Annotated in this window: 58 protein-coding genes and 1 riboswitch (2 of these 59 cut by a window edge); of the genes, 24 read left to right on the top strand and 34 right to left on the bottom strand. The window is 39.8% G+C overall.

What is annotated here, in order from left to right:
• The 4 genes in view from folD to AB6811_RS01450 are tightly spaced (at most 10 nt apart) and all read left to right on the top strand, a layout consistent with a single transcriptional unit that may run on beyond the window.
• Nucleotides 1-528 carry the 3' portion of a bifunctional methylenetetrahydrofolate dehydrogenase/methenyltetrahydrofolate cyclohydrolase FolD gene (gene folD, locus AB6811_RS01465; protein WP_369488427.1) on the top strand. The gene continues 354 nt to the left of window position 1, outside the view, so 528 of the gene's 882 nt are visible here — the last part of the coding sequence; its start codon lies beyond the left edge, outside the window; its stop codon occupies nucleotides 526-528.
• Nucleotides 529-538: 10 nt separating this feature from the next.
• On the top strand, nucleotides 539-1,246 hold the full coding sequence (locus AB6811_RS01460) for a class I SAM-dependent methyltransferase (protein WP_369488426.1): 708 nt from the start codon (nucleotides 539-541) through the stop codon (nucleotides 1,244-1,246).
• Nucleotide 1,247: 1 nt separating this feature from the next.
• Nucleotides 1,248-2,306, top strand: a complete 1,059-nt coding sequence (locus tag AB6811_RS01455) for a glycosyltransferase family 4 protein (protein ID WP_369488425.1) — start codon at nucleotides 1,248-1,250, stop codon at nucleotides 2,304-2,306.
• A gap of 1 nt (nucleotide 2,307) precedes the next feature.
• Nucleotides 2,308-3,765 (top strand): lipopolysaccharide biosynthesis protein, encoded by a 1,458-nt coding sequence (locus AB6811_RS01450; protein WP_369488424.1) that lies wholly within the window; start codon nucleotides 2,308-2,310, stop codon nucleotides 3,763-3,765.
• 17 nt (nucleotides 3,766-3,782) lie between these two features.
• Here the strand turns inward: AB6811_RS01450 and AB6811_RS01445 are convergent, their stop codons facing one another.
• The 11 genes from AB6811_RS01445 to AB6811_RS01395 form a co-directional block, all read right to left on the bottom strand.
• A complete protein-coding gene (locus tag AB6811_RS01445) occupies nucleotides 3,783-6,065 on the bottom strand; it encodes a PAS domain S-box protein (protein ID WP_369488423.1) in 2,283 nt (760 codons plus the stop codon).
• 110 nt (nucleotides 6,066-6,175) lie between these two features.
• On the bottom strand, nucleotides 6,176-7,270 hold the full coding sequence (locus AB6811_RS01440; protein WP_369488422.1) for a protein-glutamate methylesterase/protein-glutamine glutaminase: 1,095 nt from the start codon (nucleotides 7,268-7,270) through the stop codon (nucleotides 6,176-6,178).
• Nucleotides 7,271-7,314: 44 nt separating this feature from the next.
• A complete protein-coding gene (locus tag AB6811_RS01435; RefSeq protein ID WP_369488421.1) occupies nucleotides 7,315-7,824 on the bottom strand; it encodes a chemotaxis protein CheD in 510 nt (169 codons plus the stop codon).
• Nucleotides 7,825-7,833: 9 nt separating this feature from the next.
• The gene (locus tag AB6811_RS01430) at nucleotides 7,834-8,745 is read right to left on the bottom strand and encodes a sensor histidine kinase (RefSeq protein WP_369488420.1); all 912 of its coding nucleotides are present in this window, start codon (nucleotides 8,743-8,745) and stop codon (nucleotides 7,834-7,836) included.
• An 11-nt stretch (nucleotides 8,746-8,756) separates the two neighbouring features.
• A complete protein-coding gene (locus tag AB6811_RS01425; RefSeq protein ID WP_369488419.1) occupies nucleotides 8,757-9,611 on the bottom strand; it encodes a CheR family methyltransferase in 855 nt (284 codons plus the stop codon).
• Between the two features lie 11 nt (nucleotides 9,612-9,622).
• A complete protein-coding gene (locus AB6811_RS01420) occupies nucleotides 9,623-10,138 on the bottom strand; it encodes a chemotaxis protein CheW (RefSeq protein WP_369488418.1) in 516 nt (171 codons plus the stop codon).
• 19 nt (nucleotides 10,139-10,157) lie between these two features.
• Complete coding sequence (locus tag AB6811_RS01415; protein WP_369488417.1) at nucleotides 10,158-12,185, bottom strand: chemotaxis protein CheA; 2,028 nt, start codon at nucleotides 12,183-12,185, stop codon at nucleotides 10,158-10,160.
• Nucleotides 12,185-12,550: a response regulator gene (locus tag AB6811_RS01410; RefSeq protein WP_369488415.1), complete on the bottom strand. Its 366-nt coding sequence runs from the start codon at nucleotides 12,548-12,550 to the stop codon at nucleotides 12,185-12,187. The genes AB6811_RS01415 and AB6811_RS01410 overlap by 1 nt, the downstream gene beginning before the upstream one ends.
• 21 nt (nucleotides 12,551-12,571) lie before the next feature.
• Nucleotides 12,572-12,880 carry a hypothetical protein gene (locus AB6811_RS01405; protein ID WP_369488414.1) on the bottom strand — a complete coding sequence of 103 codons (309 nt, stop codon included), beginning with the start codon at nucleotides 12,878-12,880 and terminating at the stop codon, nucleotides 12,572-12,574.
• A 13-nt stretch (nucleotides 12,881-12,893) separates the two neighbouring features.
• Nucleotides 12,894-14,624 (bottom strand): hypothetical protein, encoded by a 1,731-nt coding sequence (locus AB6811_RS01400; RefSeq protein WP_369488413.1) that lies wholly within the window; start codon nucleotides 14,622-14,624, stop codon nucleotides 12,894-12,896.
• A gap of 11 nt (nucleotides 14,625-14,635) precedes the next feature.
• A complete protein-coding gene (locus AB6811_RS01395; protein ID WP_369488412.1) occupies nucleotides 14,636-15,013 on the bottom strand; it encodes a response regulator in 378 nt (125 codons plus the stop codon).
• 145 nt (nucleotides 15,014-15,158) lie between these two features.
• Between AB6811_RS01395 and AB6811_RS01390 the strand changes: the two genes are divergently transcribed.
• The 4 genes from AB6811_RS01390 (at nucleotide 15,159) to AB6811_RS01375 (ending at nucleotide 18,215) form a co-directional block, all read left to right on the top strand.
• Nucleotides 15,159-15,857 carry a Crp/Fnr family transcriptional regulator gene (locus tag AB6811_RS01390; protein WP_369488411.1) on the top strand — a complete coding sequence of 233 codons (699 nt, stop codon included), beginning with the start codon at nucleotides 15,159-15,161 and terminating at the stop codon, nucleotides 15,855-15,857.
• 20 nt (nucleotides 15,858-15,877) lie between these two features.
• Complete coding sequence (locus AB6811_RS01385; protein WP_369488410.1) at nucleotides 15,878-16,252, top strand: response regulator; 375 nt, start codon at nucleotides 15,878-15,880, stop codon at nucleotides 16,250-16,252.
• A 68-nt stretch (nucleotides 16,253-16,320) separates the two neighbouring features.
• Entirely contained in the window at nucleotides 16,321-17,505 is a 1,185-nt protein-coding gene (locus AB6811_RS01380; RefSeq protein WP_369488409.1) for an SPOR domain-containing protein, read from the top strand.
• Between the two features lie 2 nt (nucleotides 17,506-17,507).
• Nucleotides 17,508-18,215: a M48 family metallopeptidase gene (locus AB6811_RS01375; RefSeq protein WP_369488408.1), complete on the top strand. Its 708-nt coding sequence runs from the start codon at nucleotides 17,508-17,510 to the stop codon at nucleotides 18,213-18,215.
• Between the two features lie 29 nt (nucleotides 18,216-18,244).
• Here AB6811_RS01375 and AB6811_RS01370 read toward each other — a convergent pair whose 3' ends face one another.
• From AB6811_RS01370 to AB6811_RS01360, 3 genes are all read right to left on the bottom strand, one after another.
• Nucleotides 18,245-18,526 carry a hypothetical protein gene (locus AB6811_RS01370; RefSeq protein ID WP_369488407.1) on the bottom strand — a complete coding sequence of 94 codons (282 nt, stop codon included), beginning with the start codon at nucleotides 18,524-18,526 and terminating at the stop codon, nucleotides 18,245-18,247.
• 113 nt (nucleotides 18,527-18,639) lie between these two features.
• Entirely contained in the window at nucleotides 18,640-19,104 is a 465-nt protein-coding gene (locus tag AB6811_RS01365) for a pyridoxamine 5'-phosphate oxidase family protein (protein ID WP_369488406.1), read from the bottom strand.
• Nucleotides 19,105-19,172: 68 nt separating this feature from the next.
• Nucleotides 19,173-21,989: a calcium-translocating P-type ATPase, PMCA-type gene (locus AB6811_RS01360; protein ID WP_369488405.1), complete on the bottom strand. Its 2,817-nt coding sequence runs from the start codon at nucleotides 21,987-21,989 to the stop codon at nucleotides 19,173-19,175.
• 111 nt (nucleotides 21,990-22,100) lie between these two features.
• Between AB6811_RS01360 and AB6811_RS01355 the strand changes: the two genes are divergently transcribed.
• Nucleotides 22,101-22,817, top strand: a complete 717-nt coding sequence (locus tag AB6811_RS01355; RefSeq protein WP_369488404.1) for a YebC/PmpR family DNA-binding transcriptional regulator — start codon at nucleotides 22,101-22,103, stop codon at nucleotides 22,815-22,817.
• A gap of 48 nt (nucleotides 22,818-22,865) precedes the next feature.
• Here AB6811_RS01355 and AB6811_RS01350 read toward each other — a convergent pair whose 3' ends face one another.
• Both AB6811_RS01350 and AB6811_RS01345 read right to left on the bottom strand, forming a co-directional pair.
• Nucleotides 22,866-23,969, bottom strand: coding sequence for a universal stress protein (locus tag AB6811_RS01350; protein ID WP_369488403.1), 1,104 nt, complete (start codon nucleotides 23,967-23,969; stop codon nucleotides 22,866-22,868).
• 107 nt (nucleotides 23,970-24,076) lie between these two features.
• Nucleotides 24,077-25,156: a hypothetical protein gene (locus AB6811_RS01345; protein ID WP_369488402.1), complete on the bottom strand. Its 1,080-nt coding sequence runs from the start codon at nucleotides 25,154-25,156 to the stop codon at nucleotides 24,077-24,079.
• 223 nt (nucleotides 25,157-25,379) lie between these two features.
• Here AB6811_RS01345 and AB6811_RS01340 point away from each other — a divergent pair, with 223 nt between their 5' ends.
• Both AB6811_RS01340 and AB6811_RS01335 read left to right on the top strand, forming a co-directional pair.
• Entirely contained in the window at nucleotides 25,380-27,122 is a 1,743-nt protein-coding gene (locus tag AB6811_RS01340; protein WP_369488401.1) for a dipeptidase, read from the top strand.
• A 17-nt stretch (nucleotides 27,123-27,139) separates the two neighbouring features.
• Nucleotides 27,140-29,794: a C10 family peptidase gene (locus AB6811_RS01335; RefSeq protein WP_369488400.1), complete on the top strand. Its 2,655-nt coding sequence runs from the start codon at nucleotides 27,140-27,142 to the stop codon at nucleotides 29,792-29,794.
• Between the two features lie 59 nt (nucleotides 29,795-29,853).
• On the opposite strand, the gene pncA is transcribed toward AB6811_RS01335, so the two are convergent.
• The 3 genes from pncA to AB6811_RS01320 form a co-directional block, all read right to left on the bottom strand.
• Nucleotides 29,854-30,396, bottom strand: a complete 543-nt coding sequence (gene pncA, locus AB6811_RS01330; RefSeq protein WP_369488399.1) for a bifunctional nicotinamidase/pyrazinamidase — start codon at nucleotides 30,394-30,396, stop codon at nucleotides 29,854-29,856.
• 5 nt (nucleotides 30,397-30,401) lie between these two features.
• Entirely contained in the window at nucleotides 30,402-31,619 is a 1,218-nt protein-coding gene (locus AB6811_RS01325) for a nicotinate phosphoribosyltransferase (RefSeq protein ID WP_369488398.1), read from the bottom strand.
• A gap of 66 nt (nucleotides 31,620-31,685) precedes the next feature.
• The gene (locus tag AB6811_RS01320; protein WP_369488397.1) at nucleotides 31,686-32,132 is read right to left on the bottom strand and encodes a DUF1573 domain-containing protein; all 447 of its coding nucleotides are present in this window, start codon (nucleotides 32,130-32,132) and stop codon (nucleotides 31,686-31,688) included.
• Between the two features lie 124 nt (nucleotides 32,133-32,256).
• Between AB6811_RS01320 and AB6811_RS01315 the strand changes: the two genes are divergently transcribed.
• On the top strand, nucleotides 32,257-32,901 hold the full coding sequence (locus AB6811_RS01315; protein ID WP_369488396.1) for an HAD family hydrolase: 645 nt from the start codon (nucleotides 32,257-32,259) through the stop codon (nucleotides 32,899-32,901).
• A gap of 47 nt (nucleotides 32,902-32,948) precedes the next feature.
• Nucleotides 32,949-34,922: a TonB-dependent receptor plug domain-containing protein gene (locus AB6811_RS01310; RefSeq protein WP_369488395.1), complete on the top strand. Its 1,974-nt coding sequence runs from the start codon at nucleotides 32,949-32,951 to the stop codon at nucleotides 34,920-34,922.
• Nucleotides 34,923-34,971: 49 nt separating this feature from the next.
• Here AB6811_RS01310 and AB6811_RS01305 read toward each other — a convergent pair whose 3' ends face one another.
• The 8 genes from AB6811_RS01305 to nusB form a co-directional block, all read right to left on the bottom strand.
• Entirely contained in the window at nucleotides 34,972-35,403 is a 432-nt protein-coding gene (locus AB6811_RS01305; protein ID WP_369488394.1) for a DUF5606 family protein, read from the bottom strand.
• A 53-nt stretch (nucleotides 35,404-35,456) separates the two neighbouring features.
• Nucleotides 35,457-35,753: a PQ-loop domain-containing transporter gene (locus AB6811_RS01300; protein WP_369488393.1), complete on the bottom strand. Its 297-nt coding sequence runs from the start codon at nucleotides 35,751-35,753 to the stop codon at nucleotides 35,457-35,459.
• A 12-nt stretch (nucleotides 35,754-35,765) separates the two neighbouring features.
• Nucleotides 35,766-36,482 (bottom strand): TerB family tellurite resistance protein, encoded by a 717-nt coding sequence (locus tag AB6811_RS01295; protein ID WP_369488392.1) that lies wholly within the window; start codon nucleotides 36,480-36,482, stop codon nucleotides 35,766-35,768.
• Entirely contained in the window at nucleotides 36,475-37,071 is a 597-nt protein-coding gene (gene coaE / locus AB6811_RS01290; RefSeq protein WP_369488391.1) for a dephospho-CoA kinase, read from the bottom strand. The genes AB6811_RS01295 and coaE overlap by 8 nt, the downstream gene beginning before the upstream one ends.
• The gene (locus AB6811_RS01285) at nucleotides 37,071-38,003 is read right to left on the bottom strand and encodes a CdaR family protein (protein WP_369488390.1); all 933 of its coding nucleotides are present in this window, start codon (nucleotides 38,001-38,003) and stop codon (nucleotides 37,071-37,073) included. Before AB6811_RS01285 ends, coaE begins: the two co-directional genes overlap by 1 nt.
• 209 nt (nucleotides 38,004-38,212) lie before the next feature.
• On the bottom strand, nucleotides 38,213-38,527 hold the full coding sequence (gene yajC / locus AB6811_RS01280; RefSeq protein WP_439655704.1) for a preprotein translocase subunit YajC: 315 nt from the start codon (nucleotides 38,525-38,527) through the stop codon (nucleotides 38,213-38,215).
• Nucleotides 38,528-38,599: 72 nt separating this feature from the next.
• Complete coding sequence (locus tag AB6811_RS01275; protein ID WP_369488389.1) at nucleotides 38,600-39,013, bottom strand: DUF1573 domain-containing protein; 414 nt, start codon at nucleotides 39,011-39,013, stop codon at nucleotides 38,600-38,602.
• Complete coding sequence (nusB, locus tag AB6811_RS01270) at nucleotides 39,000-39,998, bottom strand: transcription antitermination factor NusB (RefSeq protein ID WP_369488388.1); 999 nt, start codon at nucleotides 39,996-39,998, stop codon at nucleotides 39,000-39,002. Before nusB ends, AB6811_RS01275 begins: the two co-directional genes overlap by 14 nt.
• Nucleotides 39,999-40,197: 199 nt before the next feature.
• Between nusB and AB6811_RS01265 the strand changes: the two genes are divergently transcribed.
• The 11 genes from AB6811_RS01265 (at nucleotide 40,198) to thiD (ending at nucleotide 50,508) form a co-directional block, all read left to right on the top strand.
• Nucleotides 40,198-40,569, top strand: coding sequence for a DUF3276 family protein (locus AB6811_RS01265; protein ID WP_369488387.1), 372 nt, complete (start codon nucleotides 40,198-40,200; stop codon nucleotides 40,567-40,569).
• A gap of 161 nt (nucleotides 40,570-40,730) precedes the next feature.
• Nucleotides 40,731-43,235 (top strand): ferrous iron transport protein B, encoded by a 2,505-nt coding sequence (gene feoB, locus AB6811_RS01260; RefSeq protein ID WP_369488386.1) that lies wholly within the window; start codon nucleotides 40,731-40,733, stop codon nucleotides 43,233-43,235.
• On the top strand, nucleotides 43,225-43,404 hold the full coding sequence (locus AB6811_RS01255; protein ID WP_369488385.1) for a FeoB-associated Cys-rich membrane protein: 180 nt from the start codon (nucleotides 43,225-43,227) through the stop codon (nucleotides 43,402-43,404). Before feoB ends, AB6811_RS01255 begins: the two co-directional genes overlap by 11 nt.
• A 45-nt stretch (nucleotides 43,405-43,449) precedes the next feature.
• Nucleotides 43,450-43,914, top strand: a complete 465-nt coding sequence (locus AB6811_RS01250) for a hypothetical protein (protein ID WP_369488384.1) — start codon at nucleotides 43,450-43,452, stop codon at nucleotides 43,912-43,914.
• 100 nt (nucleotides 43,915-44,014) lie between these two features.
• Nucleotides 44,015-46,219 carry a TonB-dependent receptor gene (locus AB6811_RS01245; protein WP_369488383.1) on the top strand — a complete coding sequence of 735 codons (2,205 nt, stop codon included), beginning with the start codon at nucleotides 44,015-44,017 and terminating at the stop codon, nucleotides 46,217-46,219.
• A 23-nt stretch (nucleotides 46,220-46,242) separates the two neighbouring features.
• Nucleotides 46,243-46,452, top strand: a complete 210-nt coding sequence (locus tag AB6811_RS01240; RefSeq protein ID WP_369488382.1) for a heavy-metal-associated domain-containing protein — start codon at nucleotides 46,243-46,245, stop codon at nucleotides 46,450-46,452.
• Between the two features lie 23 nt (nucleotides 46,453-46,475).
• Nucleotides 46,476-46,778: a heavy-metal-associated domain-containing protein gene (locus AB6811_RS01235; protein ID WP_369488381.1), complete on the top strand. Its 303-nt coding sequence runs from the start codon at nucleotides 46,476-46,478 to the stop codon at nucleotides 46,776-46,778.
• Between the two features lie 68 nt (nucleotides 46,779-46,846).
• Nucleotides 46,847-46,939, top strand: a riboswitch (TPP riboswitch).
• A 62-nt stretch (nucleotides 46,940-47,001) separates the two neighbouring features.
• Entirely contained in the window at nucleotides 47,002-47,778 is a 777-nt protein-coding gene (locus AB6811_RS01230; RefSeq protein ID WP_369488380.1) for a sulfide-dependent adenosine diphosphate thiazole synthase, read from the top strand.
• Nucleotides 47,771-48,427 carry a thiamine phosphate synthase gene (gene thiE / locus AB6811_RS01225; RefSeq protein WP_369488379.1) on the top strand — a complete coding sequence of 219 codons (657 nt, stop codon included), beginning with the start codon at nucleotides 47,771-47,773 and terminating at the stop codon, nucleotides 48,425-48,427. The genes AB6811_RS01230 and thiE overlap by 8 nt, the downstream gene beginning before the upstream one ends.
• Nucleotides 48,399-49,682, top strand: a complete 1,284-nt coding sequence (gene thiC, locus AB6811_RS01220) for a phosphomethylpyrimidine synthase ThiC (RefSeq protein ID WP_369488378.1) — start codon at nucleotides 48,399-48,401, stop codon at nucleotides 49,680-49,682. The genes thiE and thiC overlap by 29 nt, the downstream gene beginning before the upstream one ends.
• 64 nt (nucleotides 49,683-49,746) lie before the next feature.
• Complete coding sequence (gene thiD, locus AB6811_RS01215; protein WP_369488377.1) at nucleotides 49,747-50,508, top strand: bifunctional hydroxymethylpyrimidine kinase/phosphomethylpyrimidine kinase; 762 nt, start codon at nucleotides 49,747-49,749, stop codon at nucleotides 50,506-50,508.
• On the opposite strand, the gene AB6811_RS01210 is transcribed toward thiD, so the two are convergent.
• From AB6811_RS01210 to AB6811_RS01180, 7 genes are all read right to left on the bottom strand, one after another.
• Nucleotides 50,505-51,545 (bottom strand): hypothetical protein, encoded by a 1,041-nt coding sequence (locus AB6811_RS01210; RefSeq protein WP_369488376.1) that lies wholly within the window; start codon nucleotides 51,543-51,545, stop codon nucleotides 50,505-50,507. The genes thiD and AB6811_RS01210 overlap by 4 nt on opposite strands.
• Nucleotides 51,546-51,732: 187 nt before the next feature.
• Nucleotides 51,733-53,172: a glycogen-binding domain-containing protein gene (locus AB6811_RS01205; protein WP_369488375.1), complete on the bottom strand. Its 1,440-nt coding sequence runs from the start codon at nucleotides 53,170-53,172 to the stop codon at nucleotides 51,733-51,735.
• Nucleotides 53,169-54,146: a pepsin/retropepsin-like aspartic protease family protein gene (locus AB6811_RS01200; protein WP_369488374.1), complete on the bottom strand. Its 978-nt coding sequence runs from the start codon at nucleotides 54,144-54,146 to the stop codon at nucleotides 53,169-53,171. Before AB6811_RS01200 ends, AB6811_RS01205 begins: the two co-directional genes overlap by 4 nt.
• A gap of 493 nt (nucleotides 54,147-54,639) precedes the next feature.
• The gene (locus tag AB6811_RS01195; RefSeq protein ID WP_369488373.1) at nucleotides 54,640-55,383 is read right to left on the bottom strand and encodes a tetratricopeptide repeat protein; all 744 of its coding nucleotides are present in this window, start codon (nucleotides 55,381-55,383) and stop codon (nucleotides 54,640-54,642) included.
• Nucleotides 55,384-55,393: 10 nt separating this feature from the next.
• The gene (locus AB6811_RS01190; RefSeq protein WP_369488372.1) at nucleotides 55,394-56,491 is read right to left on the bottom strand and encodes a glycosyltransferase family 2 protein; all 1,098 of its coding nucleotides are present in this window, start codon (nucleotides 56,489-56,491) and stop codon (nucleotides 55,394-55,396) included.
• Nucleotides 56,488-57,111, bottom strand: a complete 624-nt coding sequence (locus AB6811_RS01185; RefSeq protein WP_369488371.1) for a lysophospholipid acyltransferase family protein — start codon at nucleotides 57,109-57,111, stop codon at nucleotides 56,488-56,490. Before AB6811_RS01185 ends, AB6811_RS01190 begins: the two co-directional genes overlap by 4 nt.
• A gap of 14 nt (nucleotides 57,112-57,125) precedes the next feature.
• Nucleotides 57,126-57,671, bottom strand: partial view of a carotenoid biosynthesis protein gene (locus tag AB6811_RS01180; protein ID WP_369488370.1) — the 3' portion only. The gene runs 93 nt beyond the window's last position; only the last 546 of its 639 coding nucleotides appear in the window; the start codon falls outside the window, past its right edge; the stop codon is at nucleotides 57,126-57,128.

Raw genomic sequence — 57,671 nt, 5'->3', positions numbered from 1 at the left:
GATGGATTTCACCCTGTGAACGTTGGGAGGATGAACATTGGCCTGCCTGCCTATATTTCAGCTACACCCGATGGGATTGTTGAACTGCTACGTCGCTACAAAATCCCAACAGAGGGGAAACACTGCGTGGTTATAGGCCGTAGCAACATTGTTGGCCGTCCCATTGCAAACCTGCTTTCGCAGAAAAGTTACCCCGGCGATTGCACAGTAACCATTTGCCATAGCCGAACGCCCAATATCAAGGAATATACGCTCCAGGCCGATATACTAATTGTAGCCCTTGGTAAGGCTGAGTTTGTAACTGCCGACATGGTAAAACCTGGAGCAGTTGTGGTTGATGTGGGTATTACCCGGGTTGATGCCCCTGGCACTAAATTGGGCTGGAAATTGTTAGGCGACGTTAAGTTTGATGAAGTGGCACCCAAATGTAGCTACATTACTCCGGTACCGGGAGGTGTAGGCCCGCTAACAATTGTATCGCTACTAAAAAACACCCTGAAAGCAGCTAAAAAAGAGGTTTACGGATAATGCTACTCAAATGAACAACCAGGAAACAACCGCCAAGTTCTACGATGAGTTCTCGGATAAACAGGTTAAAACCGGAAAAAATCTTCGACATTATACATTAGCCAATATCCTTAAGAAAAAGGGTATTGGAAAGGCAAATAGTGTTCTTGAAATAGGATACGGAATTGGAACTCTTACGGATTTACTTGTAAGCATTGCACCAAAGGCAGTAATAACTGCGTTCGATATTAGTCCAAAAAACATTGATATTGCAAAAGGTCGTATAAAATCGAGTCGTGTAAAATTCATGGTTTCCGATGCATCGGAAAGCATTTCACTAAACGAAAAATATGACTTCATTATCCTTGCCGATGTAATTGAACATATTCCAATTGAACGTTACAATTCCCTATTTTCTAACTTAAAACAGTTTAGCCATACCGGTACTAAAATTTTTATTAATATTCCTCACCCCAACCTAATTAAATATTTACGAGAAACAAAGCCCGAAAGTCTTCAAATTATTGATCAATCCGTTTACCCAACAATACTATACCAACATTTATCGGAGCAGAATTTTGTTATCGATGAAAAGGTAGATTACAGCATTTTTTACAAAACACCTGACTATACCTATTACTGGCTTAGCCTTTTTTCTGAGAAAAGCAATTCCAATTACAGTAAAACTGTCCCACTACCCTTTAGGATATTTAAGAAATTTATACTAAGGGTTATTTAAAATGAATATCCTTTACATTTCCTCGGGTAATCCTACTTTTGTTCGCAAGGACATTTTGTTGCTTTCAAAACAAAATAATGTAAAATCTTTGCTTTCCCCATGGAATACAGTTAACACTCCAATAAATTTCATAAGGCAATTCATCTATTTAATTCCAAGATTAAAAAAGATTGATGTCATTATAGTAATGTTTGCAGGCTACTGGTCAGTGATTCCAGCACTGTTTGGAAAAATATTTAATAAAAAGGTGTTCATTATTCTTGGTGGTACCGACTGTGTATCGTACCCTGAGTTTAACTATGGAAGTTTGCGTAAACCATTACTTAAAAGTGCAATTTACTATTCTATAAAAAATGCCACATGCTTACTACCTGTCCACGAATCGCTCATTGATTTTACCAACTCATACTACGATAATAGTAAACAGGGGATAAAAAATCACTTTAAATCCATTAAAACTGATATCAAAACCGTTTATAATGGATATAACCCTAGAGTTTCGCTTGACACAATTGAAAAATCAATACGCAAACCCAATAGCTTCATTACTGTAGCTTTGGTCAATAGTAAAATTCGATTGATTCTGAAAGGTATTGATTTGATTCTTGATAGTGCCCGCGAATTTCCAAATGCAAGTTTTACTATTATTGGTATTGCCGAAACGATAAAATCTCAACTTGAGATACCTAGCAATGTTATAATTCATCCCCCTATGTCGAGTGAATTACTTGCAGAAAAATATTTACAATCGGAGTTTGTAATTCAACCCTCAATATCCGAAGGTTTTCCTAATGCACTGTGTGAAGCCATGTCTTTTGGCTGTATTCCAATAGTATCACCCGTAGGCGCAATGCCTACAATTACAGAAAATATTGGGTTTACTGTGAAAAATAGAAGCACTGAGGAACTTTCATCAGTAATTAAAAATGCCTTAAACCTAACAAATGATGAAAAAGTCAATCTACGATTCCTTTCTCATTCCAAAATAGTAAATAACTTCAGTGAAAACGAGAGAATTAGTAAATTAGAGCAAATAATTGAGGAGTATAAATATAAATAGAATGATATCAAAATCGTTCATAAAATCTTCAGTTACCTACACCATTATTGGTGCGCTTCCCTTTGCTTCGAGCATTCTCCTGCTTCCATTTTACGGTAACAAAAATTTACTTAGTACTGACGATTTTGGTCTATTAGCCATTTTTATCATATTAAGCGAACTTGCTCGAATACTTTTTTCATTTTCTGCCGAAAGTTTTCTGGGTAATACATATATTCATTACCGAAACGACAAGAAGAACGAGAAAAAATTTTTAGGAACATCGTTTCTTTTTTTGATGCTTTACGGCTCCTTGTTCACTTTCATACTGAGCATTGCCGGTAATTTACTGTTTGGGTTATTTTACCCTGCAAAATCGATTGAATTTATGCCCTATGGGCTCATTTCAGTTATTACAGGTTTTTTCAATGGTGTTTTTAAAGCATATACCAGCCACCTAATTTTCCGGGAAAAACCAAAGCCTTACTTTTGGTCCAATATTTTGCATTTTACATTAATAATTGTGGTCTCAGTTGAGGGATTATACCTTTTCCCCCTATCACTTGCCGGTCCCATTTGGGGTCGATTCACGGGTGCATTTGCTACTTTTATTTGGGCCACGGTATTCTTTGTAAAACATGGGAACTTAAGCTGGGACCGCAACGTATTTAAACACCTTATCAGGTATAGTGCACCTATATACTCCCATAATATCCTGTACTGGATTATATCAAACATTGACCGGTATATTATTCTGGGTTTGCTAAACCAATCGTCAGTGGCTGTTTTCGATTTCGCTATAAAAATAACCTTAGCTATTGAATTTCTTCAGAATGGGCTATCTGCGGCAATTTTACCAAAAGTTTTTGAGCTTTGGAAGAATAAAAACAACGAACCCTTTGGTAGCATTGAGGTAAATAAGTATTTTCACGTTTTCACTCTCATCAACCTAACCTTAATACCGCTTTATTTAATCCTAATCCCATACCTTGTTCCAGTAGTAGTAAATAACAGCGATTTATACCAATCGTTTCCGCTATTACCGCTGCTATTTGCTGGCATGATAGTGAGAATCTGGTACTACGTGCTTGTTGCTCCTGTTTACTACTTTCAGAAGACCACTATTCTCCCAAAAGTTTTTGTAGTAACTGCAGCTTTTCAAATTACTGCAACATATTTAATGGTAAATCTCAACGGGGTAAATGGAGCTGTTGTAGCTAATTTTATTACAAAGATTTTGCAGATTTCGCTAATGTTCTTTTTTGTCAAAGGGTTTTACCAATTTAGGGCAAATAAAGCCAAACTTCTATATTATCCATTAACCATAATTGTATTGCTAATTCTTACTACACTTTTAGTTGGTCAATATAGTGCGATTGTGGTTTACTCCTTGATTTTTATTTTTTCCGTAGCCCTTGCTTTCCACACTTATCGAAAAGAAATAAGCATCTCCTGGATTAAAGAGATGCTTACCAAATAAATAAGTTATTGATAATTTTAGAATAAATCCACTGAGATATTCTGAATAAATGCAGTATAGGTGATTTCCCTTCCAACCTTAGCTTCTGTTATAAGCATAAGTACTGGTAGTTCTTTACCGCCTTTAGTGAGAATGGTTATTTCCTTGCGTTGTCCAGTAATTTTTTCCTTATTGGGGTCAAGGTAGGCATCAAGGAACTCATCGTTTTCGGCAGCATTATCGGGGAAAAGAATTCTTACACTTTGTCCAATCACCTGTTCGCGTTTAACCTCAAAAAGCTCTTCGGCTGCTTTGTTGAAGAACTGAACAATACCATCGTGGTCGGTGGTTATGATGGCGTCCAGAAAACCCTCCAAGGTTTTCTCGTTCCGTATTTTTACCTTCTCAATTTCTTTAAACTGGTTGCGCACCTCCTCCTTAGCCTCCCGTAGCTTTTTATTAAGCTCAACTTCATTCTGGCGCAATTGTTCTTCCTGTTTCTTTAGCTGTTCTGTTTGACGTTGAGTTTCGAACTCCATGTTTTTCTCACGGGTAATGTCGTTGGCAATTAGGATAACCTTTGCCACCTCTTCGTACATATCGTTAACAGCAGTAAAGGTACAACGGAACCAGCGCTCATCGCCATTGCTAGTAAGCATTCGGAATTGTCCCTCATATGGAATTCCATGTATCACATCGTCCCATACGCGCTCAATATTCTTCCGTTCCGATGAAGGGACAAACTCAAAAATTGATTTTTCCTTAGCAGCATTAAGGTTATATGAAAGGGTGAGCAGGAACTTCTCATTAGCTTCGGTCAAATCGCCTGTAGGCGAGAATTCTGCTTTAATTGATGAACGGTTAAGTGCACTAATTTGCCCTTCGTAGTCAAGGCTCAGCTTCTTTTGGTCAGTTGTGTCAATTCCAAGGAATAGGATTTTTTCCACACCTCCGGCCTCATTTCGTACACAGGTGAATGTAGCAATTGTCCAAAGGTCGTTGCCATTGCGGGTAAGCAACTTCATATCTCCCTCAAAGTGTTTACCACCCTTGCTTAGCGTACTCCAGATATCGTCGAACCACGTCCTATCCTTCTTGTTAATAAACATGGAGATATGCTTACCTTCAACCTCGCTGTTGGAGGAATACTCCAATTTCTGTAAAAACTTGGTATTTGCATACAGCAATGTTCCGTCCACATCGAAATCGGCACGAATCATTGTGTGGTTTACGGAGTTGGAGAAGCTGATAAACTTTGCCGACTGGCGGCTAGCTTCTTCCTGTGTAGCCTGGAGTTCTTCCATGTTCTGGCGCATCTGTTCCTCCTTAAGCGCTAACTCCTCGGCCTGCTCACGCGATTCCTTTAAAAGCTTTGCAGTTCGTATATTTATTTTAACAGTAGCAATAGTTGTTGCCACGCTCTCAGAAACCTTATCGATAAACTCCTCCTGGTACTTTTCAAATGGATTAAACGATGCTAGCTCAATGACGCCATGAACAACATCGTTCATTTTAAGGGGGATAAGCATTAAAAATTTTGGGTTAGCCTTGCCAAGGCCGCTTGTAATACTCAAATACCCATCAGGTACTTTTTTCAGGATGATTTTTTCCTTTTCCAGAGCACATGCCCCCACAAGACCATCGCCCCAGGGTATCACTCTATCGGCATACTTTCTACGCTCATAGGCGTAACAGGCGGTCATTCGGAAATGGATATCGGACTCATCGTCATCCTCTAAAAGGTAAAAGGCAGCCTGATTTGCACCAACGTAATTTACTAAATTGCGGATAACCTGAAAGGTTAACTCCTCTATGTTATCGTTGTTCTGACGTAGAATTTCGCCAAAGAGAGCCATACCCTCTGCGGCCCAGCGCCGTTGTTCGTCCTCCTTTTTTCTTTTCTCCTCTTCTAACCTACTCTGGCGAATATCGTTTCGTAGGCTGACTATTGCCTTCCCAAGTGCATCGGTATCATCGGGGGTGTATTCGGCTTCAACATCACCTTCACGTAACTTTTCCACAAACCTGTAAAGCTTACGCTCCCTACTTATGTTTTCCTGTAAAGTGGTTTCAAAATCGTTTATTCTAACCGAAATTTTCTGGTAAACAAAAAAACCAAAGGCGCCAAGAATGATAGGTAAAAAATCAAATATATAGAACAATGGCATAATGCGATGTAGGTCCAGAATGCCTCCTGGGGTTAAAGCAAGGTCGTTGGTTAGTACACCTATAACATATGCAATGGCAAGAAATACAAGCCCTACGGTAAGTCCAAGGAGACTCCCTTGAACAATGTATTTCGATGAGTACTTAGATTTCATGTACGACTCAATTTTTGATGCTTAAAAATAAGCATTTTTTCAACTTATATGCAAATCTATTGATTCGAATTCAAATGAAATAATAATGTTATTATAAAAGAACTGGTTTATCAGCTTAATCGTGTTTTTACTTTTTGGATAATATGATTCGCGATATCCTGTAAAGGCAGTATGGTAGATGCTGCATCAAGTTTTACGGCCTCACGGGGCATGCCGTAAACCACGCACGATTTTTCGTCCTGTGCTATTGTGTAAGCACCAGCGTCCTTCATTTCAAGTAGTCCTTTTGCTCCATCGTCGCCCATGCCAGTCATAATTACACCTATTGCGTTTTGCCCAGCAAAACGAGCAACGCTTCGGAAAAGAACATCAACCGAGGGCCTATGCCTGTTAACCAGAGGGCCTTGGACCACCTCAACGTAGTATCGTGCACCGCTTCGCTTTAAAAGCAGATGGTAATTACCAGGTGCAATCAACGCTTGACCTGGTAGAACAGCATCGCCATTCTGTGCTTCCTTAACCGTGATCTTACAAATATCGTTTAGGCGATTGGCAAACGAGGTTGTAAATTTTTCGGGCATATGCTGAACTATAACAATTCCAGGGCAATCAACAGGCATTGCTTGTAAGAATGTAGCAATGGCCTCTGTTCCACCTGTAGAGGCTCCCACGGCAATAATTTTCTCGGTAGTTGTAAGGGGTGTAGAGGAAACAACCTGTTTAGGGATAATAACATCGGCTGAAAGTTTTGGCTCAACAATAGGAGGTGTGAGAATCTTACGTCTTGCTATTCTACTGCGAGCGGCTGCTTTAATTGCATCGCAAATGATAACCCTTGACTCTTCGAGAAAAGCTTTGGTGTTAACCTGGGGTTTAGTGATTAATTCAACGGCTCCAAGTTCAAGGGCACGCATACCCATTTCAGTTGCCCTACTTGTGAGGCTCGAAATTATTACAACCGGAATGGGGTGCTGTGTCATAATTTTACGAAGAAAGGTTAACCCATCCATCCGGGGCATTTCAATATCGAGGGTTATTACGTCGGGGGTTACCTCAGCCATTTTACGGGCTGCAAAGTATGGGTCGGCAGCAGTTCCAATAACCTCCAGCTCTGAATCGGATGAGATGATCTCCATCAACGTTTGCCTCACTAATGCAGAATCGTCAACAATTAGCACTTTTATTCTATTCAGCATATCAGCCATTTACATCAACTTTAAAATTAATGACAATAAAAATATTCTGCAATTTACTCGGTCTTTTTTGAACTAATACTTTTTACCTCGTTGGGATTTAATGTCTTTTGAATAAACTTATGGCGAACCTCTCCTGTAGCGGTATTAAATTCAATCTTTCTTCCCTGGTTACCACCTACACTTTTAGCTATTATTGGTATTCCGTGTTCAGCCAATAGTTCTAAAGCAATAGCAATGTTACGTTGACCGATATGGAAGTTGTCCAGATTTGTTTCAAGCACCTCGCCTCCCCCAAATACCTTTGCCTTAAGGTTTTCCTTTTTTGAGCCAAGTGAAATCATTCTTTCAATCAATCGCTCAATGGCAATGTTACCATACCTTGGGCTTGCAAGCCCCTGTCCATTCCACAATGGCAACATGTAATGGTTAATTCCACCTTGATTTAAAACCGAATCGTATAGGCATACTGCCACACATGAGCCCAGAATTGTAGTAACAAAATGAGGCTCCTTATCGGCAAATAGCGATGCAGGGTATAGGTAATGTGACTTAATGTGGTCCATCAACCGGCTTTAAAAAATTTCTGCATCCTGATCAAAAAACATCTCGTTAGCATCGGTGGCTAAATCGTCAACGTCAACATTGGGCTCGGGTATTGAAATAGTAAAACAAGCACCTTTCCCAAGTTCACTCTCTATTTCAATGCTACCATTGAGCATATCAATAATGGCCTTATTTACCGATAATCCTAATCCATGACCCCTGTTTAAGGAATTTATTCCAGTATCGAGCCTTTTAAACCTATCAAAGATTATTTTGTGGTTTTCCTTTGAGATACCAATACCATGATCCTTAACACAAATAGATAACTTGTTAACGTCTCTATTAGCAATTATCTCAATTACTCCACCCTCAAAGCTAAAGTTTACTGCATTGCTGAGCAAATTTGCTATGATCAACTTCAGCTTTTCAGGGTCGGTTTTAAAAATTTTTGGATTAACCAAATTGGTGCTGCTGTTATAGGAGTATTCAACCTTTAAGTTCTTCTTGCGCAGCTCATACTTAAACGATTCTATAACACTTTCAAGCAGGTTGTTAACATCAACCTGCATGATTTCGGGTTGTATTTCGCCAGCCTCAATCTTGGCAGCCACAAAGATATTCCGGAGTTGAAAATCGAGGTTGAATGCCTCGGAGTGGATGAGAGCCACCATGGAGATAACCTTTTTCCAGTTCTCCTTATCAACTGAGAGTATTGCCTTGGAAAGTCCTATTATTGATGTAAATGGGTTAATAATCTCATTGGTGATGTTTGAAATAAAGTGCGATTTGAGGGCTTCGGACTCCTCTAGCTTCTTGTTTACTTGCTTTAGCTCGGCGTTTAGAACTTTCAGCTCATCAAGCGCTTTTTTATTGAGTTCAAATCTGCGTTGCAATTCAGCAAGTAGTTCATTATCGGTAAGTTCTTCAGGCTTTTTTGTCATAGCAGAATGTATTATACTTTCCTGTATATTGTTGGTTTAACCTGTTTAAGCGGAACATCCATATTTAGTATTGATTCTGAATGTCCAAGTATTAGGTAGCCATTGGGCTTAATACGTTGGCATAGCTTATTAATAACGGCTTCCTGTGTGTTCCTATCAAAGTAAATAAGTACGTTGCGGCAAAAAACAATTTCAAATAAATCCTTTGTATCGTAGCTGGAATCCATCAGGTTTAAACGTGCAAATGTTACCTTGGAGCGAACATGAGGCGCCATTTTAATGGTAGGGTTAGTTCTATCCTTGCTCCTTAGCATGTATTTCCGCTTAAGGGTTAACGGTATACCCTCAACCTTCTCTTCCTTATATACTGCATCTATTGCCGTTTGAAGAATTCGGGTTGAAATATCGGTTGCATATATGGTAAAGTTAAAACCTGGGTGCGACTCAGCGAATTCAAAAAGCACCATGGCAAGGGTGTAAGGTTCCTCGCCACTTGAACAACCTGCGCTCCAAACCTTAAGCGTTCCTGACTTATTGGCTCTATAATATTCAGGCAGTAATTCTTCGGACAAGAACTCAAAATGGGCTGGCTCACGGAAAAAATCAGTTTTGTTGGTGCTAACTACATCCAACATATGAATAATCTCGCTATCAAAGCCTTCGCGGCTAAAAAGGTAATCGATGTAAGCCTTAAAAGAGCCAATGTTTAAATGCTTTAACCTCTTTTGGAGGCGGCATTGGAGCATTACCTTTTTTATAGGTGGTAGTTTAATGCCGCTCTCCTTGTAGATTAATGCGCTAAGACGTTTAAACTCATCGTCGGTAAGCTGTAGCTTGTAGTAATCCACAAACTCATTAGCCTGCATAAAATATTCAATTACTGTTGTGCATCGGTTCCCTCGTCAACTGACTGGTTGGAATCAATAATCGAGGTGATTTCATCTACTGAGAAAATGGCATCCATGTTAAGTATGATGATAAAACGTTCCTCAACCTTTGCCATGCCAATTATAAACTCGGATTTATAACGGCTGCCAAGGGTGGGCAGTGGCATTATCTGGCTATTATCAATCTCCAGAACCGCCTGCACGGAATCGACAATGGCACCAACATGCACCGATTCGCCATCAACGTCAATATCCAGAACTATGATACAGGTGTTATTGGTGTACTCGGTTTCAGGCATTCCAAACTTGATACGTGTATCAATTACAGGCAGTACAGCCCCCCTAAGGTTAATAACACCTTTCAGGTAATCAGGTGCCTTAGGAACCTTTGTTATAGGAGTCATCTCCAAAATATTCAACACCTTGCTGACATGTGCAGCAAACTCCTCGTTACCTAGCTTGAAGGTAAGATATGATTTAATTTGATTTTTGTTCTCGGTATCCATTGTAAAACATTTTTGGTTGTTACTTACTTGTTGCAAACATTTTAATAATCTTATTGGTGTCCATTACAAGGGCAACTGTTCCGTCGCCTAGTATTGTCGCACCTGAGAAAATATCGTGGCTCTTGTAGTGTTTCCCTAAAGGTTTGAGTACTGCCTGGTATTCACCAATTACATAGTCAACCACTAAGCCAACCCTGTTATCCTCAAAGTTTACTACTACAACCTGTTCTAGTTCCTCGTTACTTGGCTGCAGGTTAAACTCTTTCCGTAAGCTAAAGAATGGGATTTGAGTTCCATCGAGGGTTACAAGATTGTTGAAAGAGCTATAGATACTTTCCTTGTCCACCGCATAAATCTTGTCGATTGAAGAAAGAGGGATAACAAAAGGAGAACTATCAATGCTAACCAGCAAGCCATCGATTATTGAAAGGGTTAAGGGCAGCTTTATGGTAATAGTTGTTCCCTTGCCAACTTCCGATTCAACCTCAACCTCGCCTCTGATATCGGAAATTTTCTTTTTAACCACATCCATACCCACTCCCCTTCCCGACACATCGGTTACCTTTTTGGCTGTAGAGAATCCGGGCAAAAAGATAAGGTCAAGAATCTCCTTCTTGCTCATCTTTTTATCGGAAGGTACTAAACCCTTTGAGATTGCCTTGGCATGTATGATCTCAGGATCAATACCAGCACCATCATCGCTAACCTGGATTATTACACTTGCCCCGGAGTAGAATGCTTTCAGGTGAATTTTTCCCTTTGCCGGCTTTCCGTTTGCAATACGAACCCGAGTATCCTCAATTCCATGATCCATGCTGTTCCTGATAATGTGCATCAGGGGGTCGGACAGGTTTTCGATGATGGTCTTATCAAGCTCAGTATCGGCTCCCTCTACAATGAAATCGACCTCCTTGTGCAGTTCAGACGATAAATCCCTGACAAGCCTCTGAAAACGACCAAAAAGGTTCTCAATAGGTATCAGAACGATACTAAAGGCAATATCGCGAAGCTGGCGGGTTAGCTTGTGAACGTTTTCAACTATAGGCGCCAAACCTGGCACATTGGTTTGCTCTGCAAATAAGCTTAAACGGGCTTGTGTGGTTACTAGCTCTGACACAAGGTTCATTAGGTGGTCAAGCTTGTCGGACGACACGCGAATGCTTGCAGCCGTTTTGTCCTTTGTGGCTATTCGCTCTTTAGTGAACTGTTTGGCCTTTTCCTTATTGATTCGAGCAGCAGCTTTTGTTGCCAGGCGTTGTATGGTTACCAATCCAACATCCTTCTGAACCTCTGCCAATTGCGATACTTCTTCAACAAATAATTTGTCGGCTAGCAAGTTTTCCTCTGCCAGCTTTTGTATTTCAAGCTTTGAATCGGTTTCAACAAAGATGAACACATCATGAATGGCATTTACATCCTGGTCGGTTGTCAGCAACACTTCCCAGTAGGTATAGCAAAGGTTTGGGATAATTTCCTTTATTCCAGGCAGCCTGTTGAAATGTGCAAAAACCTTGTGTTCACCCAATGAGCAAAGCTCATCAAGAAGGTAAAGGGGGTTTGTTCCGTTCTTAAAAATATTCTCATTGGGTTCAAAAAGAATGTAGTAGGTAGATAGTGATTCCGATTTTTCCTTACTTGATTTAGCAGATTCGGCCTCTGTTTCAGTATTACTAGGGTTAATTATTCTATTAATTTTCCCCATTAAGCCATTGTGAACCGTTTTAAAGTCGGGGTCATCATAGTTTTGCTCATCGAGCATCGCCTTGAGGTGATCCACCGACGAAAAGGTTATGTTCAATATATCCTTGCTTACCTCGAGCTGTCCATTGCGAATCATGTCGTAAATGGTCTCAAGGTTGTGCGTAAAGCTATCGATAAGGTCAAACCCAAACATGGCGCTGTTACCCTTAAGGGTGTGCATCACCCTAAAGACCTGTTGAATCAGAGCTTCATCGTTAGGACTTTTTTCAAGCTCTAAAAGCGACACTTCAAGCTTATCAATTAGCTCCGCAGCTTCCTCTATAAACTTTTTCCTAAAGCTATCCATTACCTAATCACTTTATTGATTGCCGAAATCAGTTTAGCTGGAACAAACGGTTTAATAATCCACCCCGTAGCACCGGCATCTTTAGCTTCCATTTTTTTTGAGGTTTGCGATTCGGTAGTCAGGAATAGGATTGGAATGCGTTCGTACTCCGGCATTGCCCTAATATGCTTAATAAGCTCTATGCCATCCATTTCAGGCATATGAAGATCGGTGATTACCAAATCGATTGTTTTACCGTCAAGGTGTTTTAAGGCATCTTTGCCATCAACACCAACAAGCACATTGTACCCTTCGTTCTCAAGGGTAAATCGAACAACTTCGCGAATACTATCGGAATCGTCTACAATTAGTATTGTTTTTGCCATAGCAATGGATAATTTATTTTGTTAATATTCTGATTTTATGCCTGATCGTTCAAGAATTGTGCTCTGGTCAGCAGTTAATTCAAACTTAACTGTAGATTTTATACCTCGTTCCTTCATGGAGAAGTTAAAAGAGCGTACGAGTTGTATAAAGCCAAGGTCAATTACCTCAGCGTTTTTAATTAGCAAGTCAGTAGGTTTTGCCTCATTAAATAGCTTAATCAGTTCACTCTTGATATCACTGACATTATTAAGGCTTAAATCGCCACTCAGGATGACCAGCGATGAACCCTTCTGCCTTTCGATGGAAAAATTTTTTTCTTTCTTTGACATATTCTTGGTTAGTTTAAAAGAACTCAATGTTTGACTCATCCTGATCGGTTTCTGATAAGTCATCGAAACCCGCATTCCCTTTAATTACCATGTTGTGTATCTTATGTTCCGATTCCATGGTATATAGTCTTCGCATAAACTCCAAATCATCTTTATCGAACTGGCTCTCCTCCTTGCCAGTTAACGTGGAATATATGTGGTTTAGTAGTTTTATTACTTCAAGAATTTTAAGCTCAAAAACTTCATAGTACTTAACCTGATTTACAGCCCTATGGATTATTTCACCTAAATCATTACTAGCCTGAAACTTTTCCCGAAGTAAAACGCTTACCTTATCGTCACATTCAAGCAGGTTGCTAGCAATTTCCTTAAGGGTTGTTGGAATTGACTCCCATTCCTGCGATTTAGTATTTTCTGAAATTAACTCCGATAATCGCTCAATATCAGTTATTTTGGATTCAAGGTGCATGTACAGCGTACCAATTTGGTTTCGGGAGGTAATTATGTCAAATGTTACTGTTTCAATCTGTTGAATTAGATTCGACTGAAGCATTAGTTCCGGCTGTTTGATTCTTTTCAACAACAATTCACCAAATCGGTTAGCCTCATCATCAATAGCAGAGGTTTCAACCATTAAGTTAACGTTATGCTTAATTGATTGAAGCAAATTGTTTACCCTTGCCAGTAACGAAAGAAATTTGCTAACAGGTAACGTAGTATTGGTAAGCTTATGTGCAACACTTGTAAAAGGTTGCTCCAAATCCGATTCCTGTATTCTTTTTAAATCCTTACACTGGTTTAGTATGCTTTGCGCAATGCTTCCAATAATCTTGAACTTATCAATTATCTGTTCAATGGCTCTTTGATACTCCTTGTTTGCCCTAACAAGTAGCGCCGACTGAATGTTAACAAGCTCTCCTATCTGATTTAAATAGTTTTTCTGCTCTTCATCTTCAGAGGATAGATTATTTAGTATTTCCTTATGCGATACCTGTACGTGTTCAATTTTTTGGCGAATAATATCGTGGTACTGGAGGTTTGTAATAATGCTGTCAATTGAATCGCGGAGTTTTGCGTTATTTTCTTGCAGTTTTGGTATATTGAGGCTAAGGTCTTGCTGTTTTTCCGAAAAAATTTGAATGGATTCGTTAATAATATCAATGGCAATCCCTATTTGTTGGTTCGCATTTCGCATATTCTTTTTAACCCTATCAACACCTTCGCGTAAAAGTTTCATGTTGCCATGGAGCGACTTAGCAAGCTCAAGTTCAGCTAGCTTTGACTTGTTTACTAACCTGTTAAACTCAATAAAAAGTTCATCCTTTTCCTCGGTAAGTTCAACTGATTGGGACTCAATGCCTGTTATCTTAAGGTTGGCTAGTAAAAACTTGAGGGTTAGGAGATTTTGGTTAATGTTTTTGCTATGTAGGTCAATGGAATCGAGAATATCATAAACCTCATCAATGCTTTTTACAATGGAATCGGCGTATTTATTGGTTTCCTTTTTAGCCTGACTGAACTTTTTAAAAAGGAGCCTGAGGTTAAGCAACGATTCACTCGTATAGCTGGAAGCATATACGGTAAATACCTCTTCTGCATTTGCTGAAATTGAGGTTGATTTTGAGTATGCTTCCTTGAACCTTTCGTTAAGACCTAAAAAATCCTCAGCGGCGCAATTTAGTATCTCAACTATAAGACTATCAATTACGGCAAACTGTTCAGATATCTCCTTGATTTTTTTCATAACAATTTATGTTACACCCCAGCTAAAACCTCTTTCACCCTCTTAACCAGTAATGGTATATCAACTGGCTTTGGAAAGAATTCCTGTACTCCTAGCACTTCGCATTGATTACGGTAAAGTTCAGTATTAGCAGCGGTTACTATGAAAACTGGAATGGTATTTACGCGCTCACTCTGCTTGATGGTTTTAAGAAAATCAATTCCAGTAATATTAGGCATAAGTAAATCCAACAGAATTAGGCTTGGTGGTTCTTTATCAATCAGCCTATAGGCGTCAGCGGCATTGCTTACTGTTACCACCCTAATTCCCTCTTCGCCAAGCAGAGCTTCCACAAGTACCTGATTCGTAACCGAATCGTCAATTACTAAAACATAGCCTTTAAAATCCATAGTATTTCAAAATCTTTTCAAATCTATAAAAACGAAACCACAGAATAACAAATCATAAGATGATATAAATTACCGCAACAGGTGATTTATATCACTTTTTTATTTGATAGAAATTATTTATCTTTAAGAGTCTTTAAATGAAATCATGGCCGATGTAATAACCATATCGTTTGAAAAGACATTTGAAAAATGCAAATTGCCTGTTAACCAGCTTCTAACAGCAGAACAGCAGGCTATCATTATGGATAATATTAATATTGTAAACTACAACCGGAAGGATATTATTGTTAAACAGTTCTCGGCATCAAGCCATGTTTACTATATTATTAAAGGTATTATTAAGGTAAGTAGCGAACAAAGGAAGGGCAAGAATTTGGTCATGAAGATTGATACCACAGGAAGTTTTGTAGGCCTAATCTCGCTTCTTGGTGGTGATTCATATAATTTCACGGTAACAGCGGTTGAAAATTGCACATTGGCTCAAATCCCTATTTCTACTCTGAAATCGATTATGCTTCAAAATGCACGCTTTGCCCTTGAAATTAGCCAGCTAATAAGCAGGCATGGTTTATTCCTTATAAACAGGCTAGCCGGATTACTTTACAAGCAGCTACCCGGCCGAGTTGCCGATTTGATTCTTTACTTTGCCGATGACATATTCTGCAACAACGAGTTTGAATTTCCCGTAAACAGAACAGAGCTAGCAGAGCTGTGTGGAACAACTAAAGAAAGTTTGATTAGAACCTTATCGGAATTTAACCACGATAAAATAATTGAGCTGGAACGGAATAGAATCAGAATTATTAGTTACGACATATTAAAAACTTTGAGCAGATTCGGTTAACGTAATAAAAGTAAAAATATATGCCAAAAATTCTTATTGTCGATGACATTTTTGTTAACAGGCTTCTTCTAAAAGAAGTGATGAAAAACTTAAATGTAACTTGCCTTGAGGCGCAAAACGGTAAGGAAGCTATTGACATTATTACTAAGGAGAAAGTTGACCTGGTTTTCATGGACATTGAAATGCCTGTGATGAATGGGCTGGAAACCACCAAGTACGTCCGTGAAAAACTGCCTTCACCCAAAAAGTACACCCCCATTGTAGCGTTAACCGCACATAATCCGGCAAACTTTTTTGAGGATTTCAGGGATGCAGGCTTTGATTTTCTGATGACTAAACCATACTCCATTGAAAAAATTAAACAGGCAATTGAAAAGGTTTTAACTCCCACGTAAAAGGTACAACTAATAGGATAATAATTTACCTTTGCTGGTATTGAGCTAACCATAAAACATCTCGCGCGATGGACAGGTCAATTCTGGCAGAGTTAATTCGCAAAAACAAACGACTAATAATACCCAACGTGGGTGCCTTCCTTCATCGTGATACTGAAAGCAACACCCAGCTTAGCATTACTTTTAGCCCATTCCTAAAGTATAACGATGGGCAGCTCGAAGAATTACTGATAAGTAATTATGGACTTTCAAAGATTGAGGCAGCCGAGCAAATAAAAAAGTTATCGATTGAAATTATTGATGAAATAAAAGAAAGTGGTTCATACGCAATACCCGGTATTGGAATACTAATAAATGATTCAAAGGGTTCCATTAGTTTGACATCGGAGGAATCATCAAGCCAAAGAAAATCAACCGACCATGACGATGGTAAAAATGTTCAAACCACCAACATTGATTCCCCCCTTGAGGTAGACACGAGTAACAGTGACAAAAACCAAACCACCAATGATTCAGTTGTAAAAGAAGAGATAGTTCAAGAAGAGAACACTATTACAAAACATTACACTGAGGTTAGCCCGGGGGTTGAGCGTGTTAACACCAATGCCCTCGACAGCATAATAGTTGAAAAGTCGTCAACTGAAAATAGCAATCAGGTTGAATACAATGATTTGGAACAAGTCAACATGAAAAGTTCTAGTAAAAAGAAGCCATCATCGCCCCTGCGAGTTTTTGTTTTTATAGCAGTATCTCTCTTTATAATACTTACATTTGCATTCATTTTGAGGGAGTTGGCCTTTGCCCCTGATGAAGCCGACTGGGAAAACATTAAAAACAAACCGGAAAAGGTAGAACCTATTAAGTTACCAACCGATTATACTTCAAAATCCGATGATTTTGATAAGAAATTTGAAGCCACAAACCCTGCCGACGAGGAGAGCGAAACCGTAACAGGTAATGAGCAACCAGCACAAACAACGGAAGAAGTAATTGAAAAATCATTAACCCAAAGTATTCCTGTTAGCAACCCATCAACAATATACAGCCTTGTGGTTGGAAGTTTTGCCGAAAAGGCAAATGCCCAAAAATTCGTGAACGATCTTAAGGCAAAGGGGTTTAACGCTGAGGTTTATAGCAAACCTAATGGGAAGTATATTGCTGTAATTGGCCGATATAGTAAAAAAGACGAAGCCAATCAACAGAAGGAAAAGCTCAAGAACCAATTTCAGGGAATATGGATAATTAGCCGATAGCGATGAACAGAACTAAGCAATGCACCTACCCGCACATTGGAACTGTAACCTACACATATAGAACCGGAAGTAAAAGAATCACTTTAAGAGTAAAAAAAGATAGTTCAATCCATGTTACCATCCCCTACCTTGTAAGATTCTCATATGCAGAGGATTTTGTGTTATCAAAAACTGACTGGATTATAAAGAAAATCCAAGAAAATGCAGAGCGTATAAAGCCTATTACTGAGTTTAAAAGTAAGTATCACCTAGTTCGTCTGCAAGCCGAAAATAGCCTATCTACATGTAAGGTTTTAAAAAAAGGAGCTGATGTGCTGTTACTTTATCCGTCAACCGCTGACCCGGCAAGTTACAATATTCAGTCGCTAACAAAAAAAGTTATAACCGAAGTATTACGCGCCGAGGCTAAATACTATCTGCCCCAAAAGCTAAAGGGATTAGCCACTAAGAATAATTTTACCTATGGTAAGGTTTCCATTCGTAACTCAAAATCGCGATGGGGAAGCTGTAGCGGGAAGAACAATATTAGCCTTAGCCTAAGGTTAATGTATTTGCCTGAGCATCTTATTGACTATGTACTCCTCCATGAGCTTTGTCACACGAAGGAAAAGAATCATGGCCCTAAATTTTGGCAACTACTGGACAAGGTTTGCCAAGGAAATTCAAAAATGTTCTCAAAAGAGCTTAAGAAATTTCCGATCCCTTTCTAGCTTTAACCTAATAACCCACAAACAGGGAATTACTCATCCAGGGAGTTAATGCGTTCAGCAAGTTCAACCACTTCGTCGTAAAAATCATTGGCTATTTTCTGGTAATCAACTTTGGTTGATTCGCCCCTTTGGTATGTTTTTTTTGAGATTTTTGAAATGGTTTCCTGTTCTAAAACCATTATATCGGAAATGATGTCAAGAATCCGCTCCTTAGATATTGGCTCAGAATATGTTAATTGGGTATAGCACTCGTCAAGCAAATGTTTTACCATTTGCTTGATGTCCTTTTTAAGATCTTTTACGCTGGCCATATCAAAATATTAACTACAATTTTTCCATATAAATATAAACCATTTCTTAAAAAACAAGTAATAATTGATATTTTTTTTGATGAAAAGTGTTTTCAAAATATTGCTGGATTTCGCTAGTATCCGTAAGCCTTTCCTTCAACCTTTTCAGGAGTCACTCTGAATACTTTTACATTCATAATGGCTGGCATACTATACTCAAAATTATCGCGACCAGAATATTTTTTCATGATAATATTCATACATTTCCTCTTTTCATCTAAACTAGTTATTTCCTCAACCTTACCGTAAATAAGAACGCTACGGTACTTCATTGACCATGAGCAAGCAACATCCTCATGCTGGTAGCGTAAATGGTAGTCGGAACTAAAAGCTACACATACGCTTGGGTTATGTTTCCAAATATCTATCTTTCTACCTTCAGGACCTGAATGAAAGTAAAGAATACCTTGATCATATCCAAAGTTAAAGGGTAAAACATAAGGGTTTCCCTCCAAATCGACCATACCAATGTGGCAAACATCAACCGAATTGATAACCTGTTCAATTTCTGCTCGTTGAGTAATAATCCGAGATTTCATTGCAATTACTTTTATTTAATACAAATTAAGTAAAAAATGATATCGCACGCTACTCACTATGTACCATTTTAAATTTTTATGATCTTTTTTGCTAAGTAACCAAAAATCAGCACAGGCATGGTAGCAATAATATGAATTAGCCATTCCTTACCGGTTAGTGGAACTGTTCTAAAAACTTCGCCACCAAACTGTACTATTGCAAATTGTCCTAACAGAATTATTGTGGCAATAGCAACAAATAGTTTATTGGACGAAAAGCTAAACACACCAACACCACCGAACAACCTTCGTGCGTTAAAAAGGTTCCAGAACTGCATTAAAACAAACACATTAAAGAAGCCTGTGAGATCCCTATCACTAAAACCTTCATCATGCTTTAAGTAAATTAGTAAGCCAACCAGAACTAAGTAAAATAAAACTGCTGTGGTTATTAGATACCTAAAAATAGCAGAACTCAAAATAAACTCATGGGGTGACCGAGGTTTCTTTTTCATTACCTCAGAATGTGGTGGTTCAGTGGCTAGTGCAAGAGCTGCAAAGGTGTCCATAATCAGGTTAACCCAAAGCATCTGGGTAACAGTTAAGGGTAAATCGAACCCAGTAAATGGCCCAGTTAGCACAATTGCAACAGCAACAAGATTTATGGTAAGCTGGAAGTACAGGAATTTCTGAATGTTTTGGTAAAGAGCCCTACCCCAGCGGGTTGCATTTACAATGCTTGAGAACGAATCGTCCAAAAGGATAATATCGGAGGCATCTTTGGCCACCTGGGTTCCTGAACCCATTGCTAAACCCACATCGGCCTGGTTAAGGGCCGGGGCATCATTAGTACCATCACCTGTAACGGCAACAACATTATGTAACCTTTGAAGTAGCGATACCATCCGCAACTTGTCAGTAGGTCGAGCCCTGTACATCACTTTTATACCGGGCAACACCCTTAAAGCCTCATCGTCGGGAAGTTTTTCAAAATCGGGGCCCGAAATGGATGCATGTTCAGCATTGCTGGCCAGTAATCCAGCATTTTTGCCAATAGCAATTGCAGTATCCTGGTTATCGCCTGTAACCATCTTAACATCGATACCAGCCATATGGCACTCACTTATTGCAGTAGGAACATCGTCGCGCAATGGGTCAGCAATACCAACAATTCCGAGGAATGTTAAGCCCTGAGGCATATCAGAATCGGCAATGCTATCAACTACACTCTTGGAATAGGCAAATGCAATAGTTCGCAATGCCTTTACCTGAAATCCCCTTAGTTTTTCCAGTACACTGCTACTAAGCGATTGGGGTTCGCACATGGACATAACCTTTTCGGGTGCGCCTTTAACCAAAAGTAACTTCCCCTCAAAGTCAGTAGATTGCCCCAGGGTTAACATGTACTTTTTTTCCGATGAAAAAGGATGCTGAGCTAAAGTTGTAAAACCATCGCGAAGCACACGATAATCGATACCTTTCTGGTAAAGCCAAAGTAAAAGGGCACCATCGGTAGGATTTCCAACAATGGTATATGGTTCATGCGAGAAATCGATATGAGCCGTAGAATTTACAGCCAACGATAATTTTACAAGAATCGGAAGTTCATTGCTTCCCGTATCACCCTGAAAATCCCACTCAATAACCTGCATACGGTTCTGGGTTAGTGTTCCGGTTTTATCGGTACATATTACCGTAGCAGCCCCCATGGTTTCAGTTGCTTGAAGTTTTCGTACCAGGTTGTTCTCAGCGGTCATTTTGCGCATGCTGTAGGCAAGGCTTAGGGTAACGCTCATTGAGAGACCTTCAGGAACAGCAACAACTATTAGGGTCATGGATACCATAAAGTAGCTAAGCAGGTGACTTAACAGATTACTATCAAGCACCACCGATGTATTAAAAATATCGATGTTTAATAAAACCGCTATTACCAATCCCATTAAAACCAGTAACATTGCCGATGCTAGTAGCACAAGCATCTGTCGCCTCGTATTATTGGGGTAAGGTAGATGAATTTTAGCTGACAACTTTATCCAGCTAAGAATTGCATTTACTGAAGGAACCCAGTACTTGGCCAGTAAAATGATAATGGCAATTACTGTTACAGCCAGAATATACTCCTGCTCAAGGGTATAGCTGTTAGCTGGATTTATCAAATCAAAAACAGTGAGTATTACAAATGCCAGGATTGCTATAAAGAATGCAGCTGAGCTGATGTACTCGCTCAGCTTTTGAAGCTGCTTGGTTAAAGGGGTTGGGTTATTTACCTCAACGGTGGCCGCTCGGGCTGTTTTACCAATTTCAGTACTATCGCCTACAGCTGTTGTACGGTATATGCCATGACCATCAGTAACCGTAGTGCCTTTAAGAACCTGGTTGGGTGAATATGTTGTTTTAAAGCTATCGGTTGGTATTGAGGTTTTGTTTGTGGATGGCTCACCGGTAAGGGATGACTCGTTCACTATTAGCGAAACCGATTCTAAAAGAACCCCATCCGAGGGAATTTCATCACCACGATCAACAATAACAATATCGCCAACTACCACATCGCGCTTAGGGACCGATGTTACCCCACCGTTCCGAATAACCTTTACCGGAAGCTCATCGTTTACATTATTGAGCAGTTCAAACTCTTTTGATGCTTTGTACTCATTTATAAATGCCATGATCGTAGCCAATAGAATAGCCACAATAATCCCAACACCCTCCAAGTAATGGCCATTAGTTATGCCAATAGCAATTGCAATAATGGCGGCTACAATGAGAATCTTAATAATAGGATCCTCAAACTTTTCAAGTAATAGTTTCCACCATGGAGTTTGAGGCGGCGGTGTAATGATATTCGCACCATGCAAATTCCTACTTTGAATAACCTCACTATCGGTTAAACCCTTGTAACTACTCATATCTACAAAAAATACGCAACACAAAGAAAACAAAAAGATTTAAGAATGGTTGGTCGAATAGCCAAAAAAATATACGTTTGCAGTTAAATTGAACTAACAACTTTTCACAAAATGGGAAGAGCATTTGAATACCGAAAAGCACGCAAGTTGAAGCGCTGGGGAAACATGGCAAGGGTGTTCACCAGGCTAGGAAAAGAAATAACCATGGCCGCAAAAGCCGGCGGACCCGATCCGGAAACTAACCCTAAACTCCGGCTTTTAATCCAGAATGCAAAGGCCGAGAACATGCCTAAGGAAAATGTTGAGCGTGCCATTAAAAGAGCAACCGATAAAGACACCAAGGATTACAAGGAAGTTGTTTACGAGGGTTATGGCCCCCATGGCATAGCCATTTTGGTTGAAACGGCAACTGATAACCCTACAAGAACTGTGGCTAATGTTCGTAGCTACTTTAACAAGTACGGAGGTTCGCTTGGAACTACTGGTATGCTCGATTTCATCTTTGAACGAAAGTGCTCATTCAAGGTTGCCAAAAACCCAAATATATCAATGGAGGATTTAGAACTTGAACTCATTGACTTTGGAGTTGAGGAGGTATTTGCTGAGGATGAAACCATAATGCTATTTGCTGAGTTCACCCAGTTTGGGCCTATACAGAAATTTCTCGAAGAAAAAGGGTTAAGCATTATTAGCTTCCAGTTTGAGCGAATCCCTAACGACACCAAAAAACTCACGCCCGAACAGCAGGCAGAGGTTGAAAAACTCATTGAGAAAATTGAAGAAGATGAGGACGTAACAAATGTGTTTCACAATATGGCTATTGAGTAAATGTCCATTACAATAATCAAAATGGCCACCTTGTAGTGGCCATTTTTTTTATGCGTGAAAAAGGAGTACCGGCACATCCGATTGGTAAATCATCCGTTTAGCCAACGATGGATTAAAGAGTTTATAAATCAGATTCCTTTTAACCGAAGTTAGAGCAACGAGGTTAATACTATTCTTATTGATGTATTCAAGAACACTCTTATCCGTTTCCTTACCAACAATAATATCACATTTTATTGATACATTAGAAGTAACACTTGTCAGATATTCACGGGTAGTTGCCATAAGAGCATTTATTCCGGGCGATTCTGATTTGTCCGTTACATGAATGCAGTGTAGTTCAACCTGGAATGGTGAAACAATTTTAAGGAGTTTACGAATTGAAACATTATCGTTATTATCGAAATTGGTAATGTAAAGAACCTTTTTAACCTCGTCAACCCCCTTAAGAACAGCCTTTTCGGGAATAACAAGCAGTGGAATATGGGTCTCGTCCGAAACCTCGGCAGCAACGCTACCTACAAGTTCAGTACTCCTGTACCCTTCGCCCTTAGTGCCCATAACTATTATTCCGGGCTTATAGCGTTTACTTGCCTCAATAATGCCGTAGGCGGCATATCCCTCACGTAAAGTGTATCCTATTTGCACGTCAGCAAACCCCATTTGTTTTGCAAATTCTAAAAGATTTTCATAGAACTTGACCAAACGCTCCTTTGCTGAGTTATAAAGCACATGGTAGTTCATGTCAAAATCAATTTGAATACTTGCCACATCGGTAAATGGAATCATATCAACCACAGGCGAGTTGAATACATGCAGCAACTTAATTTGAGCATTATACCTTGAGGCAAGCATAACTGCGTAGCGCGCAGCGTTCTGCGATGGCTCTGAAAAATCGACTGGTACAAGAATTTTACGGAGCTGTTGATCTGCCTTTTTGATTTCCTCATCGTGATGCATTGCCGATAGTAATTTCAATGCCTTTTCAGCATCAGATTCCCTGATTAGCACCTTTACCCCTTCAGCTATGGCTCCCTGGAGTACATTCACACTCCTTAGAAAGCACTCCACACCATTTGCCTCGAGGTACGATTTTAGCACCAAAGCTTTTGAATTGGTTTCGGTTGCAATAACTATTAATTTATCTTCCATAGATTTTAGTTTTCAATAAATATAAGGCATTGGTAAAGAAATGTCAAGTAAAATATGAAAAAAAGGCTGCAAAAAATGCAGCCTTTTAATTATTTCTTATTAATAATTTATTTTCTGTAAAGATTACTAAACAAATCATCAATGAATGAGTTAAACCTTTCAGCAACCGAAGGCATGAGTGTTTCGGCCTTAACCTGTTCACCGTTATTGAACTTAAAGTAAAGAACCCAATCTTCACCCTCCAATACCCATACAAAATCACCTACCTTATCGCCGCTGGTTGTGTAAAGCGATAGCGAAACCAAATCGTTGGGGTTGCCTGTTTCTAATTCGCTAGTGTTGGCTTCAATTTTTAGTCTAAACTCTAGATTACCAATAATTTGCTTAGCAGTAATTAAAATATTGGCCGATTCTTCGCTTACTACTGTAATGGTCAAATCAGCATCCTCACTATAAAAGAGTTTGCCATCCTTCTTAAAGGTAAAGTTCTTACTGAAAAGAACTTTATTGTTTACTGATGCATCGTATGACTCTTCATTAGAAATTGCAAATGGCCCAAAAGTAACGGTTACCTTAGTGCTGTATTTCATCATATTAGCAATGGTAGCAGAATAAACCATGCTAAACACCTGGGTACCATCCTTTTCAATTTTAACCTTAATACCAGTTGGAACAGTTTCACCGTAAACCAGGGTGGTTGTAAAGTCATAGTAGGTAATGGTTACGTTGTTCGTAGCATTATTTGCCGGGTAAGGGAATTTAACAATAACCTTGTCGGTTGGAGAAGATTCATGTGTCCACCCATCAGGAGTCCAGGTCCAGGTTCCAACTAGCTCACTGAAATCCTCAATAAGAAAATAATCAAAATAGAATTCAATTTCAGGGTTCTCTAGCAGTAGGTTCTGACGAGTCAACTCGTAAGCTTTTTGAAAGCGCGAGGGTACAACACTTTTTGAAACATCCGATTTTACGTAGAATGGCGATGGCAACTGGGTTGCAAAATATTCCTGAACCTTGTACCCATCGGTAGCAACAATCTCACCACTCTTGGTTAGCAACTCTTGCTCAGCATTGGTAATTTGCTGCTGTGCTTCATCCTTGTTCAAATCTTTTGTATCATCCTTTTCGCAGGCAACAAAAGATACCATTCCTGCCAAAAACAGGGCAAATAAAGTGAACCTTTTCATTTTCATAGCTTTAAATTTTATAGTTATTAAATTAAACATACAAGCAAGTTAAAGCAAATGGCATGCCAAAGCAATTTTTTCAGCTGTTTTATGTCAATTGAAATATTGATTTAGTCAACATTAATAGAACTATTGTCTATAAAACATGATTTTAAGAAATTGCTCATTAGTTCATAAATATATTTTTCTATTTTTGTTGATTAACATAAATTAGGGATTGGAGATGAAACAGTTTCTTTCATATATTTTACTAAGTCTGAATGTTATAGTTTGGGCTGATGCTAATGCTTGTACCAACTACCTGGTAACCCGGGGCGCAAGTACCGATGGTTCAACCATGGTTAGCTATGCTGCCGATTCCCATATCAGATATGGGGAGTTATACTTTAAACCACGTGGCATATGGCCTGCAGGCACAATGATTACTCTTTATGATAGGGGAACAAACAAGCCCCTTGGGCAAATCCCTCAGGCCCCCGAAACCTACCAGGTTATTGGGTTTATGAATGAGTATCAGGTTGCTATAGGTGAAACTACTTTTGGAGGAATAGAGGAGTTGATGGACTCAACCGCCATTGTTGACTATGGTAGTTTAATGTTTCTTGCACTCCAAAGGGCAAAAACTGCTCGTGAAGCCATTAAGGTGATGGTTGAACTTGTAGATCAGTACGGTTATGCAAGTAGCGGAGAGTCTTTCTCAATTGGCGATCCCAATGAGGTTTGGATCCTGGAAATGATTGCTAAGAAAACCAACCTCAAGTATGATAAAAAAACAAAGCAAAACGTTAATATTGATAAGGGTGCTGTTTGGGTGGCCATTCGCATCCCCGATGGTTACATCTCAGCACATGCAAACCAGGCAAGAATTCAACAATTTCCTCTTGAAAACCTTAAAAGTTCCATTAGCAGCAAAAACTTAAACCTTATTTTCAACCCAGAGGTTGAAACAGTTTACTCGCACGATGTTATTAGCTATGCCCGTAACCATGGTTACTTTAACGGCTCCGACAGTGAATTCAGCTTTAGCGATGTATATAACCCAATAACTTTTGATGGTGCCCGTTTTTGCGATGCCCGGGTTTGGGCTTTCTTTAACCATGCTAGCGATGGAATGGATAAGTATTGGGACTACGCAAAGGGTGAAAACCTAAAGAATAGAATGCCCCTTTACATAAAACCTAACCGAAAACTCTCCCCACGGGATTTGATGAACTTTAAGCGCGACCACCTGGAAGGCACTGAGCTTGACATGAGCAAGGATGCTGGAGCAGGTCCCCATGGTCTGCCTTACCGCTGGCGACCTCTAACATGGAAAGTTGATGGTGTAACCTACTTTCATGAACGCGTAACGGCCACTCAACAGACAGGCTTTTCGTTTATTGCGCAAATGCGCAACTGGCTTCCCAACCCAATAGGAGGAATTTTTTGGTTTGGAGTTGACGATGCCGCCTCAACGGTTTACGTTCCAATCTATTGTGGGATAAACAGAGTTCCCGAAAGCTACTCTGAGGGTAATGGCGATATGCTAACCTACTCACCCACTTCGGCTTTCTGGGTGTTTAACCGTGTAGCTCACTTTGCATACCTGCGCTACGACTTAATAATGAAGGATGTGAAAAAGTTACAGGATGAACTAGAAAGTAAGTTTGAGGCCTATACCCCTGCAATTGATGCAGCAGCCCTAAAACTTTGGGAAAACAACTCTAAACTTGCCATTGAATTTTTGACCGATTATTCTGTAAACACGGCCAATAGCACGGTACAAAAGTGGAGCGAACTAAGCAACTGGCTGTTAGTAAAGTACATTGATGGTAATGTAAAAAAAGAAACAGACGGCCAATTCTTACGAAACCCATGGGGCTATCCTGTCAGCCCCTCGCAACCTGGATACCGCGAGGAATGGTTGAAGACTATATTAAAAGAAACAGGCGATAAGTTTAAAGAACCAAACCAAAATAAACAGTAACACAAAAATCACTTCCAATGAAAAAAATCTACACACTACTACTACTTGCGCTTTCAGGATTACTTGTTATTGCTAATCCTGTTAATGTAAAATTGGCCCGAAAGGTTGCCATTAACTACCTTAGCGCAAAAAAGGGGGCAGGTATTGATACCTTCGATTTAAAACTGGTAAACACGCATCAGTTTGATGGTAAAGATGCCCTTTACATTTTTGCTATGAGCAAAGGCGGATTCATTATCGTATCGTCCGATGATGAGACAAAGCCTATTATTGGATGGTCGCTTACCAATCCTATGCCAAAAAAGATTGATAATCCTGTGGTTTTAGAACGCTTAAATTGGTATGCCAAGCAGGTAAACTATGCAGCAAAATCAAATATTGGGGATAAGTCGGTTAAGCAGGAATGGCAGGACATACTTGATGGGAAAATTGCTAAAGGTGTTAAAGGTGGCGGTCCGCTTTTAGCAACCATTTGGAATCAATCGCCCTACTATAATATGCTTTGCCCTACCGGAACTCCCACAGGCTGTGTAGCCACGGCAATGTCGCAGATAATGCGTTACCACCAATGGCCTCAAAACGGAAAGGGATGGCATAAATATGTACACTCCACCTATGGAACTCAGTATGCCAACTTTGAAGCAACATCCTACACTTGGGCCAGTATGCCGAATGAGCTTACCGCTGCAAGTACTTATGATGAGAAAGTTGCTGTTGCAACCCTTTGCTACCATGCCGGTGTTGCAGTAAACATGAACTATGCTACCGATGGTTCAGGTGCTTTTAGCAGAGATGTTTTGTACGCCCTTACAAACTACTTTAACTACGACCCAACCACCATTCAAATCTACACTTTTGACCCAAACAACCAAACCGAATGGATAAATATGGTGAAAACAGAAATTGATGCTGGTAGGCCAGTTTACTATTCGGGTAGTAGTTCTGCAAGTGGAGGCCATGCATGGGTTTGCGATGGGTATAACGACAACAGCGAACTACATATTAACTGGGGATGGGGTGGATATGCAAATGGATACTATGCTGCATCGGCAATGAAACCCAGTGGAACTAGTTACGATTTCAGCGAAAGCAACGATATGATTATTGGTATCAAACCCAACCAGTCAGACTTCAAACACCTTTGGGTACAGCAAGCCAGCGGTTTTGGAACTTCATCGCGCGGTATTCAATTCATATCGGCAGTAAATAATAGGGTAGCATGGGCAGTTGCTTACGATGGATCGGGAAGTAATGCTAAGGTTAAGGAGTATACCATGACCACCGATGGGGGTGCTACATGGAAAGCCGGTTCAATTAACCCGGCAAATTCTAATGGTTTTGCAGCAGGTATGATATGCGCCATTGACGATAAAACCGCTTGGGTGCCCCTATACGATGGTACAAATGGAGGTGGAATGATAGCCAAAACTGAAGATGGTGGTAAAACCTGGACACAGCAAACATCCGCAACTTTCACTAAGCCTAACGGCTTTCCAAACGTTGTTCATTTCTGGGATGCTAATAACGGCTTCTGCATGGGCGATCCTAACGGAGGATACTTTGAAATATACACCACAACCAACGGAGGAGCAAACTGGACAAGAGTATCCCAAGCCAACATTCCAGCACCCCTTGATGGTGAATATGGCGTAATTGGCTACTATGATGTTATTGGCGATAATGTTTGGTTTGCCACAAATAAAGGTAGAATATATAAGTCAACCAATAAAGGCGCAAGCTGGCAGGTATACCAAACCCCATTAACTTCAACCGCCTTTGAAATTGCCTTCAAGAATAGCAATGAAGGTATTATTTACGGAAATGAGAACGATATTGATAAGTACTATAGAACCACAGATGGCGGTGCCAACTGGACACAATTTGCTCCCAGCGGAAACGTTTACACTGCTGATTTATGCTGGATACCAGGTACCGATACTTTAATATCGACTGGTTCCAACTACTCTGCCAATAAAATGGGCGTATCCTATAGTGTTGATGGCGGTAATACGTTTACCGATTATGCACCCTTTTACAAGAATTTCCAGTTTACAAATATGGGTGCCTCGCCAAATGGAACAGTTTGGGCTGGAAGTTTTAACTCAAGTGCTAACTATGGTGGAATGTGGAAGAAAGGGGCATCGGTACTTTCAGCTAATTTCACCGTAAATAAAACTACTGCTTACCGCAACGACAGTACTGTTGTATTTACCGATATGACCTATGGCTCGCCAGAATCGTGGGAGTGGAACTTTGGCGAGGGTGCTGAACCTGCTACAAAAACAGGTAAAGGTCCTTATACCGTTAAATACACCACTTACGGAGATAAAACTGTAACCTTAACCGTTCAGAAAGGTAACGATATTCATGTATATGTTAAAGAGAAAGTCTTAAACGTTACCTGGCCCTCAGGGGTTGATACTCACAATAATGATAATAAGCTTACTGTTTATCCGAATCCAACCAATTCATCGGTTTTTGTTAACATAGCCGGGTTTACCAAGGGCACAATTGATGTTTACAACATTACTGGTGCATTGGTGTGGTCATCGGGAACAGAAACAACCGAAGGGAGAATAGATGTTTCAAATCTTTCCACAGGAGTGTATCTGATCAAAATTAAAAGTGACAATGGTACGGTTACAACCCGTAAGCTAACTGTTACTCGTTAAAAAAGAACTAATGAAATGAATGAAGGGGGCTTAAAAAAGTCCCCTTCTCTTTTTTACTTTCAAACGATTTGAACCCCTAAGCTTTTCATTTCGTTAATGGCCGTTTCTCCATCAGTTGGATTAACATTAACTGCCTTAATTGCATTTAGGGCTAACGTTACCTTAAATCCAAGTTTTATTGCATCAATTACAGTATTTTTCACACAATAATCGGTGGCTAAACCGGCAATAACCAACTCGTCAACATCTATTTGACGTAGCCACGATGCTAAACCAGTTCCCTGAAAACCTGAATATGCCTCTATATCGGGCTCGGTGGCTTTAGATACAAGAAAAGCAACTGAGGGAAAGTATAAGTTGGGGTGAAAAGCAGCACCAGGAGTTCCTGCAATGCAATGCGGAGGCCAAATCCCCCCATTCTCTTTGAATGACAAATGGTTAGCTGGATGCCAATCGCGGGTAAAAATAATTGGTAATCCATCGGCCTCAAATTGTTTGCTAAGCTCGTTAATGGGGTCAACCACTTTATCGCCATCGGTTACTGCCAAGGCACCGCCTGGGCAAAAGTCGTTTTGTACATCGACCACTATTAATGCTTTCATAGTATTCACTCGTTTGGGTTATACCTTTGCAAACGTGGGTTTGGCATGAAATACCTGCCGACCTTAGCCATGGGTTTACCATTTACTTGAACAATATCGGCAGTAAAATCGTAACTTCCCTGCATGAGATAACTGCCAACACCATAGGCATCAACCGGAACACCCATTCCCTCGAATTGCCTTATACGGTCAGGGTTAAAACCTCCTGAAACCACAATCTTTACATTTGAAAATCCTTCGCGGTCAAGGGCTGAACGCACAAGTTCTACCAACTTGGGGTTAACCCCGGTAGGTTTGTAAGTACCCATTAATGGGAATACGCTTTTATCGACAAGATTCTCAGAGGTGTCGAGCCTAACACCCCATAGCTTGTCGCCCATGGCGCGGGCACACTCCAAAGCGGTATTTACGCAATCGTTATCAAAATCAACCAAAGCTATAAGGGTTGCATTAGGGTATGTTTCATGGAAAAACTGAACCGCTTTAACTGTATTGCCACCAACGGCGGCTATTAAGGCATGAGGAATGGTTCCGGATGCACCTGCTCCCCACCATTCGCCCTGTGCATCGGTGGAAACGCCTGATGCACCGCCAATATGAGCAGCATAACCATCGCCACCCTGAACAGCCCAATGGTCGAACCGGGCAGGAAAGTACAAAACTGTTTTACCGTTTGCCGCTTCAACAACCCTTCTGACATTGGTAGCAATTTTGGTACGGCGTGCAAGAATACCCAAGTATATAGTTTCAAGATGTGCAAATAACGAGGCATCGCCATGGATATGCATAACAGATTCATAGGGCGATATGGAATCGCCATCCCATAGGGCATCAATCTCTATTTCCGAGAAACCATCAATCCATAGGTTATCCAACTCCTGCGATACCTTAATACGCTCCTCCTCAATTTGCAGATACCTGTTTTTATCGGTTAAAAACTGTTTTCTGGCAAGTTTCTTTAAATCGATTAGTTTATCGAAAAGTTGGTATGCTTTTGAGTAATCGGAATATCGGCCACTTGCCACTTTGAGAACAGCAATGGCCTCATCAATGCCGCAAAGTATGGCGTTATTCTTTTGAAAAACCTGCATGGTTACCCTAGGGTGAAGGTCATGGTTTTCCAGAACAACTTTTTCGCGCCAGAAATACACATCGCTACGGTAACCCCGGCGGAGTTCCTGCACCGGTAGATCGAATATGGTAGTGTTTAAACGTTTTTTCATATCATGCTAAATTTAGTAAAAAAGGGGATTGACATCAATCCCCCTTCATCAATATTTAACAAATTTCTATAGAACAAGTTCATTGGCCTGCTTGCGTTGCATTACCAAGCCAACAATGTGTAGCTTAATTATTGGCTTGCCCAATGCGTTCGACTCTAGGGTAACCGTTCTACTTATTCGTTGAGGCTTAGGCTCAATACGAAATTCAACCCTAATCTCCGATTGCTTACCTGGTAATACTGGTGCTTTTGACCATGTCTTAATATTTGTTCCGCAGCAACCTGTAACATTTCTAATGAGCAAGGGTTTCTTACCCGAATTAGTTAAATTAATTAGTAAAACACCATGCTCACTGGATAAATCGTCGAGGTAAATCTCCCCCATATTAAGCGTATCGGCTGAAACTGTTATTAAATCGCCTTTACCATTTTTAACGGAATAAACGCTAACTTCCTGTGCTCTAAGAGCAAAGGAAAACAGAACCAAAGTGGTAAATACAAATGCTGTTCTCATATGCATCAATTTTAGTAAACATATCGAACTTTATGCCAAAAATAGTAAAACTTTATTCTATTCAACACAAATATTGATAGGGCTAATGCTAACTTTGCAAAGCTTAACTTAAAAATCCATAAAAATGGGAATTGATCTGAAAAGTTTCAATGGGTTTATTTTCGATATGGATGGCGTTATTGTTGATAACTACCTATACCATATTGATGCCTGGGGAGAATTTTGTAAACGACATGGATTGAACTTTGAAGTTGAAGACTTTACAAGGAAATACTTTGGAAAGAATAACACCGATATTTTGCAAGCCTTATTTGGGAAAAACCTAACTGGCACTGAAATAGATATGCTTGGCGAAGAGAAAGAGGCCATTTACAGGGAATTATACCAGCCCTACATCAAACCCTTGGACGGACTTGTAGATTTTATGAGGGAATTAAGAATACAAGGGGGAAAAATTGCTATTGCCAGTTCTGCTCCACAAAGCAACATCAACTTTGTTGTTGAGAAAACATGTATAAAGGAATATATTGATGTTTCAGTAAATGGCAACATGGTTAGGCTTGGTAAGCCCAATCCTGATATATTCCTTAAAGCCGCAGAACTTTTGCATATTCAACCTGAAAAATGTCTTGTATTTGAGGATTCATTTTCCGGAATTCAAGCTGCAATAAATGCCGGTATGCAAGTTGTAGCGTTAGCTACTACACATAAAAAGGAGGAGCACGATCCTACTATAACTATAATTAGCAACTTCAAAGAATTACTCTAGGGATATTGACTTTTACTGGTTGTATTCATATATTGCAAGAAAAAACTATGAGGTTTCTTGCATTTATTGCAATTCTACTAGCATATAGCACAATAACAGCGCAGGAAAAGGAGATTGATCTCTACTCCCTCTCATTAGAAGATTTGATAAATATTGAAGTGTCAATTTCCACCAAAACTAAAGTTGGGCTTAGGGAAACCCCGGGTATTGTAACAATCATTACTAAAGAGGAAATTAAAAGAAGTGGAGCCAGAGATATAATCGAGCTGTTTCATCTTTTTGTACCTGGATTTGATTTTGGTGTTGATGTTGAGGGTGTAGTAGGAATGGGAATTCGAGGAATTTGGGCGCATGAAGGCAAATACCTTTTCATGGTAAATGGCTTTACCATGAACGACGGAATGTTTGCATGTGTTCCATTTGGAAATCACTTTGCGCTCGATAATGTTGAAAAAATCGAAATTATTCGTGGCCCAGGATCTGCCATTTATGGTGGATTTGCCGGACTTGGGGTTGTAAACATAATCACCCGCGATACTTATGAGTATGGAGGCAAAGTGACCTACACCGCCACCCATACCGGAAAACAGTTTAGTCATAACCAGCTCAGCGTTGGCCATACCATTCATGACAACGATTTGTTGATGAATATTTCAGCCACCTATGGTGCAGGCTCCCGAAGCGATAGAGCCTACACTGATTACTACCGGAATAGCAGAGATCTACTAAAAGCAAGCGACACCTATACAAAGCAACTAGCATTAAAACTTGACTACAAAGGCTTCACAATTCAAACTTTTTTAGATGATTACCTTTACTACCAAATAGATTTGTGGGATGAACTATATAGGGGCACACCAGTTCATGAGAGTTTTAAAAGCAACTTTGTTGATTTATCGTATAAATTTCAGAGGGCAAATTTTAACGTAATACCTCATATTACCTACGAATGGCAAAAGCCATGGCAAGTAAACATTCCAGAAATAAACTACAGCAATAATAAGGTATTCCAAAGTCTTACACCAGGCATTAGCGCTTACTACAACAAAAAGGCCTTACAGGTTGTTAGTGGCGTTGAACTTAAAACTGACAGGCTAAGGCTGCCTAGCATGGTTGATACTCTTTATGAAGAAACCTTCAAGAATGGAAAAGACTTGCTATCATACACCAATTTTTCGGCATACAGCCAGTTGCTTTGGAACTCAAAATATGTAAACCTAAATATTGGGGCTCGATACGATTACTCAAGTGAATTTGGCGATGCTTTAACTCCACGAATTGGATTAACAAAATTGTTTAAGCGATATCACTTTAAGCTGATGGGGAGTAAATCGTTTAGAACGCCTGGTGGAATATTGCCCAACCGTATTCCAAACGATTACCCCAAATTATATCCCGAGTCAGGTATTACCTTTGAGTTTGAGAATGGTTTCCTAATTTCAAATAATTCGATGTTAACCCTAAACCTTTTTGACATCACCTTTGAGGATATTATCATATATGGAAAAGATGCTCAATCGGGAGTAGGATACTACAAAAATCAGGGTAAAATTGGAACAAGAGGAGTGGAAATGGGTTTTAAAATGAATACGAGCAAGGTATTGAGCACCATAAATCTTGCTTACTATTCCAGGAAAAACTCTGATTCCGACAGCCTATTCATGGTACCCGATAAAACAAATCAGTATTTAGCGCTTTCACCATTAAGGATTAATGGGTTAATAAGCTACAAGATTTCAAACAGAACATCCTTTTCAGTAACAGCATCGTACTTTGGGGAGAGGTATTCATACAACTATATGGCTAATAATAACGATATACTTGTTAAGCAAAAGACAAATCTACAGGTAGGGATGAATATGATAGTTTCCGATTTCCCATTTAAAAATTTTGAAACCCAACTAATTGCCACAAATCTGTTGGGTTCAGATTTTTACTATTTACAACCCTACAAAGGGGCCCATGGGCCACTGCCGGGCCTAGACAGGAGTTTTGGATTTAGAGTGATTTATGAATACTAAGAAAGCGACTCACTGAGTCGCTTCCAGGTTAATAATATTTACTTTCAAATTATTTTTCACCTTCAGGTTTAACCTCTTCATCGGTTTGGTTTAGAACCTCTAAAAGCCCTTTGCTTTGGAGCAGGTTATACCAACCAATAATCTTTTTAATGTCACTTGTGTAAACCCTGTCCCTGTCAAACTCAGGTAAAACCTTTTCAAAGTAGCTTCGAATTTCCTTATCGGCCGATTTGTTATTAATGGCTGGGCCTCCGTTTTCAAGCACTTCAATCTTTTTCAGTACATCTTTTAAGGGGATTTCCTCGGTTTGGGTGAATACAGCAATGTCAGCAATTGCACTAACCCTAGCCGATGCGGGGATAAGGGTACGTTTGCCGTCGGTAAGCGATTCAACAATTACCCCTTGGCGACCCTGAGAAATGAACCTGAATAACCCTGAATATCCAGATATTGCTAGTAGTTCTTTAAGTTTTACTTCCATACTAAAACGAGTTGTTTGTTTGTTAATGCGAAGTTAATTAAAAATTTGGTAATCTAACTTTTTTTCAAGCTACCATAGTAATACTTTGCCCAAACCAAGTAGAATGTAGCAATAATATTTACCAGATAGTTTAACCATAAAGGCCACTGATACTTACCTACAACCATATCGTTGTAGGCAATATATACAAAAGTAAAAAGCACTCCCAATGCCCACATCAGGAGAAAAAGCCAGTTAAAACTTTGGACATCATGTGTACGCCACGTTTGAACCACTTGAGGTAATACGCCTATACTCAGTATGATATTACCAAACCAGCCCACCGCTTCAATAAAATCAACTGTATTCACTGTAGTGTAGATTTAGTTAAACCCTCGTTCTTTTTTAATCTTCTCGTAAGCCTCATTAACCATCTTAAATTTTTGCTCGGCAGCCTGCCTGATATCTTCGCCTAGGTGTTGTACTTTATCGGGATGATACTTTATGGCCATTTGCCTGTATGCCTTTTTGATTTCCTCGTTGGTAGCATCGGGCGAAACCTCAAGTATTTTGAAATACTTATCGGTATCGGGTATAAACATTGCCTTAATGGAACTGAAATCGGCATCGGAAATATCGAGAAAGCCAGCAATTTCAATAATTACTTTTAGCTCCTCAGAGCTAACAACACCATCGGCCTGCGCTATTCCAAAAAGGAAATGCAACAGCTGTAAGCGTGAATGGTAGTCGACATTCTCCTTAATCTGTAAACAGACATCGCGAAGCGGAACAGCCTGCTTAAGAATATCGCGAAGCAGAAGAATTGCCTCACGAGCAGCCGCTGGTCCAAAATTGGTATAGAAGTAACTCTTAACATACTCCAGTTCCGATTTAAGCACCTTGCCATCGGCTTTCATAACTGCCGAGACCAACACAAGTAGGCTTACAATAAAACCATTACGGCTAGTTTCGCCAGTATAAATTTTAGTGGTTTCCATACTATCGAATATGGAACCAATAGCAAAACCCAGAATGGCACCAATTGGCCCAAAAAGTGCCCATCCTAGCCCACCGGTTATCCACTTACCGTACTTACCCATTTTTAATTGACGTTAAAATTTGAACAATGCCTAATACCTGTGGTAAAACGAGTTGATTTGAGCTGTTATCAACTATGAAATCGGCTAGTTTTTTCTTTTGCTCCTCGGGCATTTGTTTTGCCATTCGCGCTCTGACTTCCAATTCTGAAACTCCATCGCGCTCAACAACGCGTTTAATTCTGAGTTCCTCAGGTGCTGTTACAAGTATAGTTTTGTGAAGTTCACGGAAAATTCCGGTTTCAAATAGTATAGCCGATTCCTTAAAGACTAACCCACTTTTAGCGTTTTGCAAGCACCATTGCTCAAAACTACGTGCTACGGCCGGATGAATAATACTGTTGAGTTCTTTCAGCAAGGTGTCGTTGGCAAACACTAGCTCGGCAACCTTCTTGCGGTTTAGCTTGCCGTTGGGGTAAATGTTGTTACCAAAAAGCCCTTTGACCTTTTCCATAACTTCGGGATCGGTATCAGTAATGGATTTAGCCACTAAATCGGAATAAAATACAGGATAACCCAAAACCTCAAGGATTTTACAAACCAGAGTTTTACCACTTCCAATACCACCGGTAACACCGACCCTAAGCAACATTACTGTTTCTTTTTTACTATAACAAAATCGACCTTACGGGGATCTATCTGAATATTTCCAATAAAATCAGGGTACCTAACAAGCTTCACAATGGCTTTGCCAGATGATTCCATTACAAGGTCATTGTAATCGCAAATGATTGAAAAATGATCGGGTTTTAAAGCAAAATACTTGCTAACTGCCACGTTACAGGTAACGGAAACAGTTTTTGGCGAGAGCATAACCTCATATCCATAAGGGGTATTGATGCAAGAGATTGGCACATTAACCCGCGCCTCGGTAAATTTCTCCACAGGAATTGAAATACTTACCTCTGAAGGCTTAAAACTTAAGCCCTTTATCGGTTTAATTGGGATGGTTGTATTGATATTATCGTAGATATCCTCGAGGGTCAGGGGTTGTGTATAAACACAGCTAAGTGTATCGATGATTGAGGCGGGCCCAGTAACCCTTACTACCTTAGGAACAACAGTATAGCTGCCAGCCTGCATATGCTGTTTGGAGTACGTAATATTCAAATCGGGTTTAACGGGAACTCTTTTTTGAACAACATCGCTCAGGTGGAAGTAAAGTGTATCAGGGCTGACTTCAAGTAAAGTAAAATCGGTCCCTAGCTGCGAGGTAAAGTTATCCAGTTGTCCTGAAAGAACAACATAGCAATTCCCTTTCACAAAGTCAGCACCTTGAGCAGATACTGATAGTGGCTTGTAATATTTAAAAAGCTTATACCTTAACAAATTATACCCCAAAGCCTTTACTCTAAGGGTTACCGTTAGGCTATCGGATGTTAAAGCCACCTTAGTTTCTGGCAACTCGGATAAATTTACTTTATAGGTAATGGTTGATACGTACTCATACCTTAACTTAATAAGTAACCAAAGGATTATGGATATAACCAGAAAGAAAAGAAACATGTATACACGCTTGTTCAAGCGGATTTTATCGGGCTGGAAAAATTGATTGTATTTTTTTATGGATTGTTGATTCACAGGGAATAATTCAATTGATTTTGGAAACCAAAAGTAAATTATCTTGGTAAAAAAACCTAAGGTTGTACTAAAATTATTAGGGTTTATCGAGTTGAAATAAAAAAGGATTCAAAGCTTCTTACTAAGCTTTGAATCCCTCGTAAAGAGAATATTTATCGGGTTTGTATATCGGTCACATCACGAATAATGGTACTCTTGGCAACCTTTACTTCAACATTATTGGAAATTTCAACCAAAACATACTCATCTTTAACCTCGGTAACCTTACCGTAAACACCGCCGGCAATAATCACCTTATCACCTTTCTTAAGCGACTCCTGAAACTTACGGAGTTCCTTTTGGCGCTTCATTTGAGGCCTAATCATAAAAAAATAAAAAACAACAATGATGAGACCAAACATCAAGAAGGTCATCAACGGGTTAGCACCCTGCTGGGTTGCTTGAAGTGTAATAAAACTTGTAATCATAACTTTATCAACTTTAATTAATTAACAATTTCAGGTTTATAAACATACAAAGTTAGTAAAATGTTTTGAAAATTAGGGTACTACATTTGCCTTGAGGGTTACTGACTTTTCACGAATAACCCCATTGGTTCTAAGAGTAACCGATTTATACTGGGAACCAAACCAGCCTTTACTATCAAAAACCACCTCAACGGATGCCTCCTCGCCGGGTTTAAGAATTCTGCTGGTAACATCAACCTTTGTGCATCCGCACGATGGGATTATATCCTTAACTACTAGAGGCGCATTACCAGTATTTCTGAAGCGGAACGAGTGCCTAACAATTTCACCGCTGTGTATTGTTCCTACATCAAAAAAATCCTCAACATAGGTGAGCTCAGCTAGTTGGGTTGAGTCAGTCTCCTGAGTTGAACCCTGATTGTTATTACTACCACACGATATTGCAAATAAAGCGGTAAAACCAAAAAGCAAGCTAGTTATCCTCATCTTCAAATGAATTAATATTTTCGGGTGAAAGACTTTCGTCGTTTTCGCCAATCAAGCCCCTACCCTGCTTCTGGATTTGTCCATTCTCCTTCAGGTGAGCGATTACCTTATCGAGCACACCATTTACAAACGAGTTGCTTTGCTCTGTACTATAGAACTTGGCTATATCAATATACTCATTCATGCTAACCTTTACAGGGATGGTAGGGAATTCAAGAATTTCAGTGATAGCCATTTCCATAATTGCAATATCCATTGCGGCTATTCGGTCAAGCTCCCAGTTAACAGTGAATTTATCAATAAGTTCCAGGTTTTCCTTATGCCTTAAAACCGTTTTGCGAAGCAAACGTTTAGCAAACTCCTCGTCGTCGGCATTGCTAAATAGCGACATCACTGGAACCGATGCTGTATTTTCATCAATCTTCTTAATTGTTTTGGAAGCCATGCTGGAAACAAACTCGAGGTCATCGTTCCAGTATATGCTTTGCTCCTCAAGGAATGCCTCAAAATCGTCATTAGCATTTAATATCTTGCTGAGTAGATTAACCAGAACTGCTTTATCGTCAGCAAAAGAGTTATGCTCAGCATTCATGTAATCGGAAAAGAAATCCGATGCCACAAAGTGGTTGAAAAGCGATTTGGTTACCTCAGGAAAATGTTTCCAATTCAAGCGATTATCGTTTGCTTTGGCTTGTAGCTCTTTGCAGGCAGCCAATGCAGCAACTGCTCTGTTCTGAACAAACCGCAGGTTGGGGTTCAACTCTTCAGGCGACGGGCGGAACTTTTGCTTACCCAGCTCAATTTTTGCCTGGGCATGCTCAACCATATTCTCTGGCAAAAGCAGTAAAAGCAAGTAAAGATGGTACGATTTTTCAATGCTATGAAACAGCTCGCGCTCTAATGCGCTAAGAGAGTCACCTTCGTTACGGAAGAAGGCAAAAAGAACCTGTAAGGCCTTGATTCTAATTAAACGACGGTTAATCATTAGTAAGAACGATTTTTTTCACTCCTGCAAAGATAGAAAGATTAATCCAGTGCAGTGGAATAAATAAGGTTAATATTTCAAAACAAAACCTTTTGGGTGTTTTTTAATATTTTTTTTAAGTCAATGAACCATGATATGAAGATTTTTTTAATTTTGAGCAGTGTAAAAGTGAAACCCTAACCTAAAAATACTAAGAGCAATGATTGAGGAATTTGATAACACTAACGATTTAGACAAGAACACGAGAGAAGAGGTTTTTTCTCAGGTAGTGAAGGCCGGAAAAAGAACATATTTCTTTGATGTTAAGGCAACACGCGGCAATGAGTTTTACCTTACCATTACGGAAAGTAAAAAACGTATGGGTAAGGATGGCAAGATGTACTACGAAAAACATAAAATCTTCCTATACAAGGAGGATTTTGAAAAGTTTATCGAAAGCCTGAATAGTGTTTTTGACTACATTAAAGCTAATCAGGAAATTGTTCCACGTACTGAGCATACCGATGAAATGGAACTTTCTGAGGTTGAATCCGATTACTCATCAGTTGACTTTGACGACTTAGGTAAATAGTTTTTTATAACGATTTTCGAACAGTACAGCCATTCAGTAATGAATGGCTTTTTTACTTAAAATCGATCTAAATAACAGAAAACTCTTACATTTGTAAAATTTTAGTAATTCCAAAACTTTTTTGAAACATTGAGGTTTTACTGTTACTGATTTTAAACTAGATGCTACTATCGGAGTTACAGAACGGGGAATACGGCATTATTGCAAAAGTAAAGGGACGCGGGGCGTTTAGGAAGCGTATTACCGAAATGGGTTTTGTGAAAGGGAAAAAAGTAACTGTTGTTAAAAACGCTCCCTTAAAGGATCCTATTGAATACTCAATTATGGGTTATGAGGTATCGCTCCGTCGGAGCGAGGCTTCGCTAATAGAGGTTATTACACCCAGTGAGGCTAAGCAAATTTTAAACTATCATCCTGATAACCATCAGCTTGTTACCCACACCGAACCTGAAATTATTGACACTGGGGTAAAGGAACTTAGCAAAACTATCAATATTGCGTTGGTTGGAAATCCCAATGCTGGGAAGACCAGTATCTTTAATCACCTTGCAGGAGCAAGGGAGCATGTTGGAAATTACAGCGGGGTCACAGTCGATTCAAAAAACGCAAAGTTTAAGTATAAGGGATATACAATTAACATTACCGATTTACCGGGTACCTACTCCCTTACAGCCTATACACCCGAGGAGGTATTTGTACGGCGATTTATCCATGAGCAAAACCCTGACATTGTCATAAATGTTATTGACTCATCAAACCTTGAGCGAAACCTATACCTAACCACCCAGCTTATTGATATGGATATCAGGGTGATTGTTGCCCTGAATATGTATGATGAACTACTTGAAAAGGGCGACAGGTTCGATTACACCATGATGGGCAAACTACTTGGTATTCCATTTGTACCTACTGTGGGTAGCAAAGGTAAGGGGCTCGACAGGCTTTTAGATACAACTATAAATGTTTATGCAGAAAAGGATAAAGTTACCCGCCATATCCATGTTAACTATGGTGAAGAAATTGAAAAATCGATACTATCCATTCAAAATGAGATTAAGAAAAATACAGCTATTACCATCAACTATTCCAGCCGATACCTTGCCATTAAGCTGTTGGAAAAAGACAAGGTAGCAGATAAAATACTGCGCAATGAACCAAACTACCAGGAAATCAGGAACCAAACCGACCGTGAGGTAAGCAGGCTCGAAAACCTTTTCCACGAGGATACTGAAACCCTAATAACCGATGCCAAATATGGCTTTATAGCAGGTGCACTAAAGGAAACATTCAAGGAGAGCAGCCACAAGAAGCGTCTGGTTACAGAACAAATCGACGCAATACTTACCCACCGTTTACTGGGATTCCCCATATTTATTTTCCTGATATGGCTCACGTTTTACACCACATTCACCCTGGGGCAATACCCCATGGAGTGGATAGAACTGGGAGTGGAATGGATTAGTAATACCATTAGTACATACATGGCCAGTGGCCCTTTAAAAGACCTTTTGGTAAACGGGATTATAAGCGGTGTAGGAAGTGTAATTGTTTTTCTACCCAATATCTTGATCCTTTTCCTATTCATATCGCTACTTGAGGATACTGGGTATATGGCACGTGCTGCATTTATCATGGATAAGCTAATGCACAAAATTGGGCTCCATGGTAAATCGTTCATACCCCTTGTAATGGGTTTTGGATGCAATGTTCCAGCCATAATGGCCTCGCGAACCATTGAAAACCGCAATAACCGATTAGTAACCATGCTCATTACGCCTTTCATGAGCTGTAGCGCCAGATTGCCGGTTTACATACTAATTCTGGGTGCATTTTTCCCGGAAAACGCAGGAAACCTTCTGTTTGCTATATACTTTACGGGTATACTGCTTGCCATTGGAACAGCCCTAGCATTCAAGAAAACCATTTTCAAAGCGGAGGATTTGCCCTTTGTAATGGAACTTCCACCCTACCGTATGCCAACTTTACGATCGACCCTATTGCACATGTGGCACAAGGGGTCGCAATACCTAAAAAAGATGGGGGGAGTAATACTGGTAGCCGTAATCTTTGTATGGGCATTGGGCTATTACCCTCGCAAAGTGAACTACACAAGGGATTATTTTGCCGAAATTGAAACTATTACGCAAAAGATTTCGGAAGAAAAGCTCTCCCAACCCTCTATGGATAGCCTAAACCATGCAATACATCAGCTTGAGCTGGAAATGGAGGCCGAAAGGCAAGCCAATTCGTATCTTGGACGGATAGGCAAATTTATTGAACCAGCCATTCGCCCTCTCGGGTTCGATTGGAAAATGGGTGTAAGTCTTCTTTCAGGAGTTGCTGCCAAAGAGATTGTAGTTAGTACGCTGGGCGTACTTTACCAAACCGATCCCGATTCCGACAGCGGAGGACTTGCTCAAAAACTCCGAAACGAAACCCACCAATCAGGGAAATTAAGCGGACAGGTGGTTTTTACAAAAGTTACTGCACTCGCATTCCTTATCTTTATTCTAGTTTACTTCCCCTGCGTGGCTGTAATCTCTGCTATCAAGAACGAGTCGGGTTCGTGGAAGTGGGCTCTCTTTACAATAGTTTTTACTACCACGCTGGCGTGGGTTTTAGCATTTCTGGTTTACCAAATTGGTAATTTAATAAATGGTGTTTGATATGGTTCAGGAAATAGCAGTATTAATAATAGTATTAGGAGCAGTGGGATATACTGCATACAATGTGTATCAAATTTTCAACCCAAAACGTATAAATTCGGGCAAATGTGCCGGATGTTCATCGGCTTCATGCACAATAAGCAATTTGAATCAACCCTCAAAAAAATGAACTTTTTGCTCCTTTGTATGTTTTTAGTTATATGAGGTGAAATGTATGATGAAAAGGGTTACCCAAAAAATAGTATCAATTACTATAGCAACTATAGTGCTACTATCCACTAGTGGGTTTAACCTTTTCATACATCATTGCCAATGCGAGGGTGAAATTCACCTGTCCATTTTTAATGAAGCTGGATGCAACCACACACACGCCAAAACACATGCACACTGCTGCAATGTTCATTTTGATGAAACACTGAAATTTGACGAAAAGCAATCGTGTGGATGCTGGAACGAGGTGTTAAAGGTTAAAACCGATAGCTACTCAAACATTCAGAAGGTTGAAACCGGTAATCTTTTTTCAAAGTACATAGCAGTAAACCAACACAAAGGGCTAAATACATCAATTCAAAAGTTAATCCCAACTTACAAAACCAATTGGGATAAAGCCCCACCCTGCAGTACGGGGAAAAAAATCTGCATTGAAAATCATCAGCTAAAAATAGCCCATACAATTTAATCGTTACAGAGAGTTTTTTCTCTCTGCAGCTCTTAATTGCGCTCATTTTTTGCTTGTAGCGCTCATATTTGATTTCAACAACAATTTAAGAATTTCTATTATGAAACGCATATTAACATTACTGTTACTATGGTTTTCAGCTCAACATATTATTAAAGCACAGAGTAAAGATTTTGTGTACGGTTATGTTTACGAGCTGAACGAGAAAGGCGACAGTATTCCGCTCCAAGGAGCCGCCGTAATTTGGCTGAACAGCCAAGTTGGTACAACCACCGATGAAAGTGGTTACTTTTCTTTAAATAAGGTGCAAGGCAACCAGATAGCTATAAGTTTCGTTGGTTTTAAAACCGATACCATTAGTATTGAGAATGTAGGTTTTCCGTTACGCCATGTCCTGAAATCAACTATAAATATCGATGCCGTAACGGTTAAAGCTGACAGGGCAAATACCTTTATACAGCAGCTAAATCCAATACAAACTGTTGTACTTACATCGGGAGAACTTACACGCGCTGCATGCTGCAACCTATCGGAAAGCTTTGAAACGAATGCTTCAGTTGATGTGTCTTATAGCGATGCCATTACCGGGGCAAAGCAAATTCAGCTGCTGGGGTTAGCAGGAATATACACCCAGATGCAGTATGAAAATATACCCACAATGCGAGGGTTGGCATCAACCTTTGGTTTAAGTTATGTTCCGGGGCCATGGATGGAATCAATACAAGTATCAAAGGGAACTGCATCGGTCAGCAACGGGTACGAAAGCATAACCGGACAAATCAATATTGAGTACAAGAAACCCTGGGCAGAGGAAAAGTCGTACCTGAACCTTTACACCAACTCACTTGGCATGGCTGAACTAAATGCTAACTATGCATTTGATGTTACCCCCACCGTATCGTCAATGGTGCTGGTGCATGGAAGTATGCTAAGCAACCGGGTTGATCACAATCACGACCAATTCCTTGACCACCCACTTACCCAGCAGTACCACCTGTTTAACCGATGGAAGTACCAGGGGAAGAAGTGGGAATCGCAAGTTGGGGTGAAGTTTATGAATGAGGACAGGCTAGCCGGACAGGTTAAGTTTTATACCAATACTCAACCCCTGATTGGTAACCCCTACGGGGTAAAGTACTCAACCCAATTACTTGAGGCCTTTAACAAAACCGGATACATTTCCCAAAGACCAAACACAAGTATTGGGCTTATCAATGCCGTATCGCTCCACAGCCAGGATGCAACCATAGGTGTTAGAATGCACAACGCCAAACAGCTTAGCTACTACGGCAACCTGGTTGCAATAACCTATATTGGCAATACAAACCACAACATTAAAGGAGGCGTAACCCTCAGGTACGATAGGTACGATGAAACTTTCAATAACACCCCTTACGATCGCACCGAGTGGGTCAAAGGTATTTACGGCGAATACACCTATAAACATCTGGAAATTCTTACACTAATGGCTGGCATAAGGGTTGACCAAAATAGTAGGTTTGGCACTCTTGTGACACCTCGTTTCCACGGGATGGTAAAACCAGTTTCGACCTTAACCATTAGGTTCAGCGCAGGTAAAGGATACAGATCGCCAAATTTCATTGCTGAGAACTCAAACCTTTTGGTGAGTTCACGGAACCTGGTAGTAGAGGAAAATCCAAGAATTGAAGAAGCCTGGAATGCCGGGATTAGCATGAATCAGAAATTCAAATTTTTGGATCAAAACTATAGTTTAACCGCCGATTATTACTATGTATGGTTTGAAAATCAGTTTATTGCCGATATCGACAGGGATAACAGTGCGGTTTACTTCTACAATCTGAAAGGGAAATCGTACTCAAATACCCTACAGATAGAACTCTCGGGAGAGCCAATTAGAAACCTACAGTTTACCTTGGCATATAGAATAAACGATGTGAAACAAACCATTAACGATACGTTAAAGCAAAAGCCACTTGTAAGCCGCAACAAAGGCTTGTTTACTGCTGGTTACAAAACCCCATCGCGTAAGTGGCAGTTCGACTATACCATTCAGTATAACGGTAGCGGAAGACTCCCCAAAGGATATGGTCTAAACCTTGAAACGGACTATAAGCCTTTCATTACCATGAATGTACAAGTAACCAAACTGTTTCGTAAGTTTGATTTCTACATAGGCGTTGAGAACCTTACAGGGTTCACCCAGAAAGACCCTATTGTATCGTGGGAAAATCCGTGGAGTTCAACATTTGACGCCTCGCAAATTTGGGGCCCCTTAACAGGTCAAAAATTTTATGCCGGATTTAGAATGTCCATCTGGAAATAATGTAAACCTTAAATTAAACCACTATGATGACAATAAAGCTTAAAGTGAAAAACATGAAATGTATGGGTTGTGTTAACACCATACTGGGAAACCTACCTACGGTAAACGGGATTACCAACGTGAAAGCCGATCTGGTTTCACAAACCGTAACCTTTGAATATGAAACGCAAACAAGCCTTGAGCAGGCCTTAATAAAACTAAAAGAGTTGGGATATCCTGCTGAGAAACAATAAGTAACCACAAATACTACTATACCATGAGAAAGATTATTACACTAACATTAATACTGCTAGGATTTGCTGTATTAACGTCGCAAGCGCAAAAGGTTGAAATTAAATCTGTCACCTTTGAGGTTAACATGCACTGCCAGTCGTGCAAGGCAAAAATTGAACGCGATATTGTTTTTGAGAAAGGGGTTAAGGAGGTTGAAGCCACCCTTGACAAGAAGTTGGTAACCATTAAGTACGATGCCACAAAAACCGACCCCGAAAAAATTGCCAAAGCAATTGAGAAACTTGGCTACACCGCAAAGGTAGTGGAAACCAAGCAAAAAGGTTAATCCCTTTTTTGTTGAAAAATTTTAAACGGAAACCAAACAACGGTTTCCGTTTTTTTCTACATTTGCACATACAAAACTAGGGGTGCCTGAGTAAGGCTGAGATAATACCCTTACAACCTGAACAGGATAATACCTGCGTAGGGAAGTTTTGAGGTTCGCTCATTACAGCTTTTACCCAAGTAGCATCTCCTAGTTTATAATGTTTAACTAAAACTTATAAGCTATGGAGTTTCAAATTTCAAGTGGAATTGTTGATTCTTACTTCCACAAATTCAAAAAAATCCTAAATGTAGATGTTGCCATTGTAGGAGGAGGGCCCTCCGGATTACTTGCTGCCTATTACCTGGCAAAGGCTAAGCAAAACGTGGTGCTATTTGAGAGGAAACTAGCACCTGGGGGTGGAATGTGGGGTGGAGCTATGATGTTCAATGATATTGTTGTCCAGCACGATGCACTTCCAATTGTAAAGGAGCTAGGAATTGACTATAAAAACTACTCCGATAATTTGTACATTATTGACTCCTTACAAGCAACATCGGCACTCATTTACCATGCATCGAAAGCAGGTGCTACCTTAATGAACTGCATATCCGTTGAAGATGTAGTAATTCAGGATGAACGGGTACGCGGCGTTGTAATCAACTGGGCACCAGTGCATCGGGAAAAACTTCATGTTGATCCAATTATTGTTATTTCAAAGGCCGTGCTCGATGCTACCGGCCATGATTGCGAAGTTGCAAGAATTTTAGAGCGTAAAAATGGCATTAAACTTAACACCCCTACAGGCAGCGTAATTGGTGAACGTAGTATGAGCGTTTACGAAGCTGAAAAAACAACCACAGAAAACACAAAGGAGATATTTCCAGGTCTATTTGTTTCGGGTATGGCAGCCAATGGAGTAAGTGGTAGTTTTAGAATGGGGCCAATTTTTGGCGGAATGTTGCTTTCAGGCAAAAAGATCTCCGAAATAATCACCAATTCAGTTCTTGAACATGCCTAACTCGCAAGTACCACAAAAGGGTTTGGGGCTATATGTTATCATAACACGCCCTACCCTTTCATATGCACGCATTGCAGAGCAGTGCGTAAAACTTGGCATCAGGATGCTTCAACTGAGGGAAAAGGAGTTGGACGATAGGAAATTGCTCAGTATTGCCCGTGAACTTCGCAGTATTACACGAGGGACTAATACAAAACTTGTGATAAACGACCGCCCCGATATTGCAGCCCTTTGCGATGCGGATTATTTACACTTGGGGCAGGATGACATTCCTATAGAACAAGCCCGAAAGATAGTGGGAAACATGAAAATTGGCTTATCTACCCACTCCATTGAGCAAGCCAAAGAGGCCCTAAAGAAAAGGCCTGACTACATTGGGTTTGGTCCCATCTATCCAACAAATGCCAAAGCAAAACCTGATGCCCCAGTAGGTACTGCTCAACTGAAACAAGTTGTAGATTTTTCTCCCGTTCCTGTTATTGCCATTGGTGGTATTTTCCCTGAGAACATCGATCCTGTTTTGCAAACCGGCGTTGGTAGTATTGCCATGGTCCGACACCTAATGCAAACAGAATTCTTTTACGAGTGTGCAAAAATGATAATTGAAAAAATTAATGAGTATGACCACGCAACTACAATATGCCAATAGAGGTATTATTACCCCTGAAATGGAACAAGCTGCGCTACACGATGGAGTATCACCGAACTGGCTTTGCTCTCAAATAGCTGCAGGCAGATGTGTAATTCCAAAAAACAGAAATCGAAATATCAAGGCCAGAGCAATTGGCGATGGCTTGTCGACAAAAATCAACGCAAATATTGGGACATCGGGTAAACACTGTTCTTTAAAAGAGGAACTTGAAAAACTAAAAATTGCGACTAAATACGGAGCCGATTCCATAATGGATCTTTCAACTGGGGGGAACTTATATTTAAATCTCTCTGAAATTCTAAAGCACTCACAGGTAATGGTTGGAACCGTACCAATTTACACTGTGGTTGCCCGAAAAGGAGAACTTGGGCAAACCGATAATTTTGTTTTTGACCCCGATGAACTATTTGCTGAAATTGAAACCCAAGCAAAAATGGGTGTAGATTTTATGACCCTACACTGTGCAGTTACAACAAAATCCATTAGATATTTCGATGTTTTTGAACGCACTACAGGAATCGTAAGTCGTGGAGGTTCACTTGTTTACAGGTACATTAAAACAACGGGTAAAGAGAACCCTTTATACGAACACTACGATAAAATCCTTGAAGTATGCAAAAAATTTGATGTTACCATAAGCCTAGGCGATGGTCTTAGACCGGGCAGTGGAACCGATGCGAATGACCCTATGCAAATTGATGAACTTCTCATTCAAGGCGAGCTTGTGCAAAGAGCTAGGAATAAAGGTGTTCAGGTAATGGTTGAAGGACCGGGTCATATGCCGCTTACGCAAATTGAAATGAACATGAAGCTTATGAAACGCATTTGCGATGGGGCACCACTTTACGTTTTGGGTCCACTCACCACCGACGCAGCAGCTGGTTACGACCACATTGCAGGAGCTATAGGTGGGGCAATAGCAGCCAGCTGTGGAGCAAACTTTCTATGCTATGTAACCCCTGCTGAACACCTCTGCCTACCAAGCATCGATGATGTTAAGCAAGGTGTAATTGCAAGTCGCATTGCAGCACACTCAGCCGATGTGGCTAAAGGGCTACCACTAGCCGTACTAAACGACCTAAAACTCTCGCAGGCAAGGTTTAACCTGGACTGGGAGAAGATGTTCGACTACATGCTAGAACCCGAACTTGCTCGTAAAAGAAAAAATGAGTCTGAGAGCAATACCGATGATTACTGCACCATGTGTGGTGAGCTATGCGCTATGAAAACATTCAGAGAAACCCCTAACTAATTTGTTTAACACTAAGTTAGCCCAGATATTATCACTGGGCTAACTTCAAATACCCAATTCTAAAATGGTTAATATTTGTTGTATTGCAGCGCACGACTCCAGCAATGGAGCTGGTATTACAAGGGATTGTATAGTTGCTCACGATTTTGGGGTTTGGGCACACCCTGCCATAACAGCTATTACAACGCAATCATTTGAGCACGTGGAGCATATATGGCCTATTCCGGCAAACCAACTTAACAATCAACTTAAAAGTATTTCCCAAAACTTTACCCTTGCGGCCATCAAAGTCGGAATGCTCTATACTCCTGAAGCAGTAAATGTTGTAGCCGATTTCCTCAGCAATCAACGGGATGTGCCCATAATTGTTGACCCGGTAATAATCTCGAGCGGAGGTGAACCATTAATTACCGACCAAGCACTTAATTTAATAAGCGATAGAATATTCCCTTTAGCCTATTTAATTACACCAAACAAGTTTGAACTTGAGGCTCTTACAAACACAAAAATAACTAGCATCGATGATGCCTTTCAGGCAGCACAAAGGTTGACAAAAAAGTATAAGTGTAAGGTACTTTTAAAAGGTGGCCATTTTGAGGGAATTGTACTCAAAGATTATATTATTGGGGAAAACGAGAAAATCGAAATATCGCATGAACGCAGAAAATACGAATACAGTCATGGTAGCGGTTGTGTACTTTCAACTGCAATAACTTGCTGCTATGCACAAGGCTTTGACGATAATAAAGCCCTAAACCATGCAGTAAATTATACCCTAAAGTACTTTGATGGTATGAACATAGCAATGTTCAATGATAATCACTAAAAACTAACTCCAAAACTAAAGTAGAGCATTGTTCTTTGGGGTGCAGTTAAGTGACGTAGGTTAACTGAGCAACTCAGATTCTTTATTGGATAAAAGTGTAACCCTGCAAGTATAAAATGCGAGCCATTGAGGTTTAGCGGCGCTGAACGGTTAACGTAGTCATAACGGGCTAATATATCAACTTTTGATGTAACCGTATAGCTTAAAAAAGACGAAAAACCCCAATAATCGGAGTTCCGTGTAAAGCCATAGTTTTTTACACTATTATACTCAACGGCAAAACGGGAACGGTCACCCTTAAAGCCGGCGAAAACCGATAGGGCGCTCCTATTATAACCATTTGAAATGCTTTGGGGCGCAGGCGAAACATCGGTATAAACCTTAACAATTGCACCTTTAACAGGGTAATACTCCAAATTGAGTGAATATAGGAATTTTGAATCGCTGTCCTGTTGTTTGAAAGGGCCATCGCCATTGGTAACTGATAGTTGAGCCAGAAACTTGCTTTGGTACTTTAAATCGACCTGAGCCCCAAAATCGGCAGGGTTACCGTAACGATGAACCTCCTGAAAGGTGAAGTAGATATACCTGTAACCCCAAAACCTGTCCTGCGTGGTTAAGTACTGGGTATTTAGCAGTTGCCCAACACGCAAATCGATAAACGATATTGGCGAATACTTAATCTCCGCCATTTTAAGAAAAGCGGTGTATCGACTTCCCTCATTATAGAGAACATTCAATGGCTCCCCCAGGCTATCGGTCACAGAAATGTTATTTGTTGTTCGGGTTACATCGTAAACTAATGTGGCCTTGAACCTATCGTTAAGCGTAGCGGAGTATCCCAAAAGCGCCGTGGGCATTTCAAATGCGCTGCCAGGCTTATTACTACCAGTAAGTGTGCTGTAGAACGAAGTAAAAATATTTGCCCAGACCTTTTGCTTTAACTCGCTTTCAGTTGGCTTAACCTTTAATGAGTCCTGTGCAATAGACTTTACTGCAGTTAAAGCGCATAAAATGATTAAAAGAGATGTTCGCATACAATAATTTTTGACTGCGAAAGTAGGAATTTGCGGGATAATACTCAACTCGTAAAGGATTGTGTTGCTCAAAATGAGTAAATGGAGGCTGATTGAAAAAATTAAAACGAAATTTTAAAATAAATCAAACAGGTCTCAACAGTTTTTAATTCTTACTGATAATAATTACCATATAAACAATAGAGGTTTAAGGATTTATCCAAACCACAGAGTTTCCTGTTCCAAATTCATTTTGCTCCCATAGTTTATTCCCGGGATCAAGTATCCACTTGCCATCAACAATAAATTTATAAGTGTGTTTACCCGGTTTAAGATAAATCAATAGTTCCCAACCCTCTGATGTTTTTTTCATCTTATAGCCATCGCGGTTCCATCCATTAAAACTCCCGGATACAGATACTGATTGCGCATCAAAAAAACCAATTAGTTTGAATTTATAATTAGGATTTATAGCCAGGATAGAGTTAATATATTCGCCACTACCTATTGTATTTGGATTATCGGGATCAGTAATCCACTTGCCATCTACAATGAATTTGTACTCAAAGTTACCAGTTGCTAAATTATATGGTAAAATCCACCCCTCTTCAGTTTTTTTCATTAACAATTCCTTGTCGTTCCAAGCATTGAAATTTCCTGCCAAGTACACTCTGTCTGCGTTTAAATAACCTTTAAGTTTAAAAATAAACAAGTTTCCAATTCCAATAAATGAGTTAATGTTTCCTCTGCCATCGGGACGAATGTCTTTATTTGCTGGATCAAGTACCCAAATATTGTCAACAATGTACTTATAAGCATGTGTCCCTTCCCTTAGAAACATAGAAATCTCCCAACCATTTTCTGACTTTTTAAGCCTCAGCTCATTAGGATTCCAGTTATTGAAACTGCCAGCAAGCATTACTTTTTGTGCATTCGGAAAAGCATTCAGAGTAAATTTATGGTTATAGCAGTAAACAACGGAATTATAACTACCGTGTTCATTCTTCTCTCGCTGTTTATTATTAGGGTCGTGCATCCATCGCCCATCAACAATGTACTTATAAGTATACTTTCCGGGTTGAAGTTTAATGCTAACAACCCAACCATTTTCAATTTTTTGCATTGGGGTTTTAATGGTGCTCCAAGCATTGAATGAACCTGAAATGTAAACCCGCTTAGCATAGTCGTAATCGGGAAGGAAAAAGTGAGCTACGCCATTTTTGTAAGTAAATGCACTCTCGCCATCAAAGTAATTTACTCCGTAATTAGAAAAAATTACTCCCTCCTCGAAAGTGTACTTAATATTTGGTTCCAGTGTAATGTTATCCCTCGTTTGCTGAATGGCAGAACCCTCGTTAAGCGGCATGGAAAATTCAAAAACTGAAGCAGATATCTTATTTGACTTCCATGCAACTCCATTGACAGTAAATTCTTTTGTTCCCTTTTCAATATTTGTAATTACAGCGCTATCAATATCAAATAAATCGATAAATTCTTTCTTTTGGCTCTCCGTCCAGTTCAAGTTATAGGTGAAAACAAGCCTATCGCCTACAATTCGGCACGAGTTTTTTGGATTGGTTTGGCTCCAAGCACCTACCGATGCTAGTAGATATGCGCAAAGCAAAATCATTTTTAGTTTCATCCTCATTCCTCCTCAGCATTATAGTAACAAATACCCATCTGCTTTTTTCTTATATTGATGCTTACAATGCCCTTACTCAGAAAATCGTAACCAACAATTCCTCCAAATTTTTTATCGTAAACACTTTCCAACGACGAGAGGTTGGTAATAATAGCCTCCATCCCATAGTAACTTTTATTGCCTAACTTAAAATCGTTTATAATACCGAATAGCACATCGCGTCTAACGGTACTAGCCCCAATTAGACTTTTACGTCTAGTTATCGATATTGTGCTAAGTATGCTTCGTGGTAACGAATTGCTTATGGAACTTATTTCTGCTCCTGTATCGAAGCATAATTTAATAGGTTTACCAGCTATAAGACCAGTAAAAAATACGACGTTATTGGACTCCTCAATAGTTTCAACAATATCGGGTTTAAAAAAGTGTTCAACATTTTTATTCATTTTGTTTCCCTTCTTGTCAACCCTAAAAAGAGTAAGTTGGCTATTTTGTATATCGATAACAACCTCGAAGTTACGTAAATGGCTAAAGCCTATAAGTCCATATACCCTTATTCCTCGGCTATTTTCAATATGACTAAGATCAACCAAATCAGCTCTCTCGTTACGGTATATTAAATCACCAAAGCAAATACTATCGATGGTAATACTATGAGTTGATTCAATCGAGCCAGTAATTCCTTGTGAAATAGAATTAAACGTTTTAACATAATCGCGAAAATAGGTAGAGTTAAGCACTAAACCTGCCGAGCCAGTATCGAATACAAGGTTTCCAATTTTGTCGTCAATTTTTGCTTCAATAAGTAGCAACTTTCCAGCCCTAATTAATGGTATATGAATAACATCACTTTCAATAGTTTCAGTAATTGTAATTTGCTGAGAACAAAATTCCGGTTTATAGGTAAAAGTGGAGTTGTACCAAAAAGTGCCTGCTAGGCACAACGCAGTCATATAAATATCGAGTTGGAACAAACTCATTGAGCTTGAATTTTCATAAAAATAATTAAAAAATGCCTGTTTCCACTATGATTTTCAATCTGTCCTGGAATTTTAACAATTATAAAGAAACAAATATGTTACCAGAGTAGCACTTTAGACTATAAATACCACTATACTTTTACATTTTGCCCTAACAAGTAAACGGCCTAACCATACCTAATGTGTTATTCTTAAAAAAAATATTAATTGAAAAAACAATTGACGAATCGACTTACAAAATCCAATCATTCCGAAACTTCGGAATGAAAGATTTTGATAAGTCGTGATTACCTCGACAAATCAATTGAAAAAAGTTGTTAAGAAGTTTCTTGTGATTCTATTCGCTCCATCCCTCTTAAAATATTTCTGCCAACCCATTTTTATTAGCCAAGTGGAAATTCTTGATTCATGGTACTTTGGTTTTAAAAATTCACATATAGCAATTCAAGCGATTCTATTCCTTATTAAATTGAAATTGCAATACTATACATCATTATACCTTTGGTAACAGTTCCTCCCTTACCCACTTGTAGTTAGGCTCCATGCCTAGTATGGTTAGGTAGATTTTTTTAGCTAAATCTTTATTTCCGGCCTTTTGTGCGGCTAGTCCCATTTGGGTATATGTGTTTATATACCACCATTTCTGGGGCTTACTCTCCGGATTTTCTTTTTCAATTAGATCAATCGCTTTACGGTAAAGTTCAACCGCCTCGGTTGGGTTGCCTCCCACAATTGAGGGTGCGTAGTGCCGTGCATTCCCCTTTTCGATAAGCGCAAAGTAATTGGTGGGGTTTAACGCCAACGCCTCGTCGATTAGCGATGCGCTTTTAGGCCCAAGAAAAGGCGCTTTGTAGGGGCTTATTGAAATTCGATAAGCCAACAGGGCTGCCTGCATGGCTTTGGCAGTTGATTGGTAGGTAGGTATGCTGGCCAAAATATTGGCCTGCTTTTCAGCTTTATCAATAAGTTGCTTTGCTATGCTTGTTTGGTTTACACCCAGCAGGTATCCAATATAACCATACTGAGCATGTAAAAGTCGAAATCGATTTGATGCAGATGGATTTTTTGAAACTATAGCCTCAAGTTCACTTAACACCTTACCCCAATCGGCCATGTTACCGGAAATAAATGCGACATAGAGCCGGTGGTCGAAATCATCGGTACTACTTGCGACTAAAGGTTGCTGATTAAGCAACAAAATGGAAAAGATGGCAACTAAAAATAATCCTTTAGCCATAGAAATACTATTATATTTTTCTTCCCTTCCATACCAGAGTTCCCCGTTTACGATTTTTTTCCCAGCGTATCACCATTTGCAGGAATGAAATCTGTTGATATGGAAAAAGTATAACAGCTTTAAAAACATTTTGTTTGGAGAGGTCAGCAATAAACAGACGCGCCATTATGACCGAAAAAAAGTAAGTAAAAACTAACGGGAATGGCATAAAAAATAGCACCAGGAAAGGCCCTAATGTGGTAATGGCGGCAAAGCTGAACATTACATTCTTATTGCCGCCAAAAAACTCACAAACGTTTTTTGAGAAACCCTCAATGGCATCGCTACCGCTAGCATACATCCTACAGCGTATATCGCCTGGCGTGCCAAGTAGGGTGGAAATACGATACCTCAATCGTTTCATCTCTCTGGCAATTAGAATATCCTCTACCGGATTGCTTCTATATATTTCATGGAAACGATGTTTACGGTAGGTTTCTGCCTTAAACATCATCATTTGTCCGTTGGCTGCCGAAAGTGACCGACGACGGCTCCACAAAACGAGCTTTAAGGGCAATAACGACAGTAAAATCCACTGCATTACAGGAACAGTGATGGCCTCACCAAATGAGCCTAGCACCTGGTATGGGAAAAACGATAGTAGATGAAGTTTCTTATGCTGCATGTAAGCCAAGGCTTGCCCCACAAAACTTTTCTCCACCCTAACATCGGCATCAAGGAATAAAAGGTAATTGCCATTTGCTTGTAAGGCAAGCTGATGACAGGCATGGTTTTTACCTAACCATCCATCGGGCAATGCATTACCGTTTATAAGTCGAAAGCGATTATCAACCCTAACAAATTCCTCAACAACCTGTTCGGTAGCATCGGTTGAGGAATCGTTATAAACAATTACCTCTATACTTCCGTAGGTTTGCTGCTGTAAATCGGTAAGCAGACTCCAGATATTGGATTCCTCATTGCGTGCAGGAATAAGCACTGAAACGGTTTCGGACGATATTATCGGATAGTTCTGCAAGTAGGGTTGAGTAAAGTAGTTGAAAAGCGTAACCAAAAACCGAATAATTGCAAAAATTACAATAGGAAGCACTAGGTAAAACAGTATCATTGTCTGTGTATTTTGTCCTGTTTGTGAATGCTCTGTTTTAGGAAAAGATTATAGGTAAGCTGGAATTGGGTTAAACTAAAATCCTGTAGCCGCTCATACTCTTGCAGGTGTATGGTTATCGATGGTTTTGGGTAGGCGTAGTAGTCAATAAGATTGGCGCACATCAGCAGCCTGAAGGTGTCCGATTGCTCCACTATACGTTCAATACCCTTTTGGAACTCAAGTGCCATGTGATGCTGGCTATACAGTTTGCCTTGAGGATAAAAAACTAATAGGTTATTGGGTTGTTTTATAACCTCAGTGGCAAACCTTAAGCTCTCAAGCATTCCTTTTGATGTGGGAGCAATGGAAAAAGCCCCCAGCTTTGCAAAAAAACGATGCCTGCTAAGCTCACTTTCAAGCATCATCAGGTAAAACTTTTTGTGTAGCAGCATGGTATTAAGCTTCCATGCAAAAAAACCATCCCACCAGCTAAAATGGTTTGGTACAAGTAAAATTGGGCGATTATCAGGAACAAAATCGCCCTCAATTCGGATTTCCCTGAAATTACGTCTCAGAATATAGTTAAAGTAAGCATTGAAGAATCTCTCATACAATGCGTTATGTGCCGGTTTAATCACTTCGATACCAAATTTTAAATCAACCTAAATATAAGGTTTAGAACGATAAAAAACAAACTATGCATTACCGTAAAAGTATTCGCAAGCGGGTTATGCAATTTTGATGCAAACCGGTAAAAGATGCTAAATACTATGAACGAGAATAAAAACCAACCGATATAGTTATGAAAGGGAGGGGTTTGTAAATCCCACCGCCACATATCGAGCCGGATGGCTACCGGTTCAAGCACCCAGTCAAACAACGTTAGGATGATAGCTGATACCCCCGATTTTAGGATAGGGTTGATACTCCATTTCTGCAACACAAAGGCAACAAGGTATACAAGCATCATCCAGTTAATGGCCATATTCAGGGGTGTTCCAAACACTCCAAAACCCAAAGAACTGCCATACGTGTATTGGCCAAAAATCAGACCCGTGTTAGTTCCAATGGCCTCAACTAAAAAACCCATTAAGCCAATCGATGCCAATGTAATCCAAAACCTAAAACTATGAGGTCTGTGGAATAACATTAGTATCAAAAACGATACTGGAACAAAAATGGAAGTAACCTTAAAGTA

This window comes from Tenuifilum sp. 4138str, assembly GCF_041102575.1.
Lineage (GTDB): Bacteria > Bacteroidota > Bacteroidia > Bacteroidales > Tenuifilaceae > Tenuifilum > Tenuifilum osseticum.
The sequence above is the reverse complement of the archived record's forward strand: the minus strand, read 5'-3'. Positions and strand labels throughout refer to the sequence as shown.

What these genes read in the sequence shown, in the direction of transcription:
- AB6811_RS01420 (WP_369488418.1), bottom strand. Translation starts at nt 10,138, where the DNA reads ATGGATACCGAGAACAAAAATCAAATTAAATCATATCTTACCTTCAAG.
- AB6811_RS01275 (WP_369488389.1), bottom strand. Translation starts at nt 39,013, where the DNA reads ATGAGGATAACTAGCTTGCTTTTTGGTTTTACCGCTTTATTTGCAATA.
- AB6811_RS01415 (WP_369488417.1), bottom strand. Translation starts at nt 12,185, where the DNA reads ATGGATAGCTTTAGGAAAAAGTTTATAGAGGAAGCTGCGGAGCTAATT.
- AB6811_RS01410 (WP_369488415.1), bottom strand. Translation starts at nt 12,550, where the DNA reads ATGGCAAAAACAATACTAATTGTAGACGATTCCGATAGTATTCGCGAA.
- AB6811_RS01340 (WP_369488401.1), top strand. Translation starts at nt 25,380, where the DNA reads ATGAAACAGTTTCTTTCATATATTTTACTAAGTCTGAATGTTATAGTT.
- AB6811_RS01345 (WP_369488402.1), bottom strand. Translation starts at nt 25,156, where the DNA reads ATGAAAAGGTTCACTTTATTTGCCCTGTTTTTGGCAGGAATGGTATCT.
- feoB (WP_369488386.1), top strand. Translation starts at nt 40,731, where the DNA reads ATGCTACTATCGGAGTTACAGAACGGGGAATACGGCATTATTGCAAAA.
- AB6811_RS01240 (WP_369488382.1), top strand. Translation starts at nt 46,243, where the DNA reads ATGATGACAATAAAGCTTAAAGTGAAAAACATGAAATGTATGGGTTGT.
- AB6811_RS01230 (WP_369488380.1), top strand. Translation starts at nt 47,002, where the DNA reads ATGGAGTTTCAAATTTCAAGTGGAATTGTTGATTCTTACTTCCACAAA.
- yajC (WP_439655704.1), bottom strand. Translation starts at nt 38,527, where the DNA reads ATGATTACAAGTTTTATTACACTTCAAGCAACCCAGCAGGGTGCTAAC.
- AB6811_RS01460 (WP_369488426.1), top strand. Translation starts at nt 539, where the DNA reads ATGAACAACCAGGAAACAACCGCCAAGTTCTACGATGAGTTCTCGGAT.
- AB6811_RS01255 (WP_369488385.1), top strand. Translation starts at nt 43,225, where the DNA reads ATGGTGTTTGATATGGTTCAGGAAATAGCAGTATTAATAATAGTATTA.
- AB6811_RS01395 (WP_369488412.1), bottom strand. Translation starts at nt 15,013, where the DNA reads ATGGATTTTAAAGGCTATGTTTTAGTAATTGACGATTCGGTTACGAAT.
- AB6811_RS01335 (WP_369488400.1), top strand. Translation starts at nt 27,140, where the DNA reads ATGAAAAAAATCTACACACTACTACTACTTGCGCTTTCAGGATTACTT.
- AB6811_RS01245 (WP_369488383.1), top strand. Translation starts at nt 44,015, where the DNA reads ATGAAACGCATATTAACATTACTGTTACTATGGTTTTCAGCTCAACAT.
- AB6811_RS01305 (WP_369488394.1), bottom strand. Translation starts at nt 35,403, where the DNA reads ATGGAAGTAAAACTTAAAGAACTACTAGCAATATCTGGATATTCAGGG.
- AB6811_RS01375 (WP_369488408.1), top strand. Translation starts at nt 17,508, where the DNA reads ATGAACAGAACTAAGCAATGCACCTACCCGCACATTGGAACTGTAACC.
- AB6811_RS01370 (WP_369488407.1), bottom strand. Translation starts at nt 18,526, where the DNA reads ATGGCCAGCGTAAAAGATCTTAAAAAGGACATCAAGCAAATGGTAAAA.
- AB6811_RS01425 (WP_369488419.1), bottom strand. Translation starts at nt 9,611, where the DNA reads ATGCAGGCTAATGAGTTTGTGGATTACTACAAGCTACAGCTTACCGAC.
- AB6811_RS01355 (WP_369488404.1), top strand. Translation starts at nt 22,101, where the DNA reads ATGGGAAGAGCATTTGAATACCGAAAAGCACGCAAGTTGAAGCGCTGG.
- AB6811_RS01320 (WP_369488397.1), bottom strand. Translation starts at nt 32,132, where the DNA reads ATGAGAACAGCATTTGTATTTACCACTTTGGTTCTGTTTTCCTTTGCT.
- AB6811_RS01365 (WP_369488406.1), bottom strand. Translation starts at nt 19,104, where the DNA reads ATGAAATCTCGGATTATTACTCAACGAGCAGAAATTGAACAGGTTATC.
- AB6811_RS01390 (WP_369488411.1), top strand. Translation starts at nt 15,159, where the DNA reads ATGGCCGATGTAATAACCATATCGTTTGAAAAGACATTTGAAAAATGC.
- AB6811_RS01190 (WP_369488372.1), bottom strand. Translation starts at nt 56,491, where the DNA reads ATGATACTGTTTTACCTAGTGCTTCCTATTGTAATTTTTGCAATTATT.
- AB6811_RS01440 (WP_369488422.1), bottom strand. Translation starts at nt 7,270, where the DNA reads ATGGCTGATATGCTGAATAGAATAAAAGTGCTAATTGTTGACGATTCT.
- AB6811_RS01200 (WP_369488374.1), bottom strand. Translation starts at nt 54,146, where the DNA reads ATGAGTTTGTTCCAACTCGATATTTATATGACTGCGTTGTGCCTAGCA.
- AB6811_RS01235 (WP_369488381.1), top strand. Translation starts at nt 46,476, where the DNA reads ATGAGAAAGATTATTACACTAACATTAATACTGCTAGGATTTGCTGTA.
- AB6811_RS01430 (WP_369488420.1), bottom strand. Translation starts at nt 8,745, where the DNA reads ATGACAAAAAAGCCTGAAGAACTTACCGATAATGAACTACTTGCTGAA.
- AB6811_RS01450 (WP_369488424.1), top strand. Translation starts at nt 2,308, where the DNA reads ATGATATCAAAATCGTTCATAAAATCTTCAGTTACCTACACCATTATT.
- AB6811_RS01250 (WP_369488384.1), top strand. Translation starts at nt 43,450, where the DNA reads ATGATGAAAAGGGTTACCCAAAAAATAGTATCAATTACTATAGCAACT.
- AB6811_RS01295 (WP_369488392.1), bottom strand. Translation starts at nt 36,482, where the DNA reads ATGGGTAAGTACGGTAAGTGGATAACCGGTGGGCTAGGATGGGCACTT.
- AB6811_RS01315 (WP_369488396.1), top strand. Translation starts at nt 32,257, where the DNA reads ATGGGAATTGATCTGAAAAGTTTCAATGGGTTTATTTTCGATATGGAT.
- AB6811_RS01350 (WP_369488403.1), bottom strand. Translation starts at nt 23,969, where the DNA reads ATGGAAGATAAATTAATAGTTATTGCAACCGAAACCAATTCAAAAGCT.
- thiC (WP_369488378.1), top strand. Translation starts at nt 48,399, where the DNA reads ATGACCACGCAACTACAATATGCCAATAGAGGTATTATTACCCCTGAA.
- AB6811_RS01455 (WP_369488425.1), top strand. Translation starts at nt 1,248, where the DNA reads ATGAATATCCTTTACATTTCCTCGGGTAATCCTACTTTTGTTCGCAAG.
- thiE (WP_369488379.1), top strand. Translation starts at nt 47,771, where the DNA reads ATGCCTAACTCGCAAGTACCACAAAAGGGTTTGGGGCTATATGTTATC.
- AB6811_RS01265 (WP_369488387.1), top strand. Translation starts at nt 40,198, where the DNA reads ATGATTGAGGAATTTGATAACACTAACGATTTAGACAAGAACACGAGA.
- AB6811_RS01325 (WP_369488398.1), bottom strand. Translation starts at nt 31,619, where the DNA reads ATGAAAAAACGTTTAAACACTACCATATTCGATCTACCGGTGCAGGAA.
- AB6811_RS01405 (WP_369488414.1), bottom strand. Translation starts at nt 12,880, where the DNA reads ATGTCAAAGAAAGAAAAAAATTTTTCCATCGAAAGGCAGAAGGGTTCA.
- thiD (WP_369488377.1), top strand. Translation starts at nt 49,747, where the DNA reads ATGGTTAATATTTGTTGTATTGCAGCGCACGACTCCAGCAATGGAGCT.
- AB6811_RS01195 (WP_369488373.1), bottom strand. Translation starts at nt 55,383, where the DNA reads ATGGCTAAAGGATTATTTTTAGTTGCCATCTTTTCCATTTTGTTGCTT.
- coaE (WP_369488391.1), bottom strand. Translation starts at nt 37,071, where the DNA reads ATGTTGCTTAGGGTCGGTGTTACCGGTGGTATTGGAAGTGGTAAAACT.
- AB6811_RS01380 (WP_369488409.1), top strand. Translation starts at nt 16,321, where the DNA reads ATGGACAGGTCAATTCTGGCAGAGTTAATTCGCAAAAACAAACGACTA.
- AB6811_RS01400 (WP_369488413.1), bottom strand. Translation starts at nt 14,624, where the DNA reads ATGAAAAAAATCAAGGAGATATCTGAACAGTTTGCCGTAATTGATAGT.
- AB6811_RS01360 (WP_369488405.1), bottom strand. Translation starts at nt 21,989, where the DNA reads ATGAGTAGTTACAAGGGTTTAACCGATAGTGAGGTTATTCAAAGTAGG.
- AB6811_RS01205 (WP_369488375.1), bottom strand. Translation starts at nt 53,172, where the DNA reads ATGAGGATGAAACTAAAAATGATTTTGCTTTGCGCATATCTACTAGCA.
- AB6811_RS01445 (WP_369488423.1), bottom strand. Translation starts at nt 6,065, where the DNA reads ATGAAATCTAAGTACTCATCGAAATACATTGTTCAAGGGAGTCTCCTT.
- nusB (WP_369488388.1), bottom strand. Translation starts at nt 39,998, where the DNA reads ATGATTAACCGTCGTTTAATTAGAATCAAGGCCTTACAGGTTCTTTTT.
- AB6811_RS01435 (WP_369488421.1), bottom strand. Translation starts at nt 7,824, where the DNA reads ATGGACCACATTAAGTCACATTACCTATACCCTGCATCGCTATTTGCC.
- AB6811_RS01210 (WP_369488376.1), bottom strand. Translation starts at nt 51,545, where the DNA reads ATGCGAACATCTCTTTTAATCATTTTATGCGCTTTAACTGCAGTAAAG.
- AB6811_RS01310 (WP_369488395.1), top strand. Translation starts at nt 32,949, where the DNA reads ATGAGGTTTCTTGCATTTATTGCAATTCTACTAGCATATAGCACAATA.
- pncA (WP_369488399.1), bottom strand. Translation starts at nt 30,396, where the DNA reads ATGAAAGCATTAATAGTGGTCGATGTACAAAACGACTTTTGCCCAGGC.
- AB6811_RS01385 (WP_369488410.1), top strand. Translation starts at nt 15,878, where the DNA reads ATGCCAAAAATTCTTATTGTCGATGACATTTTTGTTAACAGGCTTCTT.